Consider the following 46973-nt stretch of genomic DNA (forward strand, 5'->3'; position numbering starts at 1 on the left):
GGCCTCGGCCGCTGCCGGCTCCTCGGCTGCCGTCACCGGCGCCTCGGGCTCGGCCGGGGGCGCGTCCACGACGAGCACGGCGGTCTCGGACGCGGCCGGCGAGCCGGCGGGTGCCGACACCTTCCGCGTGGAGCGGGACCGGCGGCGTGCCGGCGCCTCGACCTCGGCCGGCTCGGCCGCCTGCTCCGGTTCGGCGGCGGGCGGACCCGTCTCCTCGGCGGGCTGCGCGGCCTCGACGGTGACCACGGCCTCCTCGGCCGCGTCCTCCTGCACCGCAGCGGGCGGGCCCGCCGGGGCGGACGCCTTGCGGCTCACCCGCCGGCGGCGCCGGGGCTCCGCGGTGTCGGCGGGCTCCACGGCTGCCTGCTCGGGCACGGCGGCGGGCTCGGGTGCCGCCTGCGCGACGTCGGCCTCTCCCCGGGCCGGGGCCGGGACGTCGTCCAGGACCTCGGCGTCGGTGTCCCCGCTCGCGACCGGCGGGCCGGCGGGCGCCGACGCCTTGCGGGAGCGGCGGCGGCCACGGCCGCGACGGGCCGCGTCCTCGGCCTCGGCGACGCTGCTGTACAGCTCCTCGTCGGCCGCCAGCGGCGCGGAGGCGGTCTCCGCCTCGTCGCGGGCGGTCTCCTCGGACCGGTGGTCCGCGGTGTGGGCCCCGTCGTCGCCGTGGTCGTGGTGGTCGTGCTGCCCGGCGCCGTCCTGGTGGGCGGCGTCCGCGTCGGCCTGCTTCTGCTTCTTGCGGCTCTTCTTGCCACCGCCGCCGGTGCCCTGCGGCTGCTCCAGGTGGACGATGACGCCGCGGCCGTTGCAGTGGACACAGGGCTCGGAGAAGGACTCCAGCAGGCCCTGGCCGACCCGCTTGCGGGTCATCTGCACCAGGCCGAGCGAGGTCACCTCGGCGACCTGGTGCTTGGTCCGGTCCCGGCCCAGGCACTCCAGCAGCCGCCGGAGCACGAGGTCGCGGTTGGACTCCAGCACCATGTCGATGAAGTCGACGACGATGATGCCGCCGAGGTCGCGGAGGCGCAGCTGGCGGACGATCTCCTCGGCCGCCTCCAGGTTGTTGCGGGTGACGGTCTCCTCGAGGTTGCCGCCCTGCCCGGTGAAGCGGCCGGTGTTGACGTCGATGACGACCATGGCCTCGGTGCGGTCGATCACCAGCGAACCGCCGCTGGGGAGGTAGACCTTCCGGTCGAGCGCCTTCATCAGCTGCTCGTCGATGCGGGTGCCGGCGAAGACGTCGACCTCGGACGTCCACTTCTCCAGGCGGCCCGCGAGGTCCGGGGCGACGTTGGAGACGTAGCCGTGGATGGTCGACCACGCCTCGTCGCCGCTGACGACGACCTTGGAGAAGTCCTCGTTGAAGATGTCCCGCACGACGCGGACGGTCATGTCCGGCTCGCCGTAGAGCAGCGTCGGCGCGTTGCCCTTCTTGGCCTTCTTCTGGATCTCCTGCCACTGCGCCTGCAGGCGCTCGACGTCGCGGGTCAGCTCGTCCTCGGTGGCGCCCTCGGCCGCCGTGCGGACGATGACACCGGCGTCGTCGGGGACGATCTTCTTGAGGATCTGCTTCAGCCGGGCGCGCTCGGTGTCGGGCAGCTTGCGGCTGATGCCGGTCATCGAGCCCTCGGGCACGTAGACCAGGTAGCGGCCGGGCAGCGAGATCTGGCTGGTGAGCCGGGCGCCCTTGTGGCCGATCGGGTCCTTGGTGACCTGCACCAGCACGGGCTGGCCGGACTTCAGCGCGGCCTCGATACGGCGGGGGCCGTGGCCCATGCCGAGGGCCTCGAAGTTGACCTCGCCCGCGTAGAGGACGGCGTTGCGGCCCTTGCCGATGTCGACGAACGCCGCCTCCATGGAGGGCAGCACGTTCTGGACCTTGCCCAGGTAGACGTTGCCGACGTAGCTGGCGGACTGCTCCTTGTTCACGTAGTGCTCGACGAGGACGTCGTCCTCCAGCACGCCGATCTGGGTGCGCTCACCGTGCTGGCGCACCACCATGACCCGCTCGACGGCCTCGCGGCGGGCGAGGAACTCGGCCTCGGTGATGATCGGCACGCGGCGGCGGCCCTGCTCGCGGCCCTCGCGGCGGCGCTGCTTCTTCGCCTCCAGGCGGGTGGAGCCCTTGATTGACTGCACGCCGTCGGAGCTCTCCTGCGGCTCACCGGACTTCTTGCGGCGGGGCTCGCGCACCTTGACGACGGTGCGCTCGGGGTCGTCCTCGGAGCCGTTCGGCGCCTCGTCGCTGTCGGAACCGCGACGGCGGCGACGGCGGCGACGACGGGAGGAGGAGCCGCCGGAACGGCCCTCGTGGTCGTCGTCGGACTCCGCGTCGGCGTCGGTCCCGCCGTCGGCGTCCTCGGCGTCCTCGGTGTCGTCGGCGTCCTCGGCGGCGGCCGCAGCCGCGGCCTCCTGGGCGGCGGCGTTTGCGCGGCGACGGCTGCGGCGGTTGCCGCCGGTCTCCTCGGCGGGCTTGGCGTCCTTGGTTTCCTCGGCCTGGGCGTTCTCCCGCGCGGCGGCCGGCTCGGCCTCGTCGCCGTCGTCCTGGGAACCGGTCTCGGCGGCGCGCTGCGCCGTCTCGCTGCGGCGGCGACGACGGCCGCCCCGGCGGCGGCGACGGCCGCTGCGCTCACCGTTCTCGCCGTGGTCGTCGGCGTCGGTGTCGGCGTACCCGTCGGTGCCGGTGTCGACGGAGGAGGTGGTGTCGACGGAGGAGGTGGTGTCCTCGTCCGTCTCCTCCTCGTCGGCGGCGGCCGCGGCGGCGGCCTTCTGCTGCGCGGCACGCTCCTCCGCGGCGCGGGCGGCCTCGGCTGCCGCGCTCTCCGGGGTCTGGAACATCGGCGCCCGGAAGACGGGGGGCTGGAAGACGACGCCGGCGGCGGGGCGGGCGGAGCGGCGGTTGCCGGCCGGGCGGTCGTTCCCGGAGCCGGAGGCGCGGTCGGCTCCCGATGCGCGGTCGTCGGCGGGCGCGCGGTCGGTACCGGACACGGACTGCGCTTCGGCGTTCTCGGCCGGGGCGGCCGACTTGCGGGTGGCGCGGCGGCGGCCGCGCGCGGGCTTCTCGTCGGCCTGCTTCTTCTCGGCCGGGGCCTCGGTCGGCGCGGCGGCGGCCGGTTCGGCGGCGCGCGGGGCCGGGGACTGCTCGGCGGCGACGAAGACGGGCTGCTCCGCCGGGGCGGCGGTCCTGCGGGTGGCGCGGCGACGGGTGCGCGCCGGCTTCTCCTCGGCGGCGGGCTCGGCCGGGACGGTCGCGGGGGCGATCGGGTCCTCGACGGAGACCGGGTCCGCGCCCTCGGGGGCGGCGGAGACCGAGGGCTGCTCCGGTGCGCCGGCGGGTGCGCTGGCCCGGCGGGTGGCGCGGCGACGGGTCCGGGCCGGCTTCTCCTCGGCGGCCGCGCCGGCGGGCTCCGGGGCCTGCGCTGCCGGCTCGGGCGTCGGGGCCGAGGTCTCGGCGACGACCACCGCGGGTTCCGCGGCGGTGGTGGGCGAGCCCGCCGGACGGGACGCCGCGCGGCGCCGGCGGCGCGGCGGCAGGGTGTCGCTGGGGGTCGTGTCGCTTCGTTCTGCGGCGTCCGTACCGGTGGACGCGTCGATCTCGTGCATGCGGGGGTTCTCCCGTCACGCTCCCGGGCGCCGCGTCAGGGACTGCGGCCGCCGCACGGGAGCTTGATCTGTTGTGGCTCGCCGGTTCCGGGCCCTCACGGCACGGCTACGGCGAAAGTCTGTTGGTCGGTGTCACGACGTCGGCTCGGGCCGGACCCGGGTGGCTCCCTGGTCCCGGGCCGTCCCACGGCGCGTGGACGCAGTCCCTGACCGGCAACCCCAGTTCTGCCGCCGCGTCCTACCGTCCGGCGGCCGTGGAGATGGCCGGGGCGGCGTCGCGGTCGGGCGCGAGCGGGTCGGTCACCGTGCCGGTCTCCTCATCGAGGGGCCCCTGCGCCAGCCTGGTCACCCCTGGGGGGACCGGCGGCGCCAGGTCGGCCGTGCTGTGGAGGCCGGACAGGACGTCGTCGGGTCGTACGGCAGGTGTGAGATGCCGGACCACCAGGCGCAGTATCGCACAGGGGCCGCCGCCGGGGGCGACCGGCCCGCCGTCCGCGACGGTCATGGAGACCACCGCGGCGCGGGTGTCGAAGGTGCGGGCGCCCTTCTTGGTCTGGCGGGTGACCTCGACGGATTCTGCCGCGAGGAAGACCGCCGCCGCCCGTTCGGCCTCCGCGGGGCTCACGCCCGTGAGCCGCAGTTCCCACCAGGAGGCGGCGAGCCGGTCGGCGAAGTTCGCGGTGTGCGCCTCCACCGCGTCGGTGATGTCCAGCCCGGGGGGCATCGAGGAGTCGAGCCGCTCCCGCAGCACGGCGGGGTCGCGGTGGTCCGCCAGGCCGATCTCCAGGTACTCCGCCTCGCTGGCGGTGCCGGTCGGCGCGGCGTTGGCGTAGCTCACCTTCGGGTGCGGGGTGAAGCCCGCGGAGTAGGCCATCGGCACCTCGGAGCGCTTGAGCGCCCGTTCGAAGGCCCGCTGGAAGTCGCGGTGGCTGGTGAACCTCAGGCGGCCCCGTTTGGCGTAACGCAGGCGGACCCGCTGCACGGTGGGGGCGGGAGGCGGTCCGGTCGGCTGTCGCTTACCCAGTGTGGTTCATTCCTTCGGCCGAGACAGGCACTAGCTGTCCGATTCTATGCGCCAGGAGCGGGCGGGCACACCGCCCGCGCCCCCGTTCCGCGCCGGTCCACCACGCCGGGCGCCCCTACGGGGCGGCGGACGGCGGGGCGGCGGGTGGCGCCCCGGGGCGTCGGCGAGCTCGCTCCCCCGCCGCCGGCGACGGACTGGACAGCAACCCCCGGCTCTCACTATTCTGAAATCGAACTAGTCGATGCAAGCGAGTAGTGAGGGTTGGTGACTACACATGCCTCCGGCGGATCCCACAGCGAGCTGGCTGCGCGGCGTACTGCCGCTGGCGCTCGCCGCCGTGCTGGCCCGAGGCGACCAGCACGGCTACGCGCTGGTGCAGGAACTCGCGGCGGGCGGCTTCGGCAACGTCCGCGGCGGAGCCCTCTACCCCGTCCTGGGGCGGATGGAGAACGACGGCCTGGTGGAGGCCCGCTGGGAGCCCGGCGAGGGCGGCCCCGGGCGCAAGGTCTTCCGACTGACCGACGCGGGCGGCGAGCGGCTGCGGGAGGAGGCCGAGAACTGGCAGCGGTTCTCGGCGGCGATGGGACAGCTGCTGGATCTCACGGGGACGAAGGAGAAGGAATCGTGATGACGGAGACCGACAAGCGCTGGGAAGCACAGCTTCGACTGGCGCTGGCGGACCGCGGGGTGGGGTACGAGGTCGCCGACGAGGTGATGGAGGAGGTCGGCCAGCACTGCGCGGATTCCGGGGAGAGCCCCGAGGCGGCGTTCGGCACCGCGGAGGAGTACGCCGTCGCCGTCGTGCGGGACCGCATACCCGAGGAGGAGCGTGCCGGGCGGCGCTGGGACGCCATGTCGTTCCAGGACCACGTCGACGGCGCACTGATCCTCACCGGCTGGTGGACCATGGGCGCCGGTTTCCTCCTCTGGGGCGCGGTCGACTTCATGACGGCCCTGACCTGGGGCGGCCTGGTGGGCACGACGCTCGCGCTGCTGGCCACGATCACCGGCAGCCTCGGGTACAGCTTCTCCGGCACCCGGCTGTCGGCCGGGCTGGGCTGGATCGGCGCCGCGCTGGGCCTGGCGGTCGCCGCCGGACTCGCCTTCGTCCTGCTGCCGGCGACCGAGCTGGGCCGGGTGCCGGTCCTGCTGCTGAGCGCGGTCGGGGCCGCCGCGTTCGCCTGGGGTTTCCTGCGCAAGCACGACGACAAGGGCGAGAAGACCGTCGCGGCCCGCGGACCGCTGGGACGCGAGGAGTGGCTGCGGGAGCTGCCACGCCTGCTGAAGGAACTGCACGGTGTGCCGTCCGCCCGGGCGAAGGAGATCACCGAGGACGCGGCGCGGCACGTGCGGGAGACCGGCGTCGAGCCGCAGGAGGAGTTCGGGCCGGTGCACCACTACGCGCTCCGGGCGGCCGACGGCGAGCCCGCACCGCAGCAGCGCTGGTGGCTGCGGAGCGGGGTGTCCGCCGCCGGGCTCATGCTCGCGGTCTCGATCGGCGCCTTCGTGCTGCACTTCTCGGTGCTGACGGCCTCGACCTGGGTACTCATCGGCGCCAGCCTGGTCCTGGTGCTGGCGCTGGTCCTCTTCGTCGCGGAGCTGGCGGAGCACCGCGACCGGCAGGCCGAGCGGTAGGCGAGGCAGCGAACCGGTGCGGCGGCGCCGCACCGTCCAGAACGCCCCGTTCCCCATGCACGCACGGGGAGCGGGGCGTTCGGCGCGTCCCGGTGCCTCGACCGCACGCAGCACCGGGACGCCGGAGGTCCGGTCAGCCGGTGGAGTCCTCCGCCTCGCGAACGGGAGCCTCCGGGGGGTCGGCGCTCAGCAGCTGGTCGAACAGGGTCATCCCGGCCCGCATGTCGACCTTCTCGTCGAGGAGCCACTGGGTGGACAGCCCGTCCATGGCCGCCAGGAGCAGCGAGGCGGCGACATCGAGCGGGATGTCCGCGCGGACGGCGCCGACGGCCCGTCCGTGTTCGAGGACCAGGTGGATCTGGCCGCGCAGCCGTTCGTAGCGCTCGGCGAAGTAGGCGCGTGACCCTTCGTTGTCGGACTCCAGCGCGCGCGCCAGCATGCTGTTGAAGAGCGCCATGAGCCCCGGGACGCGGGTGATGAAGTCGGTGCTGCTCAGCACGGCCGCGGGGCCGCCGTCCACCGCCAGCTCGGCCTCGGCGCGCTGGTCGGCCTCGCGCAGCACTTCGAGGAAGAGCTGTTCGCGGGAGCCGAAGTAGCGGCTGACCGCGGCGTGGGTGAGGCCGACGGATTCGGCGATGGCGCGGAGCGAGGTGTGTTCGTAGCCGCGCTCGTTGAAGACCTCAACGGTCTTGTCGAGGATCTGTCGGCGTCGCTCGATGCCCTTGCGGTAGGGGCCTCGGCGCCCCTTGGGGGCTGCTGCCGCCGGCTGGTCACCGGTGTCGTTCACGGGTGTCACCACCTTCTCCTCGGTATCGGCGCGACCCCTGAGTTTATGGGCCGCGCGCCGGCCGGACCCGTTGTCCTCCGGGGCGTTCCCCCGGTTCCGTCCGCGTCGCCCGGGGTCGCGCGGTGGGCTACCGGGCGGGCGGCGGATCGGCGCGGCTTCGCCATCGTAGCGAAAAGTTCCGCGCGGAACTTTTGGTGTACGGTGGTGCTGCGCGCCGCCGATCGGCCGGCGCCATCCCCCTGTCGCGCCGAGAACGAGGAGAACCATGTCCGGTGACCCCGCCCGCAGCACCGCCGGCGCCCGGCCCGGCGACGCCGACCGGTGGCGTGAGGCCGTCGTCTACCAGGTCTATCCGCGCAGCTTCAGCGACCGGAACGGCGACGGCGTCGGCGACCTCCGCGGCGTCCTGCACCGCCTGGACCACCTGGTGGAACTGGGCGTGGACGCCGTGTGGTTCAGCCCCTTCTACCCCTCGGCCCTCTCCGACGGCGGCTACGACGTGGACGACCACCGCGCCGTCGACCCGGTCCTCGGCACCCTGGAGGAGTTCGACGAGATCGTCCGGCGCCTCGCCGCCGCCGGCATCGGGGTCGTCATCGACATCGTCGCCAACCACAGCTCGGACCGGCACCCGCGGTTCACCGAGGCCCTCGCCGCCGGACGCGGCTCCCGGGCCCGCGAGCGGTACGTCTTCCGCGACGGGCGCGGTGAGAGCGGGGAACTCCCCCCGACGGACTGGCCGGCCTTCTTCGGCGGCCCCGCCTGGACCCGGGTCGACGACGGCCAGTGGTACCTGCACCTCTTCACGCCCCACCAGCCCGACTGGAACTGGGCCGACCCCGAGGTGCGGGCCGACTTCCTGCACACGCTGCGGTTCTGGGCCGACCGGGGTGTGGCCGGCTTCCGCGTCGACGCGGCGATGTGCCTGACCAAGGACCTCACCGAACCGCTGCCCGCCTGGGACGAGGTCTACGGCGGCTTCCCCGTGCTGGTCGGCGGCGGAGGCGGCGACCGCTTCGGCGAAGGACGCAACCCGCTCTACGACCGGGACGACGTCCAGGACGTCTACGCCGAGTGGCGCGAGGTCTTCGACAGCTACGACCCGCCGCGGTTCGCCGTCGCCGAGGCGTGGGTCGACCCCCACCGCCGCGCCCGCTACACCGCCCCGGACAGCCTGGGCCAGATCTTCTCCCTCGACCTCCTCATGACCCCTTGGGACGCGACGGAGTTCGGCGAGGTGATCCGCCGCACCCTCGACCAGGTCGAGGCCGACGGCTCGGCCGCCACCTGGGTGCTCTCCAACCACGACGTGCCCCGGCACGCGACCCGGCTCGACCCGGACACCCCCGGCGGCACCCTCGACACCGCGCCGCCCGCGGGCCCCGGGCCCGACCGGGCCCGCGCGGCGACCCTGCTGCTGCTCGCCCTCCCCGGCAGCGCCTACCTCTACCAGGGCGAGGAACTCGGCCTCCCCGAAGTGGCACTCCCCCGCGAGATCGGCCAGGACCCCGTCGCCGGCAACGACGACTCGGCGGTGCCGAGCCGGGACGGCTGCCGCGTTCCCCTCCCCTGGACCGGGGACGCTCCCTGGTTCGGCTTCAGCGACCACGGGGCGCACCTGCCGCAGCCCTTCTGGTTCGGTGAGCTGTCCGCAGCCGCGCAGGCGGAGGACCCCGCCTCCACGCTGTCGCTCTACCGCAAAGCCCTACACATCCGGCGGCAGCTCCGCGCCCCGGGGCCTGTCGCCTGGCTGGACGCCGGCGAGCAGGTGCTCGCGTTCACCCGCCCGTCGCGCTGGACCTCGGTCACCAACTTCGGTGACACCCCCGTCGACCTCCCGGCCGGCGAGGTCGTCCTGACGAGCCGCCCGCTGACCGACGGCCGGCTCCCCGGGGACGCCACGGCCTGGCTCCGCAGCCCGACCGAGCCCCGCTGACCACGGCACACCGCCGACTCACGGGGCTCCCGCCCCGCCCCCTGCCCGCACACACGCCGGCCACCGCCCGGCGTCGCCCCGCCGCGCCCGAGCGGCGCCACCGCCTCCCCGGTCGGCGCCCCCGCTGCTACGGGCCCCGCAACGTCACCCACGACCGACACCACGAAAGAGGTACTCCCCCATGGCATGGCAGTTGTTCCGGCTCGGCCGATGGTCGTTCGTCCACCGCAGGCTCGTGGTGCTGACCTGGCTCCTGCTCCTGGTGCTCGCCGGCGTCGGCGCGGCCACCCTCTCCGGGAAGACCACCGACAGCTTCACCCTCAAGGGCATGGAGTCGACCGACGCCTTCGAGCTGGTCGAGGAACGCTCCCCCGGTGCCGGCGCGGACGGCGCCACCGCCCGCATCGTCTTCGAGGCACCGGAGGGCGAATCGCTGACCGACCCCGCCCACCGGGCAGCGGTCGGGGAGGCGCTCGCCCTGGCCGAGACGGCCAACGTGGACCACGTCGCCGACCCGTTCACCACGGGCACCGTCTCCGAGGACGGCACCGTCGCGTACGCCGCGGTGAACTACAGCACCGCGCCGGGCGAGGTCGCCACCGCCGACCACGACGCGCTGGACGCGGTGAAGGAGAGCGCCGGCGCGGCCGGGATCACCGCGGTGGTCGGCGGGGACGCGGCCGGCGCCGACCTGCACGACGACCTCGCCGAGGTCATCGGCATCGGTGTCGCCTTCGTCGTCCTCGCCGTCACCCTCGGCTCGCTGGTCGCCGCGGGAATGCCGCTGGTCACCGCCGTCATCGGCGTCGGCATCGGCGCGGCGAGCATCGCGGCGCTCAGCGGCTTCACCGAGCTGAACTCGGTCACCCCGGCGCTGGGCACCATGCTCGGCCTGGCCGTCGGCATCGACTACGCGCTGTTTATCCTCTCGCGGTACCAGCACGAGGTCCGTGCGGGACGTCCCCTGGCCGAGGCCGCGGGTGCCTCGGTCGGGACCGCCGGTTCCGCCGTCGTCTTCGCCGGACTGACCGTGATCATCGCTCTGCTGGGTCTGGCGATCACGGGCATCGACTTCCTCGTCCAGATGGGCGTGGCGGCAGCGGCGATGGTGGCGCTCGCGGTGCTGATCTCCCTGACGCTGCTGCCCGCCTTCCTCGGGTTCGCCGGACGCCGCGTGGTCCGGGAGCGGAAGCGCGCGGCCACGGACGGCGAGGCCGCTGGTCAGGACGCGGCGACGACCGGTGCCGGCGGCCGCCGCTGGGCCAAGGCCGTCAGCAGGCACCGGGTCGTCGCGCTGGTCGGCGGCGTCGCGGTCGCCGCCGTGCTGTCCCTGCCGCTGGGCAGCATGCAGCTCGCCATCCTCGACAACGGGGTGGCCCCCGCGGGGAGCGACAGCCGCGTCGCCCACGACCTGATCGCCGACAACTTCGGCGAGGGCATGAACGGGCCGCTGCTGGTGGTGGTCGACACCGCGGGCGCCGACGACAAGCTGGGCGCCGTCGACGCGGTGCACGCGACGCTGGCCGCCTCGGACGGGGAGATCAGCGCCCTGGTCCCGCCGCTGACCGACGACTCCGCCGAGGCGCGGGCAGCACTGGCCGGGCAGCTCGACGCCGTCGACCTCGCCGACTTCACGATCATTCCCGAAGGCGGCCCCTCCGACGCCGGTACGAAGGAGCTCGTCGACTCGCTCCGCGCCGACCTCGCCGAGCTGCCCGAACTGACCGGCGCGACGGCCATGGTGACCGGCCAGACCGCGGTGGGCGTCGACATCTCCCAGGAACTCGCGGACGTCTTTCCCCTCTACCTGCTGGTGGTCGTCGGCCTGGCCTTCGTGCTGCTGGTCCTGGTCTTCCGCTCGGTCCTCGTGCCCCTGAAGGCCGCGCTCGGCTTCCTGCTCTCCGTCGGCGTGGCGCTCGGCTGCACCGTCGCGGTCTTCCAGTGGGGCTGGCTCAACGGCCTGATCGGCCTGGACGCCACCTCGCCCGTGCTGTTCATCCTGCCGCTGCTGCTGACCGGTGTGCTCTTCGGCCTGGCCATGGACTACGAGGTCTTCCTCGTGACCCGGATGCGGGAGGCGTACGTCCACGGCACCGAGGCGCGGCAGGCCGTCGTCGACGGGTTCGCCCACAGCGGGCGCGTGGTGACCGCCGCCGCCCTGATCATGTTCGGTGTCTTCGCCGGGTTCGCGCTCGGGGACGACTCCATCATCAAGACCATCGGCTTCGCCCTCGCCGTGGGCGTCCTCGCCGACGCCTTCCTCGTCCGGATGCTCATCGTCCCGGCCGTCATGGCAATCGTCGGCAAGCACATCTGGTGGCTGCCTCGTTGGCTCGACCGCGCGCTGCCGAACCTCGACGTCGAGGGTGAGGCACTGGTCAGCAGGCTCGGCCCGCCGCCCGGGAGCCCGACCGCGACGGTGGCCGCCGTCGGAGCCGCTCCCGAGGCCGGGGCCGTCGGCTCCTCGCCGACCCCCACCCGGCACCCGGTGAGCTGACCCCGGCGCCGCCCGGTCCGCACCGACCGACGGAAGCCCCCTCCCGCGACGGGAGGGGGCTTCGCCCGTTCCGGCGGCTCACTGCCCGGGGCTGTCGATGAGGTCCCGCGCGCCCTGACGGAGCAGGTCGGCGCAAACACGCTTTCCCAGCGTCCCGGGGTCCTCACTCATCGCGCCACGGGCGCGGGTGTGCACGACCGTGGAGCCGTCCCGGCTGAAGACCATGCCCCTCAGCTCCAGCCGGCCGTCGGCGGTGGTGACGCAGTAACCGGCGATGGGGCTGTTGCAGTGGCCCCGGAGGCCGTACAGCAGGGACCGCTCCGCGGTGGCCTCGGCACGTGTCGCGGGGTCGTCGACGGCGCGGAGCAGATCGCGCGTCGGCCGGTCGTCCCGGCGGCACTCCACCACAAGCACCCCGGCTCCCACCGCCGGCAGCATCTCGTCGACCCCGAAGTCACGGACGATCCGGTCCGCCAGCCCCAGTCGCTCCAGCCCCGCCCGGCCGAGGACCATGGCATCCGCCGCCTGCCCTTCCCCGGCGCCGTCGAGTTTCCGCAGCCGCGTGTCGATCGCGCCCCGCACCTGCACCACGGTCAGGTGCGGCCAGCGAGCCAGAATCTGCGCGCGGCGACGCACGGCGGCCGTCGCCACCACCGCCCCGGGAGGCAGATCGTCCGGCGTGGTGACGGGCGACCCCTCCGGGACCAGGAGCGCGTCGCGCGCGTCCGCGCGAGGGAGCATCGCCGCGAAGATGAGGCCGTCCGGCAACGGCACATCACCGGGCACGTCCTTGAGGCAGTGGACCGCGATGTCGACCTCGCCGCGTTGCAGCTGCCGGTCGATCGCTTTCACGAACAGGCCCTTGCCCCCGAGCGACGCCAGGTCGCCGTGCCAGGTGTCCGCCTCGGTGGTGGTCGGCACCAGCTGGGTGCGCAGCCCGGGGACGGCGGTGGAGAGCAGCAGGGCGACCTGCTCTGCCTGGGCGACGGCCAGCGCCGACGCCCGGGTTCCGATCCGCAGCGCGCGGTCGGTCGGTCGGGTGACGGTCATGAGAGGTCGGTCCCTTCGGGGTCCTCACGCCGTGGCAGGCCGGGCCGCAGGGCGCGGACGAGGAGCGTGCCCTCGGTGCGGCCGCTGTCGGGTGGGGCCGGCAGGATCTCTGCCCGCGCGCGGACGAAACCCGCCGCGCGCAGCAGGTCGATCCACGTGCCGGGTTCGTGGTCCCAGCGGCGGACGACGGCCGGGTCCTCGTCCGGTCCCCGCTGGATGAGCGATGCCTGCGCGCCGTAGCAGCCCTCGACGGCGGGCCGCTGGGAGAAGACCAGACGCCCGCCCGGCACGAGCGCAGCCCGGGTCGCCGGAAGCAGGATCGCCGGGTCGGAGAAGTAGACGGCACCGAACACGGAGTAGACGGCCGCGTAGGTGCCGGGCGACGCCCGCAGGTGCGTGAGGGCGTCCTCGTGGTGCAGATCCATCCCGGCGGTATCGGGCCAGCGCTCACGCGCCTTGGCCAACTGCCGGGTCGACACGTCCACACCGACGATGCCGACGCCCAGGCTTGCAAGATGGGCGGCATTGCCCCCGCTGCCGCACCCGAGGTCGAGCGCCCTGTCGCCGGGCCGGAGCCCGAGGAGTTCGACGCCCGGCCCGTGGTCCGGGTACTGCGTCCAGTTGAACCAGGTCAGTTCTCCGGCCGCGTTGGACGGTCGGCGCTGCGGCTTGCTGTCCGCGTAGGTGTTCCACGCATTCGCGTCGATTGCGGTCATGTGCCCATCCTGCACGAGTCCCCGCAGGCGAATGAGGCCTCCGGCTGCGGGGCGTCGCGCGTACTAGTCGCTACTTCTTGGGGCCGTTCGGACTGTCAGAGCAGCCCGCGTGACACTGGCTGCACTCAGCGGAACCCTCGCCGGGCCAGAGGTCGGCATCCGGCTCAACGCCAACAGCTCGCATGGCCTCCTTCGTTCGGCCGATCGCCTCCCGCCCCGCCCGGGGGTCGCACCCCTCGGCGTCGTCCGGAACATGGTGGATCGGACCGCCGGCGACCAGCTCGCACACGTCGGCGTAGTCCCGCGTGCGCAGGAGGAGCGCGTGCCAGAAGAGATCGACCGGGAGGGAAGGTGTCAGCGGCTCCACGCTGGAGGCAGAGGCGCGAAGATACCCTTCCAGCTGCGCGACACCGCGCGCGCCCAGGTCATCAGTCAGCTCCGGCCAAGACTTACGTACGTCCGTGATCAGGCGCGCCGCGAGCGCGTCACCGATGATTCTCTGCGTAAGGATCTCTGACACGTGCAGTCCTCCTTGTCGGATGGTGCATGACGTGGTCCGGCCGGCGCCACCAGACTCACGAGGTCCGGCCGGGGCTTCCCTCCCGCTTTCGGGACAAGGCCAACCCGAGGAGGGAACTCGTACTCCGGGTGGCGCTGTGCTTTCCCCCGGGGGCCCATGGCGTGTTCACCTGCTTCGCCCGCCACCACAAGCCTTCCGGAGACTGGACAGTTGTCGGCGCCCACGTCGATGGACTTAACAGGGCGCCGACATGTGGCTCGGCGTGCCCCGCTCGGGGCTTTTCGTACGCCCTTGCCGCTGAGTGGTCTCCGCCCGGCTCGGTACACAGACGACGCTAGAGGTCTACGCACACGCGTATCCACCTTGTTGCACGTTGTTGCACCGGATCATCCGAGCGCGGAGAGCGCGTCCCGGATCAATCCCTTTGCCGACTCACCCCTCACGGCCCCCCGCGACAGCTCAGCGAAGGCACGTAGGTATGTGCGAATCTCGCCGGGAGTGGTCAGGTTGATCTCCGCCGTCAGCGTCTCCACAGCGACTTGCTGGTCGTCGAAGGAGTAGAACGCTTCGAGCGGCCACACTGTTCGGCGCGCCCGCTTGGGGATGATGCCGAGTGCCACGTTCGGTCGGCCCATGATACTGAGCAAATACTCAAGCTGGCCCCGCATGGCTTCGTCATCGCAGACCCGGTAGTAGAGAACGGTCTCTTCGAGAAGCAGCGCGAAGCGGTGGTCACCTTCACGGATCACCCGCGACCGGTTGAGCCTGGCTGCCACCGCGTCTTCCACGTCATCCGGTGTGCCCTGAAAGATGGTGATGGCCCTCAGAAGACCTGCCGCGTACCCGGCAGTTTGGAGCATTCCGGGCATGACGTTCGATGCGTACACGCGGAACGAACGCGTTCGCTGGTAGAGCGGGACAGTCTGTTCATGGACACGACGCATGCCGTCCTTGTGGATCTGCCGCCACTCGACGTACATGGACTCGGCGTTCCGCGACGCGGCAATGAGGTCAGCCGCGTGGTGGTCCGCTCCGCAGGCCGAGCACCATGCCCGGATATCCGCATCCGAAGGCGGCGTAATGCCTCGCGCGATACGAGAGGACTTCGCCCGGTGCCAGCCGCACCGAAGGGCCAGCTCATGACCGGACAACCCCGCGTCTTTCATCAGCCCTTGCAGGCGGGACGCAACCGCCTGACGCGCGGCCTGGGCACTCGAAAACGGAGAGGTGGACATGAACTGGCCCGCCAGGAATCAGACGGTGTACTGGGCGTGCGGGGTGCCCCGCTCCCAGACCGCCTCGAACGCCGAAGCGCATAGCTTGGCTACGGCCGCGTCCTCGGTCTGGTCGGTGTGGACCCACCTGCCCAGCCCGTCGAAAATGTTGAACTGAACCAGTCTGCCGTCGAACAACCAGAAGTCGTTGCCTGGCAGGGCCAGGTCCGAAGCCCTGCGCCGGGGCAACCAGCGCACCTGCTCTCCTGCCGCCACGTTGGTGAAGGTGCCGGAATGCTCGAATGCGATGTAATCGCTGACCGGCTCCGAAACGATGCGGGCACGTCGGATGACTACGCCCTTTCCCGTGACCTCCTGAACGAGGTCGAGCCACGGACGCCACCAGGAACCCCGGTCATCCGGGTCGATCCGGTGCCCCTCTCGCCACGCCGCGAAGCCCACCCTCTCACTGTCCACGCCGTACCCGTCTCGCATCTCGAGATGCACGGCTGACTCCCGCACTGACCGGAGGAGGTCAGAGAAGTCAGTCAGACTCTGCGACACGAAGCGCCTCCCTGAGAAGCGGGACCATCCGCTTCGGAACTCTGATCACCGACTCATGTCCGGGAAGCACAACGTCCAGCGAACTTTCCCCCAGAGTCCGGTGGTCTGCGGTCCACCCCTGGATTACGAGGTCCTTCGACTCCTGATCCACCCACACAGCAGGTGAACCGTGATCTCCGGACTCAGGGTCTTTGCCAACGAACCGTAAGACCATGAGGTCCCTCCCTGTCTAGCGCGTCGCCCCTGCTTGCACGACCATCACCTTGCCGGGCTGCGCTGGTCAAGAGGGCGTGTCGCCTTGGCCGGGCCAAACAGGAGTGCGCCCCATGGAGGGCACGCGAAAGACGTACCGCTCTATGACGGGCCAGCGCCTCCGACCCGCTCGCCTCACTCCACGTCCGACGGGATGCGATCGCCAACGAGCGGCGAACGGCGTTCGCCGCAGCGCGTGCAAAGCCAGCTCCCTTTTCGGTGCCCCCAGCTCCGAGCCGCGCGGGACCCCGTGCGCTCTGGATTTGTCATGTTCGCGCTGGTCTCTACTTCTTGACCGTCAGCGGCAGGAGCTTCTTGCCGGTGGGGCCGATCTGGATGCTGGTGTCCATCTGAGGACACACCCCACAATCGAAGCAGGGGGTCCAGCGGCAGTCCTCGACCTCGGTCTCGTCGAGGGCGTCCTGCCAGTCCTCCCACAGCCAGTCCTTGTCCAGGCCGGAGTCGAGGTGGTCCCAGGGCAGGACCTCCTCGTAGGACCGCTCGCGGGTGGTGTACCAGGCGACGTCCACGCCCTGCTGCGGCAGGGTCTTGGCGGCGGCCTCCATCCACAGGTCGTACGAGAAGTACTCGCGCCAGCCGTCGAAGCGGCCGCCGGCCTCGAAGACGGCGCGGATGACGGAGCCGATGCGGCGGTCGCCGCGGGAGAGCATGCCCTCGACGATGCCGGGCTTGCCGTCGTGGTACCGGAAGCCGATGTTGCGGCCGTACTTCTTGTCGCCGCGGATGCGGTCCCGCAGCTTCTCCAGGCGGGCGTCGGTCTCCTCGGCGGAGAGCTGCGGCGCCCACTGGAACGGGGTGTGCGGCTTGGGGACGAAGCCGCCGATGGAGACGGTGCAGCGGATGTCGTTGGAGTTGGAGACCTCGCGGCCCTTGGCGATGACGCGGGTCGCCATCTCCCCGATCTGGAGGACGTCCTCGTCCGTCTCGGTCGGCAGCCCGCACATGAAGTACAGCTTCACCTGGCGCCACCCGTTGCCGTAGGCGGTGGCGACCGTGCGGATCAGGTCCTCCTCGGAGACCATCTTGTTGATGACCTTCCGGATGCGTTCGCTGCCGCCCTCGGGGGCGAACGTCAGACCGGACCGGCGCCCGTTGCGGGTCAGCTCGTTGGCCAGGTCGATGTTGAAGGCGTCGACCCGGGTCGAGGGCAGCGACAGGCCGACGTTGTCGTCGGTGTAGCGGTCCGCGAGTCCCTTGGCGACGTCGGCGATCTCGCTGTGGTCGGCGGAGGAGAGCGAGAGCAGCCCGACCTCCTCGAAGCCGGTGGCCTTCAGCCCCTTGTCGACCATCTCGCCGATGCCGGTGATGGAACGCTCGCGCACCGGCCGGGTGATCATGCCGGCCTGGCAGAAGCGGCAGCCGCGGGTGCAGCCGCGGAAGATCTCTACCGACATCCGCTCGTGGACGGTCTCGGCCAGCGGCACCAGCGGCTGCTTCGGGTACGGCCACTCGTCGAGGTCCATGACGGTGTGCTTGGACACCCGCCACGGCACGCCCGACCGGTTGGGCACGACGCGGGCGATGCGGCCGTCGGGCAGGTACTCCACGTCGTAGAAGCGCGGGACGTACACGCCGCCGGTGCGGGCGAGGCGGAACAGCAGTTCCTCCCGTCCGCCGGGGCGGCCGGCGGCCTTCCACTCGCGGGTGATGTCGGTGATCTCCAGGACGGCCTGCTCGCCGTCGCCGATCACCGCGCAGTCGATGTAGTCCGCGATCGGCTCGGGGTTGAACGCGGCGTGCCCGCCGGCGACCACCACCGGGTGGTCCTCGGTGCGGTCGGCGGACTCCAGCGGCACCCCCGCCAGCTCCAGCGCGTTCAGCAGGTTGGTGTACCCCAGCTCGGTGGAGAAGGAGACGCCGAAGACGTCGAACGCGCCGACCGGCCGGTGGGCGTCCACGGTGAACTGCGGGACGCCGTTCTCCCGCATCAGCTTCTCCAGGTCCGGCCAGACGCTGTAGGTCCGCTCGGCGAGGACCCCGTCGCGCTCGTTGAGCACCTCGTAGAGGATCATGACGCCCTGGTTGGGCAGGCCGACCTCGTATGCGTCGGGGTACATCAGCGCCCACCGCACGTCGCAGGCGTCCCAGTCCTTGACGGTCGAGTTCAGCTCGCCGCCGACGTACTGGATCGGCTTCTGGACGTGCGGGAGGAGGGCCTCCAGGCGCGGGAAGACCGATTCGACTGGCATGGGTGACAACTCCGGGGGGTGTCGGTCGCGCTGTACGGTCGGGCCGCGCCGCCGGGCGGCGGCGTGGGCCGCGGACAAGGGGATCGGCCGTTCAGCGTACTGGGTCACGCCGGTGCCCCGCACCGCGCGGCGGTACGGGGCACCGGGGAGGGCCGGGTCAGGCGGAGGCGGACAGCGCCCGTTTCATCCGGATCGACTGGAGGAGCCCGATCGCGATCCAGGTCGCGAACATCGACGTACCGCCGTACGACAGGAACGGCAGCGGGATGCCGGCGACCGGCATGATGCCCATCGCCATCCCGATGTTCTCGAAGGACTGGAAGGCGAACCAGGCGACGATCCCGGTGGCGATGACCGTGCCGTACAGCTCCGTCGCGCCGCGTGCGATCCGCAGTGCCCGCCAGAGCACGACCCCCAGCAGCACGATGATCGCCCCCGCGCCGAGGAAGCCCAGCTCCTCGCCGGCGACGGTGAAGATGAAGTCGGTGTGCTGCTCGGGCACGAACTGGCCGGTGGTCTGGGTGCCCTGGAAGAGCCCCTTGCCGTCGAGCCCGCCCGAGCCGATCGCGATCCGTGCCTGGTTGGTGTTGTAGCCGACGCCGGAGGGGTCGCGGCTGGGGTCGGCGAAGGCGGCGAACCGGTCGATCTGGTACTGGTCGAGGAGGCCGAGGAACCAGACGGTCAGCGCCGCGGCCACCCCGGCGGCGACCAGTCCCAGCGTCCAGCCGATGCGGGCGCCGGAGCCGAAGAGGATGCCGAGGATGATCGCCGCGATCACCATGGCCATGCCGGTGTCGTCCACCAGGACGATGCACAGCGGCACCGCGGCCAGCGCGAGCGCCTGCAGCATCGTCTTGCCGCCGGGGTACTCGCGGTCGCCTGCGTCCACGCGGGCCGCCAGTATGACCGCCATGCCCATGATGACGGCGACCTTGGCGAACTCGCCCGGCTGGATCGTGTAGTCCCCGATCGCGAGCCAGGCGCGCTGGCCGTTGATCTCGGTGCCCAGCGGGGTGAACACCAGCAGCATCAGGATGAGGGTGAACACGTAGAAGACCGGCACGAAGCCGCGCAGCCGGTGGTGGCCGAGCCACATGACGCCGACGGCGAGCGCGATCCCGATGGAGAGGTTGACGACTTGCCGCAGGAGGAAGTACTGCGGATCCCCTCCCGTTATGCCGGTGCGCGTCCGGGTGGCCGACCACACCAGCAGGCAGCCCAGCACGGAGAGGGCGCCGGCGGCGCCCATCAGGACCCAGTCGACCCGGCGCAGCAGCGAGTCCCGGGCGGTCAGCCGCATCCAGGCCGGCTGCTGGCCGGTGCGCCGGGCGCCCACGTAGGTGTGGATGCTCACCGCCTCACCCCTCGTCCGCGATGATGGTGCCGTTCTCGTCGATCTCCGGCAGGCTGCTCATCGGCTCGGGCAGCAGCGCCGCGTCGCGGTCGACGGCCCCGTCCTCCGAGACACCGTAGATCGCCTCGTAGATCCGCCGGACCGCCACGCCGGAGGCGCCGGAGCCGGTACCGGCCTGGTCGATGGTCATGACGACGGTGTAGTCGTCGGAGAAAGTCGTCAGCCAGGACCGGGACTGCTTGTTGTCGGTGGTCGCGGTGCCGGTCTTGGCGTAGAGCGGGATCTCGTCCAGCGGCCAGCCGCCGAACCGCCAGGAGGCGGTACCGGTCGACACGACGTCGGCGGTGGCGGCCTTGAGCTGCCTTATGGTCTGCTCGCTGGCGGGCAGCTTGCCGGTCTCGACGGGCGCGATCTCCTCGACGAGGGTGCCGTCGGCGCCGATGACGGCCTTGCCCACGGTCGGCTGGTACATGGTGCCGCCGTTGGCGATCGCGGCGTATATCACCGCCATCTGCAGCGGGGTGACCAGCACGTCGCCCTGGCCGATGGAGAAGTTGACGGCGTCACCGGCGCGGAGCTTCCACCCCTCCTCGCAGTTCTCCCGGGCGAGGCGGTGCGCGAAGTCCTGCTTGTCGGACTTGGCCATCTCGCACCAGGAGTCCTTGTTGGCCTCCCAGTACGAGCGCTTCCACTCGCGGTCCGGGACGCGGCCGGGGACCTCGGAGGGGAGGTCGATGCCGGTGGTGGCGCCGAGGCCGAAGCCGAGGGCGGTGTCGTACAGGTAGTCGTTGGCGTCGTCCTTGGGGTTGGGCCCGCCGTCCTTCTGCCATTCCTGGTGGGCCAAGCGGTAGAAGACGGTGTTGCAGGAGACCTCCAGGGCGCGGCCGAGGCTGATGGGCCCGTAGCCGGTGGACTCGAAGTTCCGGAAGGTCTGGCTGCCGATGCTGTAGGAGGACGAGCAGTCGTAGCTGCCGTCGAAAGGGTAGCCGGCGTTGACCGCGCCCGCGGAGGTGACGACCTTGAAGGTCGAGCCGGCCGGGGACTGGCCCTGGATGGCGCGGTTCAGCAGCGGGAAGTTGGAGCCCTCGCCGGTGAGCTCCTGGTAGTCGCCGCCGGAGATGCCGCCGACCCAGACGTTGGGGTCGTAGTCGGGGGCGGAGGCCATGGCGACGATGCGGCCGGTCTCGTTCTCCATGACGATCGCCGCGCCGGAGTCGGCCTCGTAGGTGCGGCCGGTGATCTCGTCGGTCTGGGTGCGCGCGTCCTTCATGGCCTGGGCGAGTTCCTTCTCGACCACGGCCTGGACCCGGGAGTCGATGCTGGTGACGACGTTCGCCCCGGCCACCGCCTCGTCGTTGTCGGCCTCGCCGATGACGCGGCCGAACTTGTCGACCTCGTAGCGGGTGATGCCGGCGCTGCCGCGCAGGAACGAGTCGTAGGTGCGCTCCAGGCCGGAGCGGCCGATCTGGTCCGAGCGCAGCAGCGGCGAGTCGGTGTCGCCTGCCTCCTGCACCTCGTCGTCGGTGACGGGCGAGAGGTAGCCGAGGACCTGGGAGGTGGCGGCGCCGTCGGGCGCGGTGTAGCGGCGGACGGCGGTGGGTTCGGCGCTGATGCCGGGGAACGCCTCGGCGCGCTCGCGGATCTGGAGTGCCTGCTCGGTGGTGGCCTCGTCGGTGACGGGGATCGGCTGGTAGGGCGAACCGTTCCAGCAGGGCTGCGGGGTCTGCGCGTCGCAGAGGCGGACCTTGTTGGCGACCTCCTCCTCGGACATGTCGAGGAGTTCGGCGAGGTCGGCGAGGACCTGCTCGCCGCCGTCGCGCTGCCGCATCAGCTCGGTGCGGTCGGCGGAGACGACCAGGCGGGTCTCGTTGTCGGCCAGCGGCACGCCGCGCGCGTCGAGGATGGAGCCGCGGACGGCGGGCTGCACGACCTGCTGGACGTGGTTGCCCGCGGCCGCTTCCTGGTACTCGTCGCCGCTGCGGATCTGGAGGTACCAGAGCCGTCCGCCGAGCGTGAGGAGCAGCGAGAGGACCAGTATCTGGATGACGACGAGCCGGATGGTGATGCGCGAGGTGCGGCCCGTCTCCGGGATGTTGCTCACAGCCGCTTGACCCCCTTGATGCGTCCTGCCTTCGGGCGGCCGCCCATGGTGACGCGGGTGCTGCGGCCCTTGCGGCCCAGCAGCGGCGACCAGGGCTTGGTCCCGCCTCCGGGGCGTTTGAAGAGCGACGCGCGGGAGGGCTGGGCCCAGCTGTTGATGGTGTCGTTGCCGCCGGCGGAGCCGGAGACCGACTCGGCGGCGAGGGGGTCGTCCTCCAGTTTGCGCGCCAGGGCCATGACCAGCGGCACGGCGAACGGTGCGAGCAGCAGGTCGTAGATGGTGGCGGTGACGACGAGGGTGATGAGGCTGCCCAGGGCGACGGCGGTGTCGCCGACGAGGGTGCCGACCCCGGCGTACAGCAGGGTGGAGGCGACGGCGCCGGCTCCGACGACGATCATCGGGACGGTCGCCGAGCGGTGGGGTCCGGTCTCGGGCCGGGTCAGGCCGGCCGCGTAGCCGATGACGCAGAGCACGAGGGCGTAGCGGCCGACGGCGTGGTCCGCCGGGGGTGCGATGTCGGCGAGGAGGCCGGCGCCGAACCCTGCCAGGGCCCCGCCGACGTGGCCGTAGACCAGGGCCAGGCCGAGGACGGTGAGCAGCAGCAGGTCGGGGACGGCGCCGGGGAGCTGGAGGCGGGCGAGGACGGTGACCTGGAGCACGAGCGCCACGATCACCAGCACGGCGGTGAGGAGGGTGCGGGTCAGGCGCATGGTCAGTCAGCTCCCACGATGGCTTCGGGGTCGGTGCCCGTGCCGGGGCCGGTGCCCTGGCCGGTGTCGTTCCCGCCGGGCTCCGTTCCGGTGCCGGCGTCGCCGTCGGCGGTGCCGCCTTCCGTCTCCCCGCCCTCGCCCGCGTCGGCGTCCTCGTCCTCGTCGTCGGCGTCCTCGTCCGCGTCCTCGGCGGGCTTCTCCTCCCGCGCGTCCTCGGGACGCTCGGGGAGGACGGAGTCGCGCGGGTTGTCGCGCGGGGGCTCGACCACGACGCCGACCAGGTCGAGCTGGGTGAAGGCGACGTAGGGGCGGATGCGGACGGTGCGGGTGAGGTCGCCGGAGGCGGCCTCGACGCTGGTGACCTCGCCGACCGGGACGCCGGGGACGAAGGGCTTGCCGTCGGCGGAGCCGAAGGTGACGAGCCGGTCTCCGGCCTTCACCTTGGCGCGGTGGTTGAGGAGTTGGACGTCGATGGTGTCGTCGCCGCGCCCGTTGGCGAAGCCGAGTTCGTCGCTGCCCTCCATGCGGGTGCCGACGGTGAAGTTCGGGTCGCTGGCCAGCAGGACCGTCGCGGTGCCGGGGCCCACGGTGGTGACGCGGCCGACGAGGCCGTCACCGTTGAGCACGGTCATGTCGCGGCGGATGCCGTCGTCCCGCCCGGCGTCGATGGTGATCGTCCAGGAGAAGCCCTGGGCCGGCCCCATGGCGATGACCTGGGCGCCGACGATGCGGTACTGGCCCGCGCCGGCGGTGCCGAGCATCTCGTCGAGCTGCCTTATGCGGGAGTCCCGGTGCTCGGAGCTGCCGAGCTCCTGGCGGAGTTCGGCGTTCTCCCTCTCCAGCTCGCTGATGCGGTCGTGACGGCGTCCGGAGTCGCGGACGGCGCCGATGGCGTTGCCGACCGGGTCGACGGCCCGGGCGAGGCCGGACTCGACCGGGCCGAACACCGTGGCGGCGACCTCCCGCGGCCCGTCCATCGGCGATTCCTCGCCGCTGCGGAGGTCCATCGTGATCAGCGCGAAGGCGATGGCGACCAGAAGCAGGAGCAGGAGCCTGCTCTCCTTGGTGTCCCTCACGTGCGGAGGCCGTGCCTTTCTGCGTCGTTCGGTGGTCCGCCCGCCGGTCGGCCCGCCGGGCGGCGTACGCTGCCCGGCCGCAGCCGGCGGGGCGGTGCCGCGCGGTGGGGCCCGGGGGGCGTCACCGTCGCGGCTGGGCGTCCAGTACCTGCTGCAGCGCCTCGAACTCCTCGACGCACTTGCCGGAGCCGAGGGCGACGGAGTCGAGCGGGTCCTCGGCGATGTGGATGGGCATGCCGGTCTCCTGGCGGAGCCGTTCGTCGAGGCCGCGGAGCATCGCGCCGCCGCCGGTGAGGACGATGCCGCGGTCCATGATGTCGCCGGACAGCTCGGGCGGGCACTTGTCCAGGGTCGTCTTGACGGCGTCCACGATGGAGTTGACGGGCTCCTCCATCGCCTTGCGGACCTCGCCGGAGGAGATCACGACGGTCTTCGGCAGCCCGCTGACCAGGTCGCGGCCACGGATCTCGGTGTGCTCGTCCTGCTCGGTGTCGTAGGCGGAGCCGATGGTGATCTTGATGTTCTCGGCGGACCGCTCGCCCAGCAGGAGGCTGTACTCCTTCTTGATGTGCTGGATGATCGCGTTGTCCAGCTCGTCGCCGGCGACGCGGATGGACTGCGCCGTGACGATGCCGCCGAGCGAGATCACCGCGACCTCGGTGGTGCCGCCGCCGATGTCGACGACCATGTTGCCGGTCGCCTCGTGCACGGGGAGGCCGGAGCCGATGGCGGCGGCCATGGGCTCCTCGATGATGTGGACCTGGCGCGCGCCCGCCTGCGTCGACGCCTCGATGACGGCGCGTCGTTCGACCCCGGTGATGCCCGAGGGAACACAGACCACGACCCGGGGGCGGGCGAGGTAGCGGCGCTTGTGGATTTTCAGGATGAAGTAGCGGAGCATCCGCTCGGTGATCTCGAAATCCGCGATCACCCCGTCCTTGAGGGGACGCACGGCGACGATGTTGCCGGGGGTCCGGCCGATCATCTTCTTCGCCTCGGATCCGACGGCGAGAATGCCACCGGTGTTGGTGTTGATGGCGACGACGGAAGGCTCGTTCAGCACGATGCCACGGCCTCTGACGTACACCAGCGTATTGGCCGTTCCGAGATCGACTGCCATGTCTCGACCCATGAAAGACATATTGCTCATGAGGATACGTCTGGCCTTCCAGCTGGAGCGTTGGGTGCGTGGAGGTCGGCAGGATGCGATGTCGCCGCCGCCCGCGTACTACGCGGTGGGCACGCGTCACATCGTATCCCCGGCCGGTCGGGCACAGGGCGCCGGTGCGCCTTGAGTCGCCATTGTCAACGGAACCCGGCCCGTCCACCGTCATGGTGACGTCGTGTTCGGGTGAAGACTTGCCCGTTCGACTCTACATACCCCGATGGCGGAGCGCATTGGAGCGACAAGCGCGGTGCGGGCAATTCCCGCCGGATGCGGCGGGCCCGCCGACCACCGGCCCGACCGGGCGTGTCGCGCGCCGGTCCCGGTGGCCGGATCGCCGCGGGCCGGGTGACGGCCCGCGGCTATCCGTGAATCGGTTCGCCGGTTCGCCGGCGGCACGCGAAAAGCGGCGTGGCGGCGGCGCCGGTCGGGATGTCCGGTCCTGACACGAGGTCGGACGGAACAGTCCGGAATTAGCTCAGACCGGGGAAGAAAATCTTCATCTCGCGTTCGGCGGAGGCCTCGGAGTCCGACGCGTGGATGAGGTTCTCACGCACGATGGTGCCGAAGTCGCCGCGGATCGAGCCCGGAGCGGCGGCGATCGGGTCGGTCGGGCCGGAGAGCGCCCGCACGCCCTCGATGACGCGCTCGCCCTCGACGACCATGGCGACCGACGGACCGGAGACCATGAAGTCCATCAGCGGGGCGTAGAACGGGCGGCCCTCGTGCTCGGCGTAGTGCTCGGCCAGCGTGGCGCGGTCCAGCGTGCGCAGCTCCAGCGCGGTGATGCTCCAGCCCGCCTTCGCCTCGATCCGGCCGATGATCTCGCCGACCAGTCCGCGGCGGACGGCGTCCGGCTTGAGGAGAACGAGGGTGCGCTGGGTCATGGATGGGCTCCAACCGGGGTGCGGTGCGGGACAGGTGAAGGCCCGGGATGCCCGGCGGGCGGCCGCGCGGCATCGACCGGTGGCCCGCACGATACCCGCACCCGGACCCGCTCCCCCAGTCGGGCCCCGGCTAGGTCCACCCCCCGGACCGGCGCGCGGGCCGGTCCGGGCGCCGGGGACGCACCCCGGCGCGTGCTCGGCGACCCGCCCCGGGCCGCGGCCGAGGTCAGGCCTGCGCGGCGTGCGCGGCCTTCATCTCGTCCACGCGGCGGCCGAAGTGGACCGAGGCCCACCACAGGCCGGCGAAGCAGGCGCCCAGGAAGAACATCATCGGGACGAGGAACCCGCTGAGCACCAGCCCGGCCTGGAGCGCCCAGCCCATCGCCACTCCCCCGGGTCGCGTCACGAAGCCGCACAGCAGCACGCACAGCGCCATGACGACCCCGCACACCGCCCAGAGAGTCCCCGCCGGGACGTCCGTCATCCGGAACGCGACGAGGCCGACGAGCCCGACGATCAGGCACTCGGAGATCAGCGTCGCGGAGCAGAGCGTGCGCATCAGCGGTCCCTTCCCAGCAGCAGGCGGGCCTCGCCCACGGTGATGACGGAGCCGGTCACCAGCACCCCGGCGCCGCCGTACTCGGCGGACTCCTCGGCGAGGGTGATCGCGGCCTCGATGGCGTCGTCGAGTCGGGGTTCGACCTGGACGCGGTCCTCGCCGAAGACCTCCACCGCGACGGCGGCCAGCTCGTCGGGGTCCATGGCGCGGTGCGTGGAGTTGCCGGTCACGACGACCTCGGCCAGCACCGTCTCCAGCGCCTCCAGCACACCGCGGACGTCCTTGCCCGCGCTGGTGCCGACCACGCCGATGAGCCGGCTGAAGTCGAACGCCTCGGCGATGGCGGCGGCGGTCACCGCGGCGCCGGCCGGGTTGTGCGCGGCGTCGAGGATGACGCTGGGGCTGGTGCGGACGAGCTCCAGCCTGCCGGGCGAGGTGACGTGGGCGAACGCCTCGCGCACCAGGTCCTGGTCGAGCGTGCGGTGGTGGGTGGCGCCGATACCGAAGAACGCCTCCACCGCCGCCAGTGCGACCACCGCGTTGTGCGCCATGTGCTCGCCGTGCAGCGGCAGGAAGACGTCGGGGTACTCGCCGCCGAGCCCGCGCAGGGTCAGCAGCTGGCCGCCCACCGCGACCTCGCGGGAGACGACGCCGAACTCCAGGCCCTCACGGGCGACGGTGGCGTCCCGCTCGCCGGCGCGGCGCAGCATCACCGCGGCGGCGTCCAGCGGCTGCTGGGCGAGGACGACGGTCGCGTCCTGCTTGATGATCCCCGACTTCTCGCCCGCGATCGCCTCCTCGGTGGTGCCGAGGCGGTCGGTGTGGTCCAGCGAGATCGGGGTGACGACGGCCACCTGGCCGTCGACGACGTTGGTGCAGTCCCACTCGCCGCCCATGCCGACCTCGACGACGGCGACGTCCACCGGGGCGTCGGCGAACGCGGCGAACGCCATCGCGGTGAGCACCTCGAAGAAGGAGAGCCGGTGCTCCTGCCGGGAGTCGACCAGCTCGACGTAGGGCAGCAGGTCGCGGTAGGTCTCGATGAACCGCTCGGGGTCGATCGGCCGGCGGTCCAGGCTGATCCGCTCGGTGATCGACTGCACGTGCGGGCTGCTGAACCGGCCGGTGCGCAGTTCGAAGGCGCCCAGGAGCGTCTCGATCATGCGAGCGGTGGTGGTCTTGCCGTTGGTGCCGGTGATGTGGATCGACGGGTAGGAGCGCTGCGGCTCGCCGAGGACGTCCATCAGCTCGCGGATGCGGACCAGCGAGGGGTCGAGCTTGGTCTCGGGCCACCGCTGCGCCAGCTCCGCCTCGACCTCCGCGAGGGCGCGGTCGGTCTCCGGGTCCTCGGGGCGCCCGGGCACGTCGTCCTTGGCGGAGGGCGGGCCGGACAGGGCGCGCAGCGTCCGGCTCCCGGCCTCGATGACGGCCAGGTCGGGATCTCGGACGGTCTCCTCCTCGACGATCTCCGCGAACGGGTCGCCGCCCGGGGTGTCGGGGGCGTGGTCGTCGGGGGTGTCGGGGCCGAAGTCGTCGGGGGTGTCGCTCACGGGGCTCAAGTCTACGGAAGGGCGGCCGCCCGCGGCGCGCCCCCCGGCACCGGAGCGCCCGCCGGGACGGGAGCGGCCGCCGGGTGGGAGCGGCCACCGGGTGGGACGTGGAACGCCCGGCCCCGCTCCTCGCGAGGAGCGGGGCCGGGCGGCGCGGCGCGGTGCGGTCAGCCGCGCGGCAGGCGCTCCAGCTGGCCGGTCAGCCGGGCGATGTCCTCCTCGGCGGTGGCCTGCCGGGCGCGGATCTTGTCCACGACCGGGGCCGGCGCCTTGGCGAGGAAGCCCTCGTTGCCGAGCTTGGCGGTGGTCTGCTTCAGCTCCTTCTCGGCCGCGGCGAGGTCCTTCTGCAGCCGCTTGCGCTCGGCCTCGACGTCGATGACGCCGGACAGGTCGAGTGCGACCGTGGCGCCGGCGACCGGCAGGGTCGCGGTCGCCTCGAAGGTGTCGCCCTCGGGCTGCAGCCGCAGCAGGGCCCGCATCGCGTCCTCGTGGGGCGCGAGGCCGGTACCGGCGAGCTCCAGGCGTGCGGGCACGCGCTGGCCCGGCTGGAGGCCCTGATCGGCGCGGAAGCGGCGGATCTCGGTGACGACGCGGCGGACGGTGGCGAGCTCCGCCTCGGCCGCCGGGTCACGGAAGCCGGTGTCCTCGGGCCAGGCCGCGACCACGACCGACTCCCGGCCGGTGAGGGTGGTCCACAGCTCCTCGGTGACGAACGGAACAATGGGGTGGAGGAGCCGCAGCGTGCGGTCCAGCACCTCGCCCAGGACGCGGCGGGAGACGTCGGCGGGCTCGCCGCCGGCGGCGAAGACCGTCTTGCTGAGCTCCACGTACCAGTCGAAGACCTCGTCCCACGCGAAGTGGAAGAGGAGGTCGCTGACCTTGGCGAACTGGTAGTCCTCGTAGCCGGCGTCGGCCTCGGCGACGACGGTGTCCAGCCGGGAGAGGATCCACCGGTCGGTGGCGGACATCCGCTCCGCGGCGGGCAGCGGGCCGTCGACGGTGGCGCCGTTGATCAGCGCGAACCGGGTGGCGTTCCACAGCTTGTTGGCGAAGTTCCGCGAGGCCTGGACCCAGTCCTCGCCGATCGGCACGTCCGCCCCGGGGTTGGCGCCGCGGGCGAGGGTGAACCGGACGGCGTCCGCACCGTAGCGGTCCATCCAGTCCAGCGGGTCGACGACGTTCCCGAACGACTTGGACATCTTCTTGCCGTGCTCGTCGCGGACGAGTCCGGTGAGGGCGATCGTCCGGAACGGCGGGGTGCCGTCCATGGCGTAGAGGCCGAACATCATCATCCGGGCGACCCAGAAGAAGATGATGTCGTGGCCGGTCAGCAGGGTGTCGGTCGGGTAGAACTTCTTGAGGTCCGGCGTCTGTTCGGGCCAGCCGAGTGTGGAGAACGGCCACAGCCCGGAGGAGAACCAGGTGTCCAGGACGTCGCTGTCCTGGGTCCAGCCCTCGCCGGTCGGCGGCTCCTCGTCGGGGCCGACGCAGACCGTCTCGCCGTTCGGGCCGTACCAGACGGGGATGCGGTGGCCCCACCACAACTGCCGCGAGATGCACCAGTCGTGCATGTTGTCGACCCAGTCGAAGTAGCGCTTCGCCATCTCCGGGGGGTGGATCGCGACGCGGCCGTCGCGGACGGCGTCGCCGGCGGCCTGTGCCAGCGGGCCGACCTTGACCCACCACTGCATGGAGAGCCGCGGCTCGACGGTGGTCTTGCAGCGGGAGCAGTGGCCGACCGAGTGGAGGTAGGGCCGCTTCTCGGCGACGATCCGGCCCTGTTCGCGCAGCGCGTTGACGATGGTCGAGCGGGCCTCGAACCGGTCCAGTCCCTCGAACGGGCCGGGCACGGTGATGACGCCCCGCTCGTCCATGACCGTCAGGGACGGCAGATCGTGGCGGCGACCGATGGCGAAGTCGTTCGGGTCGTGCGCCGGGGTCACCTTGACGGCGCCGGTGCCGAACTCGGGGTCGACGTGCTCGTCGGCGACGACGGGGATGGTCCGGTCCGTCAGCGGGAGCTTGATCTGCCGGCCGATGAGGTGCCGGTACCGCTCGTCCTCGGGGTGGACCGCGACCGCGGTGTCGCCGAGCATCGTCTCGGCGCGGGTGGTCGCGACGACCAGCCGGTCCTCGCCCTCGCCGTAGGCGATGGAGACCAGCTCGCCGGCGTCCTCCTGGTAGTCCACCTCGATGTCCGAGATGGCCGTCAGGCAGCGCGGGCACCAGTTGATGATGCGCTCGGCGCGGTAGATCAGCCCGTCGTCGTGGAGGCGCTTGAAGATGGTGCCGACGGCTCGCGAGAGTCCCTCGTCCATGGTGAACCGCTCGCGCGACCAGTCGACGCCGTCGCCGAGCCGCCGCATCTGGCCGAGGATGCGGCCGCCGTACTCCTCCTTCCACTGCCAGACGCGGTCGGTGAACTCCTCACGGCCGAGGTCCTGCCGGGAGCGGCCCTCCTCGGCGAGCTGCTGCTCGACCTTGTTCTGCGTGGCGATGCCGGCGTGGTCCATGCCGGGCAGCCACAGCGCCTCGAACCCCTGCATCCGCTTGCGGCGGGTCAGGGCGTCCATGAGGGTGTGCTGGAAGGCGTGGCCCAGGTGCAGGCTGCCGGTGACGTTGGGCGGCGGGATGACGATCGTGTAGGGCGGCTTGTCGCTGGTGGCGTCCGCCTCGAAGTAACCGCGCTCCACCCAACGCTCGTACAGCTTCCCCTCTACCTCGGTCGGCGCGTACTGCGTCGGGAGATCGGCGGGGGCGCGCTGGGGCCCGGGTCCGGGCTGCTGAGTGTTGTCGGTCACGGGCGTCAGTGTATCGGCGGCAATGTCCCGGCTTCGAATCGGTTTCGGGCCCGGATGTACAGGGCAGCGCCGGGTCCGCCAGGATGGGCGGAGCTATCGACGCACACGCTCTTCGAGGGGAAGAAGATGAGCCACAACCAGCCGGGGCCGTACGGGCAACCCCAGCAGCCCGGACAGCCCGGCCCGTACGGCGCGCCGCCGCCCCAGGGCGGGGCGCCCGGCGGCCCCAACCCGTACGCGCAGCCCGGCGGCCCCGGCGGCCAGGGCTACGGCTACCCCCAGCAGCCCCCGCAGCAGTCCGGCCCCTACGGCTACCCGCAGCAGCAGCCCCACCAGCCGCCGCAGGGCACCGGCGGCTACGCGCAGCCGCAGCCCCCGCAGCACGGCCAGTACCCCGGGCAGCAGGTCCCGCAGCAGTACCCCCCGCAGCAGCCGTACGGCGGGCAGCCCCCGTACGGCCAGCAGCCGCCGCAGCCCCCGCAGGGCGGCGGCCGCAGCAAGCGGAAGGTGCTCTTCGCCGCCGGTGCGGCGGTCGGCGCCGTGGTGATCGCCGGCGCGCTGTACTTCGTCCTCAGCGGCGGTGACACCCCGCTCGCCGCCGACGACGGCACCCGGTACGACCTCCAGCTGCCCGACACCTCCGGCAGCTTCCAGCTGATGGCCGAGGGCGGCGACGAGGGCATCGAGCCCGACGACGCGGCGCTCGCCGAGGCCGGCGTGGAGTTCACCGGTTCGGTCAACGGCACCTACACCGACGCCGACATCGACGCCCTCGAGGAGCTCTTCCTGACCGGCGGGCGCGGCCTGATGTTCGGCGGCATGTGGGGCGAGGTGGACCGGCCGCAGCAGACCGTCGACGGCCTCTTCCACGAGCTGACCGCGGGGCTGGCCGAGAGCAACAGCCCCGAGTCGACCGTCGAGCTGATCGGGACGGCCGAGTCGTTCGGCGACGACGACGTGGTGCTCAAGTGCCAGCAGGCCACCGAGACCAACGTCGACCCCGAGCTCGGGACCCTGGAGTACACCACCACCGTCTGCGTGTGGGCGGACTACTCCACGGTGGGCGCCGCCTACCTGCTGAACAGCCCCACCGTGCCCACCGACATCGACCCGGAGACCCTCACCCCGGACGACATCGAGTACCCGGAGGCGGTGCCGACGGCGGAGGCCGCGGAGATCGCCCTCCAGCTCCGTGAGGACGCCCGCGTCGCGCGCTGACCGACGTCCGCGGGCACCGCGCGCCGCAGGGCGCCCGCGGTGCCGCCGACGGCGAAGGGGCCGGTACCACCCGTGGGTGGTACCGGCCCCTTCGCCGTGCGGGAGGATCGCGCCGCGGCGCGGTGTGCCCCTGCTGTCAGGCGGTGCGCTCGCGCGGGGTGCGGTCCTGGTTGCCGCGCTGCTTGGCGAGCCGGGAGCGCGGCACCAGCGTCGGATTCACGTTGGAGCGGACCACCTCCTCGGTGATGACGACCTGGCCCACGTCCTCACGGGAGGGGACCTCGTACATCACCGACTGGAGGACCTCCTCCATGATCGCGCGCAGTCCGCGGGCGCCCGTGCCCCGCAGGATCGCCTGGTCGGCGATGGCCTCCAGCGCCAGGAGGTCGAACTCCAGCTCCACACCGTCGATCTCGAAGAGCCGCTGGTACTGCTTGACGATCGCGTTGCGCGGCTCGGTGAGGATGCGGAGCAGCGCCTCGCGGTCCAGGTTGTGGACCGAGGTGATCACCGGGAGCCGCCCGATGAACTCGGGGATCATGCCGTACTTGACGAGGTCCTCGGGGAGCGCGTCGGAGAGCAGCTCCGAGGAGTCCGTGTCCCGCTTGGAGCGGATGTCCGCGCCGAAGCCGATGCCGCGCGAACCGGACCGCGCCCGGATGATCTCGTCGAGCCCGGCGAACGCGCCACCGACGATGAACAGCACGTTGGAAGTGTCGATCTGCAGGAACTCCTGGTGCGGGTGCTTGCGCCCGCCCTGCGGCGGCACCGCGGCCGTGGTGCCCTCCAGGATCTTCAGCAGGGCCTGCTGCACGCCCTCGCCGGAGACGTCGCGCGTGATCGACGGGTTCTCGCTCTTGCGGGCGACCTTGTCGATCTCGTCGATGTAGATGATCCCCTGCTCGGCCTTCTTGATGTCGTAGTCGGCCGCCTGGATCAGCTTCAGCAGGATGTTCTCGACGTCCTCACCGACGTAGCCGGCCTCGGTGAGGGCGGTGGCGTCGGTGATCGCGAACGGCACGTTCAGCATGCGCGCCAGCGTCTGCGCGAGCAGCGTCTTGCCGGAGCCGGTCGGGCCGAGCAGCAGGATGTTGGACTTGGCGAGCTCGATGTCCTCGTCCCGGGAGCCGGAGTCCTGCTCGCTGGCGCGGACCCGCTTGTAGTGGTTGTACACGGCCACGGACAGCGCCTTCTTGGCGTCGTCCTGGCCGACCACGTAGCTCTCCAGGAACTCGTAGATCTCCCGCGGCTTGGGGAGCTCGCTCAGCTCCGAGTCGGGCGACTCGGCGAGCTCCTCCTCGATGATCTCGTTGCAGAGGTCGATGCACTCGTCGCAGATGTAGACCCCCGGGCCCGCGATGAGCTTCTTCACCTGCTTCTGACTCTTGCCGCAGAACGAGCACTTGAGCAGATCGCCGCCGTCACCGATGCGTGCCACGAGGTGCGTCCCCTTCGCCTGCGCAGCGCCCCGGGGGACGCTGCCTGGTGCTAGTTCGCCATGTCTTGCCCTGACGACGGTACCCCGTCGCCCGGCCGGTAGGCCCCCCTTGTGGGGAATCCTCCATCGAGGAACCCCTGTCCAAGGGGGGCGCGACCGGTAATTCCACCGCGTTTCCTCAGTCGGTCGAGGAGCGCGTCGTGACGATCTGGTCGATCAGACCGTAGTCCTTGGCGCCCTCGGCGGTCAGGATCTTGTCCCGCTCGATGTCGTCGCGGATCTGGTCGATCGGCTTGGTGGAGTGCGTGGAGAGCATCTCCTCCAGCTGGATGCGCATGCGCTGGATCTCGTTCGCGGCGATCTCCAGGTCGGAGACCTGGCCGCGGCCCGTCTCACTGTAGGGCTGGTGGATCATGATGCGCGCGTTCGGCAGCGCCATGCGCTTGCCGGCCGTACCCGCCGCCAGCAGCACGGCGGCGGCCGAGGCGGCCTGGCCCATGCAGACGGTCTGGATGTCGGGCTTCACGAACTGCATGGTGTCGTAGATCGCCGTCAGTGCGGTGAACGATCCACCGGGGCTGTTGATGTAGATCTGGATGTCCCGGTCCGGGTCCATCGACTCCAGGCACAGCAGCTGCGCCATGACGTCGTTGGCCGACGCGTCGTCGATCTGCACCCCGAGGAAGATCACCCGCTCCTCGAAGAGCTTGGCGTAGGGGTCGTACTCGCGGACACCCTGCGAGGTGCGCTCGACGAAGCGGGGCACGACGTAGCGTGCGTCGGCGGGGGTCCGGTCGTACAGGCCGGAGCCGGGGAAGGCGGGTGACTGTGCCATCGTCTGTGTCTCCAGGTGAGGGGCGGGCTGCGGAGGGGGCCGGGGGACGGTCCCGGCCGGTGCCGGGAAGGGGCGGCGGGCGTCGTCAGGCGCCGGTGCCACCGCTGCCGGGGATGTCCGCGGCGTCGGAGATCACGGCGTCCACGAGGCCGTACTCACGGCCCTCCTCGGCGGTGAACCAGCGGTCGCGGTCGGCGTCGCGCGTCCACTGCTCGACGCTCTGGCCGGTGTGGTGCGCGGAGAGCTCCGCCATCTTCTTCTTGGTCCGCAGCAGCCACTCGGCGTGGATCTTGATGTCCGAGGCGGAACCCGCGAGCCCCGCGGACGGCTGGTGGATCAGGATCTCGGCGTTCGGCAGCGCGAAGCGCTTGCCGGGGGTGCCGGCGCTCAGCAGGAACTGGCCCATGGAGGCGGCCATACCCATGGCGATCGTCACCACGTCGTTCTTGATGAACTGCATCGTGTCGTAGATCGCCATCCCGGCGGTGATGGAACCACCCGGGCTGTTGATGTAGAGGTTGATGTCCTTGTCCGGGTCCGCGGCGAGAAGGAGCAGCTGCGCGGTGATCCGGTTGGCGATGTCGTCGTCCACGGGCTGGCCGAGGAAGATGATCCGCTCGTTGAGCAGCCGGTTGTAGACCTGGTCGCCGAGACCGCCGTTCATAGCGTCGGCGGCGGCGGAAGGCATCGGAAGCGTCACGTATTCCACCTGCTCATTCGTTGCACGGCCGCGTCGTCACCCGACCGTCATTCGGCATCTGCATTGTTCTTACGGACCTTAACGCGCTGCCCCCGTCGACCCGTCCCGGCCAGGGAACTGTTCGCTGTGAGCGCAGGGTGGCCGCGGCCCGGGGACGGAACGGGGCCGGACGCTGCGAGCGTCCGGCCCCGTTCCGGGTGTCGCGGGGGCGCCGTGGCGGCGCCGGCCGCCGCGGCGTCAGCTGTTGCTCTTGGCCTCGCCGGCCTCGTCCTTGTCGCCCTCGGCGGCGGGCGCCTCGGTGGACTCGGTGGTCTCGGCGGCCTCCGTGGCGGCCTCGACCGTCTCGGCGGTCTCGTCCTCGTCGTCCAGTTCGACGGGCTCACCGTTGGTGTCGACGACCTTGACCGACTCGACCACGGTGGCCAGCGCCTTGCCGCGGCTGACCTCGCCGACCAGCATCGGCACCTGGCCGCCCTCGACGACCGCCTTGGCGAACTGGTCGGGGCTCATGCCGGAGGACTGCGCACGGCGCATGAGGTGCTCGGTGAGCTCCTCCTGGCTGACGCTGAGCTGCTCGCGCTTGGCGATCTCGTCGAGCACGAACTGGGTGCGGATGCCCTTCTCCGCCTGCTCCTTGAGCTCGGCGTCGAACTCCTCGGCCGTCTTCTCCTGCATCTTCAGGTAGGCGTCGAGGTCCATGCCGAGCTGGCCCAGTTGGTGGTTGACCAGGTTGTGGCGACGGGTCTCGACCTCGTCCTGGAGCAGCTTCTCGGGGATCGGCACCTCGACGAGCTCCAGGAGCTCCTCCAGGACCTTCTCCTGCGCGCTGGTGGCCTGCTCGTACTGCTTCTGGCGGGCGAGGCGCTCACGGCTGTCCGCGCGCAGCTCGTCCAGAGTGTCGAACTCGCTGGCCAGCTGGGCGAACTCGTCGTCCAGCTCGGGCAGCTCGCGCGCCGAGACGGTCTCGACCCGGACGGTCACCTGGGCCTCGCGACCGGCGGCGGAGCCGCCCTTGAGCTCGCTGGCGAAGGTGGCCTCGGCGCCGGCCTCCAGGCCGGTGACGGCCTCGTCGATGCCGTCCAGCAGACGGCCGGAACCGATGGTGTAGTCGACGCCCTTGGCGACGCCGTCGTCCAGCAGCTCGCCGTCGACACGGGCCTCCAGGTCGAGCTTCACGACGTCGCCCTCGGCGGCGGCGCGCTCGACGACGGAGGTGGTGGCGAAGCGGTCGCGGAGCTGGTCGAGGGCCTCGGCGACGTCCTCGTCGCTGACCTCGACGGCGTCCACGGTGACCTCGATGCCGGAGTAGTCCGGGATCTCCAGCTCGGGACGGATGTCGACCTCGGCGGTGAAGGCCAGCAGCTCGCCGTCCTTCAGCTCGGTGATGTCGACCTCGGGCTGACCGAGCGGGCTCAGCTCACCCTCGTTCACCGCATCCTGGTAGATCTTCGGGAGGGCGTCGTTGACGGCCTCCTCCAGCACGGCACCACGGCCGACCCGCTGGTCGATGACCCGCGCCGGGACCTTGCCCTTGCGGAAACCCGGAATGCTGAGCTGCTGGTTGATCTTCTTGTACGCCGCGTCGAGGCTGGGCTTGAGCTCCTCGAAGGGCACCTCGACAGTGAGCCGAACCCGGGTCGGGTTCAGGGTCTCCACGGCGCTCTTCACGGTCGGTCTCCTTGGGGCAGACAGCTATCGGAAAATCTTGAGGGCGCCCCGTATACGGCATGGAATGCGGACACGACACAGGCACGCGCGAACTCATCGTACGTGGTCGGGGTGGCCGGATTCGAACCGACGACCTTCCGCTCCCAAAGCGGACGCGCTACCAAGCTGCGCCACACCCCGTAATGGCTCACGATGCGAGACGTAGCGTACAGGTACGCCGCGAGCCCCACGTACCGGGCACGACCCGGCGGGATGCCGGCGCGCTCCGGGGCTGCGGCCGCGGGGCACTCGTGATCGGGGCCGGCGCGCGCTGGTACGATGCTGACCGCGTCCCCGGTTCGACACCCTCGCGGTTCGGCACCGAGCGGCGCCGTACGCGGGTGTAGCTCAATGGTAGAGCCCTGGTCTTCCAAACCAGCTACGCGGGTTCGATTCCCGTCACCCGCTCCACGTCATGCGGCCCGGTCCCTCATCGAGGGGCCGGGCCGGAGTGTTTCAGGGCCCGGTGGGGTCGACGGGGTTGTCGACCGGGCCGACGGAGCTGATGGAGTCGTCCACCGCGCCGATCGAGTTGCCGATGGACTCCAGGAAGTCCCGTATGGGATCGGCGGCACCCGTGGAGGCGAGGGAGAAGCCGAAGAGGATGGCCACGATGGCCGGTCCCCACTTGATGGACCCGCCGCGAATCATCACGACGAGGACCACGCCCAGCAGCAGTGCGAGCGAGAACGAGATAACCACTACAGATCACACCCTCGGAAGGAACGCCGTTCACCGCTTGGGGGCTTCCCCGCGCCGGAGCGTCCCAAGCACGCACTATCGTGCCACCTCAACCCGGGCCCTGTGGGCGGCCGGTGACAGACGGTCGACTGATCTGCGTCACATCCGGGCGGCGCGCCTCCACGATGCGTTGCCGTTATCGATCAGTTATCACCGACTGTGACCGAGGAGGTAAATTCACAAAGCCCGAACACCCTCCCGGGGCAGCACTGCGATCCGCAGGGGCCGCGATGCCCCGACACGCCGCAACGTACGACGACAGGCTGCGGTTTGGCCGGATATACACCCCGCAAACTGGTCAATATTGGTCGTTGAGCAATCACCAGCGTTCATCTCTTTGCGCAATGCGAGCACCTTCCGACCAGTATCTTCAAATGCTGCACAGCCTCCGGGCCGGTCGAATTGGCGGTCCCCCCCTGGACCGCTATCGTGCCGACGATGTTGCACGTTCGTGATCACGCGGTCCTGACGGCGGACCGGCCGGCACCGGTCCGGCAGCCCGGATCGCCGGGCGCCGGGCGAGCACGCTCCGGGCACGCCCCGGAGTCCGTGCCGGAGCAGCGGGCCTCCCGCGACCCGTACTTCGACAACGTGAAGTACCTCGCGATCGTCCTGGTCGCCATGGGCCACGCCTGGACCCCGCTGATGGACAGCTCCCGGGCCGCCGCCGCGCTCTACATGTTCGTGTACACCTTCCACATGCCGGCCTTCATCGTGGTGGCGGGCTACTTCTCACGGAGCTTCACCGGCCGGCCCGACCAACTGCGGCGCCTGGTCACCGGAATCGGGGTGCCGTACCTCGTCTTCGAGGTGGCGTACATCGCCTTCCACCGGCAGGTGAACGGCACCGACCACCCCTGGAGCCTGCTCGACCCGTACTACGTCACGTGGTTCCTGCTCGCGCTGTTCGTGTGGCGGCTGACCGCGCCGTTCTGGCGGATCATCAGGTACCCGCTGCCGGTGGCGCTCGGCATCGCCGCCCTGGCCTCCGTCTCGCCGGAACTCGGCGACGACTTCAACATCTCGCGGGTCCTGCAGTTCCTCCCGTTCTTCGTCCTGGGACTCACCCTGCGGCGGGAACACTTCGAGCGTCTGCGGCGCCCGGACGTCCGGCTGATCGCCGTGCCCGCCTTCGTCGGCGCCCTCGTCGTCGCCTACTGGGCCGTACCGCGTATGAGCGCCCGCTGGTTCTACCGGACCAATTCCGCCCAGGAGATGGGCCACCTGTGGTGGACGGGGCCGCTCATGACCCTGGCGCTGTTCGGCGCGGGGCTGGTACTGACCGCCGCCTTCCTGGCTTGGGTCCCCGAACACGCCACCTGGTACACCGCCCTGGGCGCCGGCACCCTCTACGGCTACCTGCTCCACGGGTTCCTCGCCAAGGGCTCGCGCTGGTGGGGCTGGTACGAGGCCGAGTGGGTCGCGACGCCGCTCGGCCAGGTGACCGTCACCGTGCTCGCCGCCGCCATCGTGACGGCTCTGTGCACCTCCCCGGTGCGGACGTTGTTCCAGCCCGTGGTGGAGCCCGGGATGAGCTGGGCGTTCCGCCCTTCGGACCGGCCGCGCGGCGGCTCGGGCGCGGCCGGTGCTGCCGGGGGTGCGGGCGGCGCCGGGGGCTCGGGCGGCGCGGGTGGTCCGCAGGGTGGTCCGCAGGGTGCGGACCGTGCCGGTGGTGCAGGTGTCGCGGGTGGGCACCGCTCGGGGCCGGAGCGCCCCGCAGCGGGGGCGGCCGGCGGCCGCTCCTCGGGCGGGGCCAGCCCGGGCTGAGCGTGCCGGGTGCCCCGCCCCGCGGCGGTGCCGGCGGCGGGCGGACCGCCGTCGGCCGGGGCGGGCGGCGGTGAGAGCACGGTGGTCGGCGCTTGCGATCCGATGCGGCGGCGAAACGGGGCCGGATAGCGCTCCTCGGCGCCGGTGCGGGGTGGCGGTCACCCGTGCGGTGTGGGATACGCAGCGGATGCGGGCCCGTCTCGCCCGACCCCGGCGCGCGCTGGAACGTCAGCGCCAGGGGTCGGGGGCCGGCTGGTCCCCGAATCCGAGCGTGGGCGGCGCGACGTGCGGGGCGAGGTGCGGTGACATCGGCCCGAAGGCGATCGGTGCCCGGATGTCGCCCCGGCTCAGACCGTTGACCTCCATCTCGGCGTCGCCGCTGCCGTAGCTCGCGGTGGCCTCCGTGGCGCCGGCGTCCGACCTGTCGGCGGCCCCCCGCATCCCGGTGAGGCAGTCCACGGTCTGCGCGGTGAACCGCGTCAGCGCGTCCCCGACCGGGCTGCCGGCCGCCCCGCCCGTGCCGAGGCCGCCGCACGAGCCCGCGGCCTCGTTGAGGTCGGACACGCACGCCTTCGCCCCGGCATCCAGCCGGGACGAGGCGCGGGCGTACTCGGTCAACCGGTTGCGCACACCCTCCGGTGTGATGTCCCAATCCATCGGCTTCCTTCCTCGTTGTTCCGGCGTCGCGGCGAGGCGGCGGCGCCGCGGTCTCACGGGTGCATCACGCACGCACCGGCCGGTTCGGTTCCCGTCACGGTCCCGCCCCCGGCGCACCCGAGGGCACGTCGGGCGCGCGGCGCTGCGGGCGCGCCGGTGAATGCTGTGGTCCTGTCACAGAGCCCGGGACGCGGTTGTCCGGGCGTTCCGCGGGCTGTTACACAGAGTCCGGAATGATGACGAGCCCGCCGAGGCCGAGGAGCGGCCGCCCGGCGGGCACGCCCGGTGGCACGCGCCGCCACCGCGGCGCGGGCCGGTGCGACGGGGGGCGGTATGGCGCTGATCAGGACCACGGAGATCCCGGTGTTCTCGGGGAACCTGGAGACCTTGCAGGAGGCGACTCGCCGCTTGGGCCAGGACGCCGACGACATCTACAGCTCCGGGGACAGCCTGCACCTGACCTTCCAGGGAATCGGCAACCACTACAGCGCGCCCGAGGCCGCCGACCTGCTGGCCACCACCGTGCCGGTGCGGGAGAGCGGCGAGTCGGTCCGCCAGAGCGTGACACGCGTGGCGCTCGCGGTCGACGACTACGCGCGCGACGCCCAGACCATCAGCGCCCGGCTCGACGCGCTGCGCACCCGGGCGGCGGAGATCCCCTCGGTCCCCGAGGACGACCCGGACTTCGCACGGCACGAACGGGAGAGCGAGGAAATCCGGGGCGATGTCGCGGTGCTGGTCGCCGACTTCGCACGGATGGAGGAGGAGACGGTCCGGACGATCAACTCCGCCCTCCCCTACGGCCAGGACCACGGCATGCCGGGTCCCTGGGCCCCCGGCTACCAGCCGCCCTGGCACTTCCTGTCGCCCCCGCCACCACTGCCGTGCTTCGCGTCACCCGAGATGGCGAACAGCTGGTGGCAGGGGCTCAGCGCGCAGGAGCGAGAGCGCTGGATCCAGAGCAACCCCGCGGGAATCGGCGCGCTCGACGGCATCCCGGTGGTGGACCGCGACCGCGCCAACCGGATCGTCTTCGACCGCTGGTGGGAACGCGAACGCCCGGACCTCGTACTCCGGGAGCACCTGGCGCAGCAGCCCGACCGGTACGTGCGCGTTCAGCGAAGCGAGCGCGTCTACGAGGACGGGTACGTCGACGTGGAGACCCGGGAGTGGAAGCGGTGGAACGAGGAGCGAAAGCTCCTCATGGGGCCCGTCGACATCCACAACCGCATCAACCGGCTCGGGCACTACGGCCACTCAAGCCTGCCGCAGCCGTTCCTCCTGCACTTCGATCCATCCGGGCGCGGACAGGTAGCAGTTGCCAACGGCAACCCGGACACGGCGGACCATACTGCGGTCTTTGTACCGGGGACCGGTTCCGACATCACGGAGTTCACTAACAACATGGATCGCACCCTGAGCCTGTGGCGGACCTCTGACAACCTGGCCAACCCGGGCGAGGAGGTCTCGACGATCATGTGGATCGGGTACGAGGCGCCGGAGACTCTGCCAGAAGCACGAAAAGGCGAGTACGCCGAGCGCGGCGGCGGCCAACTGAATGCCTTCCTCGACGGGATCGCGAGCTCGCGCACCGCCGGTACGGGCAACACAACGGTCATCGGCCACAGCTACGGCAGCACGGTTGTCGGTGAAGCCACTCAGGAGGACGGGAGAGGCCGGAAGATCTCGGCGGACAACATCATCGCGGTCGGGAGCCCCGGTATGACGGTCAGCAATGCCGACGAGCTCGGCGTCGGGGCCGAGAACGTGTGGTCCATGCAGGCGCCGGTCACCTCCGACCCGGTGACGCTCGGCCGTGTCTTCCACGGAAAGACCGACGGCTTCTTCGATGCGTGGCCCAACGTGCCGTCGGATGCGGACTTCGGGGCGAACCGGATGGAGAACGACGCGAGCGACCACAGCGACTACTGGAACTCCCGCCTGAACCTGCGGAACCAGGCGTTCGTCGTCGTCGGGGACCCAGGAATGGTGACGCATGAATGAGCACACACGCCCCCTCCGTCAGCGCGCGGCAGTATGCGCTGCCGCCGTCGTCCTAGCGATCTCTGGATGCGGTATGAACTCCGACAACGACCCTGCTCGCGGCAACGAGCCTGCCGACACGGTCGCAGAACGGTCCCACTCCGTTGTTGCGCGGGAGGTGACCGAGGTGTCGCGGGCTCTCGCCCGGGCGAGCGGGCTGGACGAGAGCTCGCTCCGGATGGACAGCTCACCCGGTCGAGCCCCGTGCCCGTCCGGGGGCGACGATCCGGACCTGTTCACGATGGAGCACGTGTGGTCGATCGCCGGCGTCACAGAGCAGGACTTGGAGTCGGCGCTCGACCGAGTGCAGGACCATGTCCGCGACGAGGGCTGGTCTGTGCTGATGTACGGCCCCAACAGCAGCCCCGCAGAGGCTCTCGAGTTGCGGGCCGAGCTTCCGGCCCGCGGGCTGTTCGTCGAAGCGCTGTTCCTGGACGCACGGAACGAGTCCAACAGCCGCACGGAATCCAGCATCGCGGTCACAGTCTTCACCACCTGCTACCGCGATGCGGCACAGCACAGCTGACGCTGGTCAGCGGGATGACAGCGGGATGACAGCGCCCCGAGTCTCCATGAGGCCGTGGGCGACGTGGCGGAGCAGGTAGATCTCCCCGCACTGACTGTCGCCGAATTCGACGGGCTACTGGTCGGCCCCGCCTTCGAGGTCGAGGCCGACAGTGTTGAGGTCTCGCCGGACGGCGCAGGGACTGGCCAGGCCCCCGCCGAACGCCGGCAGCGACGGCGGGGGCGGGCAGCCGGATGCAGGCGCCCCTCCACCGGGCCAGGTGGCCGACGGTGGGCGCTGGTTCCACGGCGAGACCAACAGCGGCTGGAAGACGCGCTGGGGCTTCGCGCCCTACTACGACCTCGACCTCGTCCCGAACGTCCCGTCCGACGAGGACTTCGGAGCACGGCGATTGACGAACGACTCCGAGGACCACAGTGGCTACTGGAAGACCGAGATGACCCTCACGAACCAGGCCTCGGTGATCGTCGGGCAACCGGAGCGCGCCTCTTATGAGTAAGCCGTTTTCGCATCGTTGGGCGGTGGTTTCCGCCGCTGTGACAGCAGGAATCCTGATGAACGGATGTGCCGGGATGAGCGACGCCAGTGACGAGAATCCCTCGGCCGAATACCCGGTCAGGTCCGTGGACGAAGTGCGCGAGGAGGCCCGCGCCACCGCAGTCCGTCTCGACGAACTCATGGCGGCCTCGACCGAGCCTCCGACCGTTCCCTCACGCAGGCAGGCCTGCTCGGCCGACTACGACCGGGTGGACCTGTTCTCCTCCCGGGCCTCGTGGTCTGTCCGCGGAGTCCCGGACGGAGACATGGAGGCGGGCATGACCCGGATGCGGGACGGCCTGGAGGCAGAGGGCTGGGAGATCGTCATGTTCGAGCCGAACAGCAGTCCCGTGGGGGCACTCGAACTGCGAGCGGAGAACACCGCCAAGGGCCTGTTCGCACGCGCGGAGTTCGCGGACGCACGCACCGGCCGGTTGCCCGGAGGGCAGGAGTCGGACGTACGGGTGACGGTCTTCACCCAGTGCTACACCGACCCCGACGCCCGGTAGGAGAAATCTGGGGGCGAGGAACGGCGGGGGGGGCGGCCACTTGGCCGCCCCCGCCGCCGTCGTGTCAGAGCGCCGCTGTCTGGATGAGCTGGTAGGGGGCGCCGCGGCGGACGAGGACGCCTCGGCCGGGCGGCAGGGCGCTGGGGTAGAGCTTGGGGAAGACCTGGCCCTCCTGCCGGTCGCCCGTCATCAGCAGGGTGGTGCTGCCGTTCTCCTTCAACGACTGAAGGAACGGTTCGAAGAAGCCGCGGGAGATGCCGGCCATGCGGCGGGCGACGACGAAGTGCAGCCCGATGTCGGGCGCCGAGGGGATGAACGGCAGGAACGGCTGCAGCGGCCGCTGGTTGGCGGTGGAGAGCACGTCGTAGTCGTCGATCAGTACGACGATGCGGGGACCCTGGAAGGCTCCGGGCTCCATGGCCTCCGGCGCGAGGTCGGAGTCGGGCATCCGCTCCTGCAGCTTGCCGGCGATGCCGGCGGCGAGGCGCCCGGCGAGGTCGGCGTTGTGGGCGTACCCGCCGCGGTACTGCTCGGGCACGGCGGTGCGGAGGCCGCGGCGCGGGTCCAGGACGGCGAAGACCAGTTCCTCGTCCGAGTACCGCTCCATGAGGCCGGCGGCGACGAGGCGGAGCAGGTTGGTCTTCCCGCACTCGCTGTCGCCGAGCACGATGAGGTGCTGGTCGCCGCCGCCTTCCAGGTCGAGCCCGACGGGGGTGAGGTCCTCCCGGACGCCGAAGGGGATGGTCCGGCCGCCGTCGAACGCCTCCAGCGAGGACGCGGGCAGCCGGGGCGGGAGCACGCGGACGGCGCGGACGGGCTCGCCCTGCCATGCCTCGCGGACCCGGCGGACCGCCTCGTCCAGTCCGGCGGCGATCTCCTCGTCCGCGGTGCCGTCGATGCGGGGCAGCGCCACGTGGCCGAAGAGCTGCGCGTCGGTGAGGGCGCGGCCGGGGGTGCCGGTGGGTACGGTCTCCATGAGCTTGCGGTCGATGCCGCTGTCGTGCGGGTCGTTGAGGCGGAGTTCGAGTCGGCTGCCGAACGAGGACTGGGCGTTGATGCGGACGTCGTTCCAGCGGAGCATGCCCGCGACGACGTGGATGCCGTAGCCGCCGCCGCGGCGCAGCAGGTCTCCGATGGCCCCGTCGAGGTGGTCGAACTCCTCGCGGATGGCGCCGTAGCCGTCGATGACCAGCACGATCTCGGTGGAGCCGAGTTCGGGGAGACGGCCGGCCGCGCGGGCGCGGCGGAGGGAGTCGACGGAGTCGATGCCGTGGTCGCGGAAGAGGATCTCGCGTTCGGCGAGCATCGTGCGGAGTTCGTCGACGGTGCGGGTGACCCGTTCGCGGTCGGTTCGGGTGGCGATGCCGCCGACGTGGGGCAGCCCTTCCAGGGGGCGGAGGCCGCCCCCGACGAGGTCGAGGCCGTAGACGGCGACGTCGCGGGGGCTGTGGGTGAGGGCGAGGGAGAGCACAAGGGTGCGCAGCAGGGTGGTCTTGCCGGACTGGGGTCCGCCGATGACGGCCTGGTGGCCGCCGGCGACGGTGAGGTCGACGATCCACTGTCCCTGCCACTGCTCGCCCGGGTCGTCCAGCAGTCCCACGGGCACCCGCAGGGGGCCGAGCGGGGGGCCGCCGAGCCGGAGGCCGTCCGGGGTGGCGGTGGTCCCGCCGCCGACGCTGTCGAGTGTGGTGGCGTCGGGCAGCGGGGGCAGCCAGATCTGGCGGACGGGGTCGGCGGCCGTGCTGAGCGCGTCGACGACGGTGGAGAGCAGCGTCGGGGCGTCCTTGGTGTCGCGTTCCGGCGGTGCGGGCCGGTCGGCCGGGGCGTGCTCGGCGGCGGGCGCGGCGGGGAGGTTGCGCGCCGGGAAGACGGTGACGGTCGGGGCGGCCGCCTCGACGGGGGCGCGGCGGGCGGGGCCCTGGTGCGCGCCGGAGACGTAGGCGGCTTTGAACCGGTCGTAGACGCTGGTGTCGACCTTGAGGTAGCCGAACCCGGGGACGGGCGGGAGTTCGAAGGCGTCCTTGCTGTCGAGGACGGTGCGGCTCTCCTCGGCGGAGAAGGTGCGCAGGCCGAGCCGGTAGGAGAGGTAGGTCTCCAGTCCGCGGAGCTTGCCCGCCTCGATGCGCTGGCTGGAGAGCAGCAGGTGCACGCCGATCGAGCGGCCGATGCGGCCGATGGAGAGGAAGAGGTCGATGAAGTCGGGCTTGGCGGTGAGTAGTTCGCCGAACTCGTCGATGACGACGAAGAGGTGCGGCAGCGGGTCGAGTTCGGGGCGGGAGGTGCGGCGTGCGGCGTTGTAGTCGCCGACGTTGGCGAAGTGGCCGGCGTCCTTGAGGACCTGCTGGCGGCGTTTGACCTCGCCGGCGAGGCTGGCGTGGACGCGTTCGACGAGACCGGGGACGCTCTCCAGGTTGGTGATGACACCGGCGACGTGCGGCAGTGACGCGAAGGGGGCGAAGGTGGCGCCGCCCTTGTAGTCGACGAGGACGACCGCGAGGTCCTCCGGCGGGTGGGTGGCCACCAGGGCCAGCAGCAGGGTGCGGAGCAGTTCGCTCTTGCCGGAGCCGGTGGCGCCGACGCACAGGCCGTGGGGGCCCATGCCGAGTTCGGCGGACTCCTTGATGTCGAGCATGACGGGTTCGTGGAGGTCGCCGACGCCGATGGGGACGCGGAGGAAGTCGCGTTCGCCGCGGGGCGCCCAGAGCCGGGCCGGGTCGAGGGCGGCGGGTTCGTCGATGCCGAGGAGTTCGGGGAAGCTCACGGGGGCGCTGAGCGGGGTGTCGCCGGCGTCGGACTCCGGGGAGAGGCGCAGCGGTGCGAGGAGCCGTGCGAGGCTCTCCGACTGCTGGGGCGGGCAGTCGTCGAGGGTGCCGTGGAGCCGGGTCGGGGTCGGGGGCCGGAGGTCCTCGATGGTGAGCCGGTCGCCCTCTACCACGATGCGGACGCTGACGTCGCCGGGTTCGTCCACACGGCGGGTGACGGGGTGGAGGACGGTGACGCCGAGCTCGACGAGGGAGACGGTCTCGTCGGTGCGCGGGAGTTCGGTGGCCGGGCCGTCGGGGGTGTCGAGGACGATCAGCAGCCGGCTGATGTTGTCGAGCGCGGTCTTGTTGCCGAGGCCGCGGCGGATCTCGGTGACCCGGGCGGCGCGGGTGCGGAGCTCGCCGGCGATGACGGTGGCGAGTTCGCCGGGGTCGGCGGCGATGCGGCGGGCGGGTCCCGCGGCGTCGGTGGCGTCCGGGTCGGTCGCGTGCGGCAGCCACTTGGCCCACTCGTAGTGGCCGAGGCTGTCGGCGGGGGTGCAGACCGCGATGCCGAGGTCGTCCGGGGCGTGGGAGACGGCGGCCTGGGTGAGGAGGGCCCGCAGCACACGGAGGGTGTCCTTGCGGGTGCCGACGACGGAGACGTTGCCGGCCCGGTCCAGTGGGACGGTGAGCGGCATGTCGGGGGTGGTGCCGAACCGTTCGCGGAGTTCGCCGGCCTCGTTGCGCATGAAGGGGTCGACGGGGGTGATGGCGTTGCTCTGGCTGCGGTCGATCTCCAGCACGCGCTGCGGCACCGGGCCGGCCCCGACGCGCAGGTGGAGGAAGTCCGGGTCGCGGCGGCGGCGTTCCCAGAGGCGCGCCTGGTCGGCGACGAGGTCGACCAGCGCCGCGGGCGGCGGGTGGGCGGCGCGTGCGGTGGCGCGACGTTGCGCGTCCTCCTCCGCCAACTCCTCGCGCAGCTCCTCCAGGTACTCCAGGTAGCGCTCGCGTTGGACCCGGCGGCGGCGCCGGGCCTTCCCCCGCTGGGAGAAGAACATGGCGGCGGCGCCGATGACCGCTGCGACCAGGACGAACACCCCGATGATCGCGAAGCGGCTGCTGCGCATGACGGTCATCATCACCATGGAGCTCATGACGCCGACCATCGGCAGCATGGCGGCGAGCGGCGACATGGTGTCGCCCTCCGGCAGGTTGGGCGGGGCCTCGATGATGCGCCGCCCCGGTTCCGCCAGCGGCGGCACGGTACGGGCAGGCCGGTGCACCATCTGGGGGCTGTTGAGCGGGGTGAGGGGGGAGCGGCGCGGCGGGCCGAGCCGCCCGGT

35 protein-coding genes and 2 tRNA genes are annotated in these 46973 nt (G+C 71.7%); 11 read left to right on the top strand and 26 right to left on the bottom strand.

Translation table 11 applies throughout. The annotated features are described in order from the left end of the window. Together HCN56_RS03830 and HCN56_RS03835 are read right to left on the bottom strand one after the other, a co-directional pair. The coding region (locus tag HCN56_RS03830) for a ribonuclease E/G (protein ID WP_167968035.1) at positions 1-3600 on the bottom strand (3600 nt) is incomplete at its 3' end. Positions 3601-3838: 238 nt separating this feature from the next. Beyond that, positions 3839-4582, bottom strand: a complete 744-nt coding sequence (locus HCN56_RS03835) for a TIGR03936 family radical SAM-associated protein (protein ID WP_167968036.1) — start codon at positions 4580-4582, stop codon at positions 3839-3841. Between the two features lie 316 nt (positions 4583-4898). On the opposite strand from HCN56_RS03835, the gene HCN56_RS03840 reads away from it, so the two are divergent. Continuing rightward, a complete protein-coding gene (locus tag HCN56_RS03840) occupies positions 4899-5252 on the top strand; it encodes a PadR family transcriptional regulator (protein WP_167968037.1) in 354 nt (117 codons plus the stop codon). Continuing rightward, positions 5252-6259: a DUF1129 domain-containing protein gene (locus tag HCN56_RS03845; protein WP_167968038.1), complete on the top strand. Its 1008-nt coding sequence runs from the start codon at positions 5252-5254 to the stop codon at positions 6257-6259. The genes HCN56_RS03840 and HCN56_RS03845 overlap by 1 nt, the downstream gene beginning before the upstream one ends. Positions 6260-6392: 133 nt before the next feature. Here HCN56_RS03845 and HCN56_RS03850 read toward each other — a convergent pair whose 3' ends face one another. After that, positions 6393-7046 (bottom strand): TetR/AcrR family transcriptional regulator, encoded by a 654-nt coding sequence (locus HCN56_RS03850; protein ID WP_312871034.1) that lies wholly within the window; start codon positions 7044-7046, stop codon positions 6393-6395. Between the two features lie 265 nt (positions 7047-7311). Here HCN56_RS03850 and HCN56_RS03855 point away from each other — a divergent pair, with 265 nt between their 5' ends. Further along, on the top strand, positions 7312-8982 hold the full coding sequence (locus tag HCN56_RS03855) for an alpha-amylase family glycosyl hydrolase (protein ID WP_167968040.1): 1671 nt from the start codon (positions 7312-7314) through the stop codon (positions 8980-8982). A gap of 181 nt (positions 8983-9163) precedes the next feature. Further along, on the top strand, positions 9164-11479 hold the full coding sequence (locus HCN56_RS03860; RefSeq protein ID WP_167968041.1) for an MMPL family transporter: 2316 nt from the start codon (positions 9164-9166) through the stop codon (positions 11477-11479). A gap of 78 nt (positions 11480-11557) precedes the next feature. Here the strand turns inward: HCN56_RS03860 and hemC are convergent, their stop codons facing one another. The 15 genes from hemC to HCN56_RS03935 form a co-directional block, all read right to left on the bottom strand. Then, positions 11558-12529, bottom strand: a complete 972-nt coding sequence (gene hemC, locus HCN56_RS03865) for a hydroxymethylbilane synthase (protein WP_167968042.1) — start codon at positions 12527-12529, stop codon at positions 11558-11560. Continuing rightward, complete coding sequence (locus HCN56_RS03870; RefSeq protein WP_167968043.1) at positions 12526-13245, bottom strand: class I SAM-dependent methyltransferase; 720 nt, start codon at positions 13243-13245, stop codon at positions 12526-12528. Before HCN56_RS03870 ends, hemC begins: the two co-directional genes overlap by 4 nt. Before the next feature lie 70 nt (positions 13246-13315). Then, positions 13316-13765, bottom strand: coding sequence for a glycine-rich domain-containing protein (locus tag HCN56_RS03875; protein WP_312871035.1), 450 nt, complete (start codon positions 13763-13765; stop codon positions 13316-13318). A gap of 386 nt (positions 13766-14151) precedes the next feature. Next, positions 14152-15000 carry a helix-turn-helix domain-containing protein gene (locus HCN56_RS03880; protein ID WP_167968044.1) on the bottom strand — a complete coding sequence of 283 codons (849 nt, stop codon included), beginning with the start codon at positions 14998-15000 and terminating at the stop codon, positions 14152-14154. A gap of 18 nt (positions 15001-15018) precedes the next feature. Further along, positions 15019-15543 carry a DUF6879 family protein gene (locus HCN56_RS03885; protein ID WP_167968045.1) on the bottom strand — a complete coding sequence of 175 codons (525 nt, stop codon included), beginning with the start codon at positions 15541-15543 and terminating at the stop codon, positions 15019-15021. Between the two features lie 536 nt (positions 15544-16079). Beyond that, positions 16080-18005 carry a TIGR03960 family B12-binding radical SAM protein gene (locus HCN56_RS03890; RefSeq protein ID WP_167968046.1) on the bottom strand — a complete coding sequence of 642 codons (1926 nt, stop codon included), beginning with the start codon at positions 18003-18005 and terminating at the stop codon, positions 16080-16082. A 157-nt stretch (positions 18006-18162) separates the two neighbouring features. After that, a complete protein-coding gene (gene rodA / locus HCN56_RS03895) occupies positions 18163-19305 on the bottom strand; it encodes a rod shape-determining protein RodA (RefSeq protein WP_167968068.1) in 1143 nt (380 codons plus the stop codon). A 58-nt stretch (positions 19306-19363) separates the two neighbouring features. Beyond that, the gene (gene mrdA, locus HCN56_RS03900; RefSeq protein ID WP_167968047.1) at positions 19364-21460 is read right to left on the bottom strand and encodes a penicillin-binding protein 2; all 2097 of its coding nucleotides are present in this window, start codon (positions 21458-21460) and stop codon (positions 19364-19366) included. Continuing rightward, positions 21457-22170 carry a rod shape-determining protein MreD gene (gene mreD / locus HCN56_RS03905; protein ID WP_167968048.1) on the bottom strand — a complete coding sequence of 238 codons (714 nt, stop codon included), beginning with the start codon at positions 22168-22170 and terminating at the stop codon, positions 21457-21459. The genes mrdA and mreD overlap by 4 nt, the downstream gene beginning before the upstream one ends. Before the next feature lie 2 nt (positions 22171-22172). Next, positions 22173-23246 carry a rod shape-determining protein MreC gene (gene mreC, locus HCN56_RS03910; RefSeq protein WP_167968049.1) on the bottom strand — a complete coding sequence of 358 codons (1074 nt, stop codon included), beginning with the start codon at positions 23244-23246 and terminating at the stop codon, positions 22173-22175. A gap of 121 nt (positions 23247-23367) precedes the next feature. Then, on the bottom strand, positions 23368-24387 hold the full coding sequence (locus HCN56_RS03915) for a rod shape-determining protein (RefSeq protein ID WP_167932897.1): 1020 nt from the start codon (positions 24385-24387) through the stop codon (positions 23368-23370). Between the two features lie 497 nt (positions 24388-24884). Then, entirely contained in the window at positions 24885-25298 is a 414-nt protein-coding gene (ndk, locus tag HCN56_RS03920; RefSeq protein WP_167968050.1) for a nucleoside-diphosphate kinase, read from the bottom strand. A gap of 226 nt (positions 25299-25524) precedes the next feature. Next, positions 25525-25857, bottom strand: coding sequence for a DUF4233 domain-containing protein (locus HCN56_RS03925; RefSeq protein ID WP_167968051.1), 333 nt, complete (start codon positions 25855-25857; stop codon positions 25525-25527). Further along, entirely contained in the window at positions 25857-27407 is a 1551-nt protein-coding gene (gene folC / locus HCN56_RS03930; protein ID WP_167968052.1) for a bifunctional tetrahydrofolate synthase/dihydrofolate synthase, read from the bottom strand. Before folC ends, HCN56_RS03925 begins: the two co-directional genes overlap by 1 nt. Before the next feature lie 167 nt (positions 27408-27574). After that, on the bottom strand, positions 27575-30208 hold the full coding sequence (locus HCN56_RS03935; RefSeq protein WP_167968053.1) for a valine--tRNA ligase: 2634 nt from the start codon (positions 30206-30208) through the stop codon (positions 27575-27577). A 126-nt stretch (positions 30209-30334) separates the two neighbouring features. Between HCN56_RS03935 and HCN56_RS03940 the strand changes: the two genes are divergently transcribed. Then, positions 30335-31426, top strand: coding sequence for a hypothetical protein (locus HCN56_RS03940; RefSeq protein ID WP_167968054.1), 1092 nt, complete (start codon positions 30335-30337; stop codon positions 31424-31426). A gap of 136 nt (positions 31427-31562) precedes the next feature. Here the strand turns inward: HCN56_RS03940 and clpX are convergent, their stop codons facing one another. The 5 genes from clpX to HCN56_RS03965 form a co-directional block, all read right to left on the bottom strand. Further along, positions 31563-32864: an ATP-dependent Clp protease ATP-binding subunit ClpX gene (gene clpX, locus HCN56_RS03945; protein ID WP_167968055.1), complete on the bottom strand. Its 1302-nt coding sequence runs from the start codon at positions 32862-32864 to the stop codon at positions 31563-31565. 178 nt (positions 32865-33042) lie between these two features. Then, the gene (locus HCN56_RS03950) at positions 33043-33699 is read right to left on the bottom strand and encodes an ATP-dependent Clp protease proteolytic subunit (protein ID WP_167968056.1); all 657 of its coding nucleotides are present in this window, start codon (positions 33697-33699) and stop codon (positions 33043-33045) included. Positions 33700-33784: 85 nt separating this feature from the next. Beyond that, positions 33785-34399: an ATP-dependent Clp protease proteolytic subunit gene (locus HCN56_RS03955; protein ID WP_167968057.1), complete on the bottom strand. Its 615-nt coding sequence runs from the start codon at positions 34397-34399 to the stop codon at positions 33785-33787. A 237-nt stretch (positions 34400-34636) separates the two neighbouring features. After that, positions 34637-36067, bottom strand: a complete 1431-nt coding sequence (gene tig, locus HCN56_RS03960; RefSeq protein WP_167968058.1) for a trigger factor — start codon at positions 36065-36067, stop codon at positions 34637-34639. Between the two features lie 103 nt (positions 36068-36170). Beyond that, positions 36171-36247 (bottom strand) — tRNA-Pro (locus tag HCN56_RS03965). Positions 36248-36443: 196 nt separating this feature from the next. Between HCN56_RS03965 and HCN56_RS03970 the strand changes: the two genes are divergently transcribed. Further along, positions 36444-36517 (top strand) — tRNA-Gly (locus tag HCN56_RS03970). A gap of 45 nt (positions 36518-36562) precedes the next feature. On the opposite strand, the gene HCN56_RS03975 is transcribed toward HCN56_RS03970, so the two are convergent. Continuing rightward, on the bottom strand, positions 36563-36808 hold the full coding sequence (locus HCN56_RS03975; RefSeq protein ID WP_167968059.1) for a hypothetical protein: 246 nt from the start codon (positions 36806-36808) through the stop codon (positions 36563-36565). 477 nt (positions 36809-37285) lie between these two features. Between HCN56_RS03975 and HCN56_RS03980 the strand changes: the two genes are divergently transcribed. Further along, a complete protein-coding gene (locus HCN56_RS03980) occupies positions 37286-38614 on the top strand; it encodes an acyltransferase family protein (RefSeq protein WP_167968060.1) in 1329 nt (442 codons plus the stop codon). Positions 38615-38842: 228 nt separating this feature from the next. On the opposite strand, the gene HCN56_RS03985 is transcribed toward HCN56_RS03980, so the two are convergent. Further along, positions 38843-39271: a DUF6507 family protein gene (locus tag HCN56_RS03985; RefSeq protein ID WP_167968061.1), complete on the bottom strand. Its 429-nt coding sequence runs from the start codon at positions 39269-39271 to the stop codon at positions 38843-38845. 333 nt (positions 39272-39604) lie between these two features. Here HCN56_RS03985 and HCN56_RS03990 point away from each other — a divergent pair, with 333 nt between their 5' ends. From HCN56_RS03990 to HCN56_RS04005, 4 genes are all read left to right on the top strand, one after another. Next, positions 39605-41275 (top strand): alpha/beta hydrolase, encoded by a 1671-nt coding sequence (locus HCN56_RS03990; RefSeq protein ID WP_167968062.1) that lies wholly within the window; start codon positions 39605-39607, stop codon positions 41273-41275. 73 nt (positions 41276-41348) lie between these two features. Then, complete coding sequence (locus HCN56_RS03995; protein ID WP_167968063.1) at positions 41349-41840, top strand: hypothetical protein; 492 nt, start codon at positions 41349-41351, stop codon at positions 41838-41840. 151 nt (positions 41841-41991) lie between these two features. Beyond that, positions 41992-42339, top strand: coding sequence for a hypothetical protein (locus tag HCN56_RS04000; RefSeq protein ID WP_167968064.1), 348 nt, complete (start codon positions 41992-41994; stop codon positions 42337-42339). 73 nt (positions 42340-42412) lie between these two features. Next, a complete protein-coding gene (locus HCN56_RS04005) occupies positions 42413-42886 on the top strand; it encodes a hypothetical protein (RefSeq protein WP_167968065.1) in 474 nt (157 codons plus the stop codon). Between the two features lie 64 nt (positions 42887-42950). On the opposite strand, the gene eccCa is transcribed toward HCN56_RS04005, so the two are convergent. After that, positions 42951-46916, bottom strand: a complete 3966-nt coding sequence (eccCa, locus tag HCN56_RS04010; protein WP_167968066.1) for a type VII secretion protein EccCa — start codon at positions 46914-46916, stop codon at positions 42951-42953. Positions 46917-46973 lie beyond the last annotated feature (57 nt).

Source organism: Streptomyces lonarensis, assembly GCF_012033735.1.
In the GTDB taxonomy this organism is placed as follows: Bacteria; Actinomycetota; Actinomycetes; order Streptomycetales; family Streptomycetaceae; genus Streptomyces; species Streptomyces lonarensis.

Bases quoted from the DNA above. Each gene is read 5' to 3' on its own strand.
- HCN56_RS03840 (WP_167968037.1), top strand. From the start codon at position 4,899: ATGCCTCCGGCGGATCCCACAGCGAGCTGGCTGCGCGGCGTACTGCCG.
- HCN56_RS03845 (WP_167968038.1), top strand. From the start codon at position 5,252: ATGACGGAGACCGACAAGCGCTGGGAAGCACAGCTTCGACTGGCGCTG.
- HCN56_RS03855 (WP_167968040.1), top strand. From the start codon at position 7,312: ATGTCCGGTGACCCCGCCCGCAGCACCGCCGGCGCCCGGCCCGGCGAC.
- HCN56_RS03860 (WP_167968041.1), top strand. From the start codon at position 9,164: ATGGCATGGCAGTTGTTCCGGCTCGGCCGATGGTCGTTCGTCCACCGC.
- hemC (WP_167968042.1), bottom strand. From the start codon at position 12,529: ATGACCGTCACCCGACCGACCGACCGCGCGCTGCGGATCGGAACCCGG.
- HCN56_RS03870 (WP_167968043.1), bottom strand. From the start codon at position 13,245: ATGACCGCAATCGACGCGAATGCGTGGAACACCTACGCGGACAGCAAG.
- HCN56_RS03880 (WP_167968044.1), bottom strand. From the start codon at position 15,000: ATGTCCACCTCTCCGTTTTCGAGTGCCCAGGCCGCGCGTCAGGCGGTT.
- HCN56_RS03890 (WP_167968046.1), bottom strand. From the start codon at position 18,005: ATGCCAGTCGAATCGGTCTTCCCGCGCCTGGAGGCCCTCCTCCCGCAC.
- rodA (WP_167968068.1), bottom strand. From the start codon at position 19,305: ATGCGGCTGACCGCCCGGGACTCGCTGCTGCGCCGGGTCGACTGGGTC.
- mreD (WP_167968048.1), bottom strand. From the start codon at position 22,170: ATGCGCCTGACCCGCACCCTCCTCACCGCCGTGCTGGTGATCGTGGCG.
- HCN56_RS03915 (WP_167932897.1), bottom strand. From the start codon at position 24,387: ATGTCTTTCATGGGTCGAGACATGGCAGTCGATCTCGGAACGGCCAAT.
- ndk (WP_167968050.1), bottom strand. From the start codon at position 25,298: ATGACCCAGCGCACCCTCGTTCTCCTCAAGCCGGACGCCGTCCGCCGC.
- HCN56_RS03925 (WP_167968051.1), bottom strand. From the start codon at position 25,857: ATGCGCACGCTCTGCTCCGCGACGCTGATCTCCGAGTGCCTGATCGTC.
- HCN56_RS03940 (WP_167968054.1), top strand. From the start codon at position 30,335: ATGAGCCACAACCAGCCGGGGCCGTACGGGCAACCCCAGCAGCCCGGA.
- HCN56_RS03950 (WP_167968056.1), bottom strand. From the start codon at position 33,699: ATGGCACAGTCACCCGCCTTCCCCGGCTCCGGCCTGTACGACCGGACC.
- HCN56_RS03980 (WP_167968060.1), top strand. From the start codon at position 37,286: ATGTTGCACGTTCGTGATCACGCGGTCCTGACGGCGGACCGGCCGGCA.
- HCN56_RS03985 (WP_167968061.1), bottom strand. From the start codon at position 39,271: ATGGATTGGGACATCACACCGGAGGGTGTGCGCAACCGGTTGACCGAG.
- HCN56_RS03990 (WP_167968062.1), top strand. From the start codon at position 39,605: ATGGCGCTGATCAGGACCACGGAGATCCCGGTGTTCTCGGGGAACCTG.
- HCN56_RS03995 (WP_167968063.1), top strand. From the start codon at position 41,349: ATGAACTCCGACAACGACCCTGCTCGCGGCAACGAGCCTGCCGACACG.
- HCN56_RS04005 (WP_167968065.1), top strand. From the start codon at position 42,413: ATGAGCGACGCCAGTGACGAGAATCCCTCGGCCGAATACCCGGTCAGG.
- eccCa (WP_167968066.1), bottom strand. From the start codon at position 46,916: ATGGTGCACCGGCCTGCCCGTACCGTGCCGCCGCTGGCGGAACCGGGG.